The organism is Streptomyces sp. CNQ329 (assembly GCF_000482585.1).
The window spans coordinates 57,672-115,342 of sequence record NZ_AXVU01000019.1; the positions used below are offsets into that span (position 1 = coordinate 57,672).

The 57,671-nt window shown below is 73.4% G+C and carries 44 protein-coding genes and 1 pseudogene (2 of these 45 cut by a window edge); 18 read left to right on the plus strand and 27 right to left on the minus strand.

Features of this window, described 5'->3' with window-relative positions:
• From I003_RS32280 to I003_RS0115010, 3 genes are all read left to right on the plus strand, one after another.
• Window positions 1–617, plus strand: the end of a protein-coding gene (locus I003_RS32280; RefSeq protein ID WP_486584227.1) for an ROK family transcriptional regulator. Its footprint begins 625 nt before the window's first position; 617 of the gene's 1,242 nt are visible here — the last part of the coding sequence; its start codon lies off the left edge, out of view; it ends in the stop codon at window positions 615–617.
• 174 nt (window positions 618–791) lie between these two features.
• A complete protein-coding gene (locus I003_RS0115005) occupies window positions 792–1,724 on the plus strand; it encodes a dihydrodipicolinate synthase family protein (protein ID WP_027772272.1) in 933 nt (310 codons plus the stop codon).
• Window positions 1,725–1,823: 99 nt separating this feature from the next.
• The gene (locus I003_RS0115010; RefSeq protein ID WP_027772273.1) at window positions 1,824–4,862 is read left to right on the plus strand and encodes a 3-keto-alpha-glucoside-1,2-lyase-like domain-containing protein; all 3,039 of its coding nucleotides are present in this window, start codon (window positions 1,824–1,826) and stop codon (window positions 4,860–4,862) included.
• A gap of 266 nt (window positions 4,863–5,128) precedes the next feature.
• On the opposite strand, the gene I003_RS36890 is transcribed toward I003_RS0115010, so the two are convergent.
• Entirely contained in the window at window positions 5,129–5,263 is a 135-nt protein-coding gene (locus tag I003_RS36890; protein ID WP_486584228.1) for a hypothetical protein, read from the minus strand.
• A gap of 112 nt (window positions 5,264–5,375) precedes the next feature.
• On the opposite strand from I003_RS36890, the gene I003_RS0115020 reads away from it, so the two are divergent.
• A complete protein-coding gene (locus I003_RS0115020) occupies window positions 5,376–6,137 on the plus strand; it encodes a YqeB family protein (protein WP_486584229.1) in 762 nt (253 codons plus the stop codon).
• 69 nt (window positions 6,138–6,206) lie between these two features.
• Here the strand turns inward: I003_RS0115020 and I003_RS0115025 are convergent, their stop codons facing one another.
• The 9 genes from I003_RS0115025 to I003_RS0115065 form a co-directional block, all read right to left on the minus strand.
• Window positions 6,207–8,879, minus strand: coding sequence for an FAD/NAD(P)-binding protein (locus I003_RS0115025; RefSeq protein WP_027772275.1), 2,673 nt, complete (start codon window positions 8,877–8,879; stop codon window positions 6,207–6,209).
• Window positions 8,880–9,363: 484 nt separating this feature from the next.
• Entirely contained in the window at window positions 9,364–10,290 is a 927-nt protein-coding gene (locus I003_RS0115030) for an LLM class flavin-dependent oxidoreductase (protein ID WP_027772276.1), read from the minus strand.
• A gap of 48 nt (window positions 10,291–10,338) precedes the next feature.
• Complete coding sequence (locus tag I003_RS0115035; protein ID WP_027772277.1) at window positions 10,339–10,872, minus strand: winged helix-turn-helix domain-containing protein; 534 nt, start codon at window positions 10,870–10,872, stop codon at window positions 10,339–10,341.
• Between the two features lie 37 nt (window positions 10,873–10,909).
• A complete protein-coding gene (locus I003_RS0115040) occupies window positions 10,910–12,325 on the minus strand; it encodes a sulfatase-like hydrolase/transferase (RefSeq protein WP_027772278.1) in 1,416 nt (471 codons plus the stop codon).
• 310 nt (window positions 12,326–12,635) lie between these two features.
• Window positions 12,636–13,175 carry a carboxymuconolactone decarboxylase family protein gene (locus I003_RS0115045; RefSeq protein WP_027772279.1) on the minus strand — a complete coding sequence of 180 codons (540 nt, stop codon included), beginning with the start codon at window positions 13,173–13,175 and terminating at the stop codon, window positions 12,636–12,638.
• Entirely contained in the window at window positions 13,172–14,101 is a 930-nt protein-coding gene (locus tag I003_RS32285; RefSeq protein WP_051368258.1) for an SDR family oxidoreductase, read from the minus strand. The genes I003_RS0115045 and I003_RS32285 overlap by 4 nt, the downstream gene beginning before the upstream one ends.
• Window positions 14,102–14,198: 97 nt before the next feature.
• Entirely contained in the window at window positions 14,199–15,332 is a 1,134-nt protein-coding gene (locus tag I003_RS0115055) for a PQQ-dependent sugar dehydrogenase (RefSeq protein ID WP_027772280.1), read from the minus strand.
• A gap of 292 nt (window positions 15,333–15,624) precedes the next feature.
• Window positions 15,625–16,590 carry a pectate lyase family protein gene (locus I003_RS0115060; RefSeq protein ID WP_027772281.1) on the minus strand — a complete coding sequence of 322 codons (966 nt, stop codon included), beginning with the start codon at window positions 16,588–16,590 and terminating at the stop codon, window positions 15,625–15,627.
• Between the two features lie 191 nt (window positions 16,591–16,781).
• Window positions 16,782–17,807, minus strand: a complete 1,026-nt coding sequence (locus tag I003_RS0115065; RefSeq protein ID WP_078564036.1) for a LacI family DNA-binding transcriptional regulator — start codon at window positions 17,805–17,807, stop codon at window positions 16,782–16,784.
• A 141-nt stretch (window positions 17,808–17,948) separates the two neighbouring features.
• On the opposite strand from I003_RS0115065, the gene I003_RS0115070 reads away from it, so the two are divergent.
• From I003_RS0115070 to I003_RS0115085, 4 genes are read left to right on the plus strand one after another with little or no spacing between them, the layout of a single operon-like run.
• Entirely contained in the window at window positions 17,949–19,250 is a 1,302-nt protein-coding gene (locus tag I003_RS0115070; RefSeq protein WP_027772283.1) for an extracellular solute-binding protein, read from the plus strand.
• 6 nt (window positions 19,251–19,256) lie between these two features.
• Complete coding sequence (locus I003_RS0115075; RefSeq protein ID WP_027772284.1) at window positions 19,257–20,207, plus strand: carbohydrate ABC transporter permease; 951 nt, start codon at window positions 19,257–19,259, stop codon at window positions 20,205–20,207.
• The gene (locus I003_RS0115080; protein ID WP_027772285.1) at window positions 20,207–21,025 is read left to right on the plus strand and encodes a carbohydrate ABC transporter permease; all 819 of its coding nucleotides are present in this window, start codon (window positions 20,207–20,209) and stop codon (window positions 21,023–21,025) included. The genes I003_RS0115075 and I003_RS0115080 overlap by 1 nt, the downstream gene beginning before the upstream one ends.
• Complete coding sequence (locus tag I003_RS0115085) at window positions 21,022–23,463, plus strand: beta-xylosidase/alpha-l-arabinosidase (RefSeq protein ID WP_027772286.1); 2,442 nt, start codon at window positions 21,022–21,024, stop codon at window positions 23,461–23,463. Before I003_RS0115080 ends, I003_RS0115085 begins: the two co-directional genes overlap by 4 nt.
• A gap of 87 nt (window positions 23,464–23,550) precedes the next feature.
• Here the strand turns inward: I003_RS0115085 and I003_RS0115090 are convergent, their stop codons facing one another.
• Window positions 23,551–25,788, minus strand: coding sequence for a UvrD-helicase domain-containing protein (locus tag I003_RS0115090; RefSeq protein ID WP_027772287.1), 2,238 nt, complete (start codon window positions 25,786–25,788; stop codon window positions 23,551–23,553).
• 200 nt (window positions 25,789–25,988) lie between these two features.
• On the opposite strand from I003_RS0115090, the gene I003_RS0115095 reads away from it, so the two are divergent.
• Window positions 25,989–27,650, plus strand: a complete 1,662-nt coding sequence (locus I003_RS0115095) for an acetolactate synthase large subunit (RefSeq protein ID WP_027772288.1) — start codon at window positions 25,989–25,991, stop codon at window positions 27,648–27,650.
• Between the two features lie 17 nt (window positions 27,651–27,667).
• On the opposite strand, the gene I003_RS0115100 is transcribed toward I003_RS0115095, so the two are convergent.
• Window positions 27,668–28,555, minus strand: coding sequence for a sugar isomerase (locus I003_RS0115100; RefSeq protein WP_027772289.1), 888 nt, complete (start codon window positions 28,553–28,555; stop codon window positions 27,668–27,670).
• Between the two features lie 98 nt (window positions 28,556–28,653).
• Between I003_RS0115100 and I003_RS0115105 the strand changes: the two genes are divergently transcribed.
• Genes I003_RS0115105 through I003_RS0115115 form a run of 3 tightly spaced genes read left to right on the plus strand, consistent with a single transcriptional unit; the run spans window position 28,654 to window position 32,952 of the window.
• Window positions 28,654–29,451 carry a DeoR/GlpR family DNA-binding transcription regulator gene (locus I003_RS0115105; RefSeq protein WP_027772290.1) on the plus strand — a complete coding sequence of 266 codons (798 nt, stop codon included), beginning with the start codon at window positions 28,654–28,656 and terminating at the stop codon, window positions 29,449–29,451.
• Window positions 29,448–30,665, plus strand: coding sequence for a Gfo/Idh/MocA family protein (locus I003_RS0115110; protein ID WP_078564040.1), 1,218 nt, complete (start codon window positions 29,448–29,450; stop codon window positions 30,663–30,665). Before I003_RS0115105 ends, I003_RS0115110 begins: the two co-directional genes overlap by 4 nt.
• Window positions 30,666–30,696: 31 nt before the next feature.
• On the plus strand, window positions 30,697–32,952 hold the full coding sequence (locus I003_RS0115115) for an alpha-N-acetylglucosaminidase (protein WP_027772292.1): 2,256 nt from the start codon (window positions 30,697–30,699) through the stop codon (window positions 32,950–32,952).
• 95 nt (window positions 32,953–33,047) lie between these two features.
• On the opposite strand, the gene I003_RS0115120 is transcribed toward I003_RS0115115, so the two are convergent.
• Window positions 33,048–35,063, minus strand: a complete 2,016-nt coding sequence (locus tag I003_RS0115120) for an elongation factor G (protein ID WP_027772293.1) — start codon at window positions 35,061–35,063, stop codon at window positions 33,048–33,050.
• Window positions 35,064–35,234: 171 nt separating this feature from the next.
• Window positions 35,235–37,268 carry a family 20 glycosylhydrolase gene (locus I003_RS0115125; protein ID WP_486584230.1) on the minus strand — a complete coding sequence of 678 codons (2,034 nt, stop codon included), beginning with the start codon at window positions 37,266–37,268 and terminating at the stop codon, window positions 35,235–35,237.
• Window positions 37,269–37,643: 375 nt separating this feature from the next.
• Between I003_RS0115125 and I003_RS0115130 the strand changes: the two genes are divergently transcribed.
• Together I003_RS0115130 and I003_RS34850 are read left to right on the plus strand one after the other, a co-directional pair.
• Window positions 37,644–38,078 carry an STAS domain-containing protein gene (locus I003_RS0115130; protein ID WP_027772295.1) on the plus strand — a complete coding sequence of 145 codons (435 nt, stop codon included), beginning with the start codon at window positions 37,644–37,646 and terminating at the stop codon, window positions 38,076–38,078.
• Window positions 38,079–38,145: 67 nt separating this feature from the next.
• A pseudogene (locus I003_RS34850) lies at window positions 38,146–38,684 on the plus strand (excinuclease ABC subunit UvrA); the annotation flags it as partial.
• A 20-nt stretch (window positions 38,685–38,704) separates the two neighbouring features.
• On the opposite strand, the gene I003_RS0115145 reads toward I003_RS34850, so the two are convergent.
• Both I003_RS0115145 and I003_RS32290 read right to left on the minus strand, forming a co-directional pair.
• Window positions 38,705–40,225 (minus strand): sulfatase-like hydrolase/transferase, encoded by a 1,521-nt coding sequence (locus tag I003_RS0115145; protein ID WP_027772298.1) that lies wholly within the window; start codon window positions 40,223–40,225, stop codon window positions 38,705–38,707.
• Window positions 40,226–40,368: 143 nt separating this feature from the next.
• Entirely contained in the window at window positions 40,369–40,605 is a 237-nt protein-coding gene (locus I003_RS32290; RefSeq protein WP_051368261.1) for a hypothetical protein, read from the minus strand.
• 152 nt (window positions 40,606–40,757) lie between these two features.
• Between I003_RS32290 and I003_RS0115155 the strand changes: the two genes are divergently transcribed.
• Window positions 40,758–41,669 (plus strand): LysR family transcriptional regulator, encoded by a 912-nt coding sequence (locus I003_RS0115155; protein ID WP_027772299.1) that lies wholly within the window; start codon window positions 40,758–40,760, stop codon window positions 41,667–41,669.
• Window positions 41,670–41,895: 226 nt separating this feature from the next.
• Here the strand turns inward: I003_RS0115155 and I003_RS0115160 are convergent, their stop codons facing one another.
• The 9 genes from I003_RS0115160 to I003_RS0115200 all read right to left on the minus strand — a co-directional run bounded on the left by I003_RS0115160 (window position 41,896) and on the right by I003_RS0115200 (window position 53,127).
• Entirely contained in the window at window positions 41,896–43,536 is a 1,641-nt protein-coding gene (locus tag I003_RS0115160) for a sodium/solute symporter (RefSeq protein WP_027772300.1), read from the minus strand.
• Entirely contained in the window at window positions 43,533–43,907 is a 375-nt protein-coding gene (locus I003_RS0115165; protein ID WP_027772301.1) for a DUF485 domain-containing protein, read from the minus strand. Before I003_RS0115165 ends, I003_RS0115160 begins: the two co-directional genes overlap by 4 nt.
• Window positions 43,908–44,079: 172 nt before the next feature.
• On the minus strand, window positions 44,080–45,873 hold the full coding sequence (locus I003_RS0115170; RefSeq protein ID WP_027772302.1) for a sodium/solute symporter: 1,794 nt from the start codon (window positions 45,871–45,873) through the stop codon (window positions 44,080–44,082).
• Between the two features lie 25 nt (window positions 45,874–45,898).
• Window positions 45,899–46,513 (minus strand): hypothetical protein, encoded by a 615-nt coding sequence (locus I003_RS0115175; RefSeq protein ID WP_027772303.1) that lies wholly within the window; start codon window positions 46,511–46,513, stop codon window positions 45,899–45,901.
• 1 nt (window position 46,514) lies between these two features.
• Window positions 46,515–47,297 carry a LytR/AlgR family response regulator transcription factor gene (locus tag I003_RS0115180; RefSeq protein ID WP_027772304.1) on the minus strand — a complete coding sequence of 261 codons (783 nt, stop codon included), beginning with the start codon at window positions 47,295–47,297 and terminating at the stop codon, window positions 46,515–46,517.
• 47 nt (window positions 47,298–47,344) lie between these two features.
• Complete coding sequence (locus I003_RS0115185; protein WP_027772305.1) at window positions 47,345–48,595, minus strand: histidine kinase; 1,251 nt, start codon at window positions 48,593–48,595, stop codon at window positions 47,345–47,347.
• Window positions 48,596–48,747: 152 nt separating this feature from the next.
• Complete coding sequence (locus I003_RS0115190) at window positions 48,748–49,977, minus strand: DUF4032 domain-containing protein (RefSeq protein WP_027772306.1); 1,230 nt, start codon at window positions 49,975–49,977, stop codon at window positions 48,748–48,750.
• Window positions 49,978–50,006: 29 nt separating this feature from the next.
• A complete protein-coding gene (locus I003_RS0115195; RefSeq protein ID WP_486584233.1) occupies window positions 50,007–51,728 on the minus strand; it encodes an ABC transporter ATP-binding protein in 1,722 nt (573 codons plus the stop codon).
• A gap of 172 nt (window positions 51,729–51,900) precedes the next feature.
• A complete protein-coding gene (locus I003_RS0115200) occupies window positions 51,901–53,127 on the minus strand; it encodes an NAD(P)/FAD-dependent oxidoreductase (RefSeq protein WP_027772308.1) in 1,227 nt (408 codons plus the stop codon).
• Window positions 53,128–53,467: 340 nt separating this feature from the next.
• Here I003_RS0115200 and I003_RS36455 point away from each other — a divergent pair, with 340 nt between their 5' ends.
• Entirely contained in the window at window positions 53,468–53,647 is a 180-nt protein-coding gene (locus I003_RS36455; RefSeq protein ID WP_199784305.1) for a hypothetical protein, read from the plus strand.
• Here the strand turns inward: I003_RS36455 and I003_RS0115210 are convergent.
• Complete coding sequence (locus I003_RS0115210) at window positions 53,638–53,970, minus strand: hypothetical protein (RefSeq protein WP_027772309.1); 333 nt, start codon at window positions 53,968–53,970, stop codon at window positions 53,638–53,640. The genes I003_RS36455 and I003_RS0115210 overlap by 10 nt on opposite strands.
• 456 nt (window positions 53,971–54,426) lie before the next feature.
• Between I003_RS0115210 and I003_RS0115215 the strand changes: the two genes are divergently transcribed.
• Both I003_RS0115215 and I003_RS34855 read left to right on the plus strand, forming a co-directional pair.
• Window positions 54,427–54,987 (plus strand): LmbU family transcriptional regulator, encoded by a 561-nt coding sequence (locus I003_RS0115215; RefSeq protein WP_027772310.1) that lies wholly within the window; start codon window positions 54,427–54,429, stop codon window positions 54,985–54,987.
• 751 nt (window positions 54,988–55,738) lie between these two features.
• On the plus strand, window positions 55,739–56,623 hold the full coding sequence (locus I003_RS34855) for a ParB/RepB/Spo0J family partition protein (RefSeq protein ID WP_486584231.1): 885 nt from the start codon (window positions 55,739–55,741) through the stop codon (window positions 56,621–56,623).
• Window positions 56,624–56,899: 276 nt separating this feature from the next.
• On the opposite strand, the gene I003_RS0115225 is transcribed toward I003_RS34855, so the two are convergent.
• On the minus strand, window positions 56,900–57,671 hold the 3' portion of the coding sequence (locus tag I003_RS0115225) for an alpha-hydroxy acid oxidase (RefSeq protein WP_027772312.1). Its footprint extends 362 nt past the window's final position; only the last 772 of its 1,134 coding nucleotides appear in the window; its start codon lies beyond the right edge, outside the window; its stop codon occupies window positions 56,900–56,902.

A 57,671-nucleotide genomic window follows, 5' to 3' on the forward strand; every position in this document is an offset into this window, starting at 1 on the left:
CCGCCTTCCTGCTCGTCAAGGCGTCCACCGGCATAGGCGCGGGAGTCGTCGTGGACGGCGGCATCTACCGCGGCATCGACGGCGGCGCGGGCGACATCGGGCACATACGCCTGCACGACAGCCGGGAGGCGCTGTGCAGTTGCGGCTCGTACGGCTGCCTCGCCGCCGTCGCCAGCGGGCATGCGCTCGCCGCCCGGCTCGACGGCCTGGGCGTGCCCGCGACGTCCGGCTCCGACGTACGCGACCTGCTGGCCGCCGGGCACCCGCAGGCGGTGCGGCTGGCCCGGGAGGCGGGGCAGCGGGTGGGCGAGGTGCTGGTCACGGTCGTCACGCTGCTCAACCCCGGCGTGCTGATGATCGCCGGCGAACTGTCCTCGGTGCCGTTCCTCACCGGCGTGCGCGAGTTGCTCTACCGGCGGGCGATGCCCCGCACCACGGCGCACCTCGACGTCGTCACCGCCCGGCTGGGGGACCGCTCCGCCCTCGTCGGCGCCGCCGCCATGGTCGTCGACGACCTCTACGCCCCGGACCGCGCCGACGCCCGCCTCGCCGCCGCGGACGCCCCCGCCGCCGCCGAAGCAGCGGCCGGCGGCCCGGCGGCCCGCCACCCCGGCTGATCGTTCCGCGCCCCGCGGTCGTACGCCGCCCGCCGCACACCGCAGGAGGGGGCGGCGCGCTGCGGCCCGACGCGGAGTCCGCGTGGCCGACGGGTTCGAGAGGCTGGTAAGGCCCCGGGCCGGCTCTGGGCCCTTCGGCCCCTGCCGGTCGTATGCCTTTCGTACGCTCCAGGCATGACACCACTGAGAGCGAAGGACATCACGGGGGTCTGGGGAACGCTCCTGCTTCCCCTGGTCGCCGGCGACGCGATCGACCGCGGACGGCTGGCCGGGCAACTGGACGTGCTGCTGGAGGCGGGGCTGCACGGGATCTACGCGCACGGCACCGCGGGTGAGTTCCACACCCTGACCGAGGACGAGTTCGACGGCATCAACGAACTGCTCGCCGAGCGATGTACCGCGGCGGGCGTGCCGTTCCAGATCGGCGCCTCCCACCCGGTGGCGCAGACCGCCCTGGACCGGGTGCGGCGCGCCCGCGAACTGGCCCCCGGCGCGCTGCAGGTGATCCTGCCGGACTGGCTGCCGCTCGCCGACGACGAGGCCGTCGCCTTCCTCACCCGGATCGCCGAGGCCGCCGACCCGGTGCCGCTGGTGCTCTACAACCCGCCGCACGCCAAGACCCCGGTGTCGCCCGCGCTGCTCGGCCGGCTGCTGGCCGAGGTGCCCGCGCTCGTCGGGCTGAAGACCGCGGGCGGCGACGACGCCTGGTACGACGCCGTGCGGCCGCTCACCGCCCGTTGCTCCGTTTTCGTCCCCGGCCATCTGCTCGCCACCGGCGTCGCCCGCGGCGCGCACGGGAGTTACTCCAACATCGCCGCGCTCGCCCCGGCCGGCTCGGTCCGCTGGTACGAGACGATGCTCTCCGACCCGGCCGCGGCCGTGGATCTCCAGCGCCGGCTCGCCGAGCTGTTCCGCCGGCACATCGCGCCGCTCCAGATCCGCGGCCTGTCGAATCCGGCGCTCGACAAGTTCCTGGCCGCCGTCGGCGGCTGGGCCGACACCGGGGTACGCACCCGCTGGCCGGCCGCCCCCGTACCCGAGGAAGCCGTGCTCCCCGCCCGCCGGGACGCACACGAACTGGTCCCGGAGCTTTTTTCTCTCGGATGACAAAGTATGGACAGGCCCGGACGAAGTCTTTAGGCTCAGCGCCGCACCCGCCCGGAATCCGAAGGTTCTTCCCGCCCTCTTTCGCGTCTGGAGGAACGAATGTCCGCACGGCTGTACCACCGTGTCCGCAGACGGATGACCACGGTGCTCGCGGCGGCCTTCCTCGTCGGCGGCTTCTGGGCCGCACCCGCCGGCGCCGACCCCGCACCCGATCCCGAGCGGGCGCCCGGCCCGCAGAACCAGCCCTTCGCCGAACTCCCCCCGCAGGAGCCCGGCGTGACGCTGCGCACGTACGACGTGCAGGTCCCGCTCGACGAGATCTGTGTGCTCAAGCCCGCGCAGACCCCGAACGTCGACAAGCTCATGCCGCAGATCGACTTCTCGACCGCCGGGGACTTCGGCTTCGAGGACAACTTCGTCTCGCACACCATCGCCAACATCAACGTGCCCCAGGACGGCACGTACACCTTCCGCCTCACCAGCGACGACGGCTCGCGGCTGCTCGTCGACAACCAGGTCGTCATCGACCACGACGGGCTGCACGGCACCGATCCTCCCAAGGACGGGACCGTCGAGCTGACCGCCGGTTACCACGCGCTCTTCATCGAGCACTTCGAGCGCGGCGGCGGCCAGCAGGTCACCCTTGCCTGGCAGCCCCCGGGCGCCGACGGCTTCACCACCGTGCCGAACTCGGTGCTCAGCACCGACGCCGGCGTCGTCCGCGTCACCGCGCCCGGCCGCAAAGAGTGCGAGGGCTACACCGACTCGCCCGGCGACGGGCTGCCGCTCAACGACGTCCACCCCGACTTCACGCTGACCGACCTGCGGCCCGAGGGCTTCGAGCCGCAGGTCACGGCGATGGACTGGCTGCCCGACGACCGGCTCGCGGTGACCACCTGGGGCGGCACCGACAACGTCACCGGCGAGGTCTACCTCCTCGACAACGTCACCGGTGACACCTCGCCGGAGCAGGTGACGGTGAAGAAGGTCGCCGAGGGCCTGAAGGAGCCGCAGGGCATCAAGTTCGTCGACGGCTCCCTCTACGTCTCGCAGAAGCACGAGCTGACGCGGCTGAAGGACGACGACGGCGACGACGTCATCGACGCCTACGAAACCGTCGCCACCTGGCCGTTCAGCGACAACTTCCACGAGTTCGCCTTCGGCCTGCTCTACCGGGACGGGTTCTTCTACCTGAACCTCTCGGTCGCCATCGACTACGGCGGCGCCACCACCGATCCGCAGCCCTCCGAGAATCGCGGCACCACCATCAAGGTCAGCCGCAAGACCGGTGAGATCAGCTACGTCGCGGGCGGCCTGCGGACCCCCAACGGCATCGGCTGGGGGCCGAAGAAGGACCTGTTCGTCCTGGACAACCAGGGCGGCTGGCTGCCGTCCTCGAAGCTCCTGCACATCAAGCAGGACCGCTTCTTCAACCACTACACCAACCCCTCGGGGCCGTTCGACGACCGGCCCGTCACCGAGCCCGTGCTCTGGCTGCCGCAGAACGAGATAGCCAACTCGCCCAGCACGCCGCTGTACCTGGACAAGGGCACGTTCGCGGGCCAGCTCCTCTTCGGCGACGTCACCTACGGCGGCATCCAGCGGGCCGACCTGCAGAAGGTCGAGGGTGACTACCAGGGAGCGGTCTTCCGCATGACCCAGGGCCTGGAGGCCGGCGTCAACCGCATCAGCATGGGCCCCGACGGCGCGATCTACGCCGGCGGACTGGGCGCGGGCGGCAACTGGGGCCAGCCCGGCAAGCTGACCCACGGCCTGCAGAAGCTGACGCCCGGCGAAAGCGCGGCCTTCGACATCGTCTCGATGGACGCCACGGAGACCGGCTTCGAGATGCGCTACACCAAGCCCCTGTCGCAGGAGACCGCCGACGCCCTCGCCGAGAGCTACTCGGTCACCCAGTGGCGCTACGTCCCCACCGCCGACTACGGCGGTCCCAAGGTGGACGAAGAGGTGCTGCCGGTGACCTCCGCGGAGCTGTCGCAGGACCGCAAGAAGGTCACCCTGGAGATCCCCGGCCTCAAGTCCGGCCACGTGGTGCACGTGCGCTCCCCGCGCCCGTTCACCGCCGAGGGCGGCCAGGAGCTGTGGAGCACCGAGGCGTGGTACACGCTGAACAACATCCCCGGTGACGAGGAGCGCGTGCCCACCGCGTACGAGGCCGAGGAGGCCCGCCTCGACGGCGGCGCGAATCTCGCCACCGACCACGACGCCTACTCCGGCCGCGGCTTCGTCGCCGGCTACGGCGGCAAGGGCGCGTCCACCACGTTCGACGTCACGGCCCGGAAGGGAGGAACCTACGACGTCGGACTGCGCTACTCCAACGGCCCCGACCCCTTCACGGGCACCAAGACGGTCAGCATGTACGTCAACGGCAAGAAGGTGAAGCAGACGGAGCTGGCGTCCACCGGCACCTGGGAGGAATGGACCACCCGGACCGAGCAGGTCATGCTGCGGGCGGGCAGCAACACCATCCGCTACGTCAACGAGGAGGATGACACCGGGCACGTCAACCTCGACCTGATCACCGTCCACCCCCGCGGCGAGCCCGTCACGCTCTTCGACGGCGCGGACCGCTCCGCCTTCCAGCACGTGGACGGCAGGACGCCGGAGTGGCCGCTGCTCGACGGCGAGGCCATGGAGGTCTGCTGCGGCGACATCCGCACGAAGCACGCCTACGAGGACTTCGAGCTGCACGTCGAGTTCTGGCTGCCCGAGCTGCCGCCGGACGTCACGGGGCAGGACCGCGCCAACAGCGGCGTGTACCTGCAGGAGCGGTACGAGGTCCAGATCCTCGACTCGTACGGCAAGGACCCGCTGGCGAACGATGACGCCGCCGCCATCTACAAGAAGAAGGCGGCCGACGTGAACGCGGCGAAGCCGCCGGGGACCTGGCAGACGTACGACATCACCTTCCGTGCCGCCCGCTTCGACGCGGACGGCCGGAAGACCGAGGATGCGCGTATCTCGGTGGTGTGGAACGGCGTGAAGGTCCAGGACGACGTCGCCGTCGACGGCCCCACCGGGGCCGGGAAGCCGGAGACGCCGGTCGCCGGCGCCATCCGGCTCCAGGACCACGGCAACGCGGTCCGCTACCGCAACATCACCGTCCAGCCCCTGTGATCCGGCGGTGAGCCCCACCGGTCCCGGAGCCCTCCCGGCTCCGGGGCCGGTGCACGTCCTGCCCCCGGCCCGGCGCGGGCCCGGCCGCGACCCGCGGCAGCGGTCCGTGCCCGGTCTCCGGGTCGCGAGCCGCCGCGGCTTCACGCACCACGACGGCGTCACCGGCGCGTCCGCCGCCGCCTGCGGTCTTTCCCCCGCGACTACCGGCAGGTGCCACTCATCCCGCCGGCGCCACTGTGCCGCCCGGCTCGCCCCGCAGGCCGTGGTCACCCCGTGCTGAGCGCCTTGCCGGCGTTGCGCCGGTAGCGTTCCGGACCCCGCTTCAGTTCCCTGAACCTCTCGGGCTGCCGGGTGGTCAGACCCTGCCGGAAGGCGGGCGCGGCCTCTCGCGCCACGGCCACGGACAGCGACCATAGTCGTACCCGCCGCCGTGCCCCGCAGACCTTCGGCCGATCCGCCGCGCCGCCCCGCGTCCGTAGCGTCGCCGGGGAACGGCAGGAAGGACGACCGACGATGGATTCCGGAGCATCCCCGATGGCCCGTGACGACCGCCACGGCGGCGGACCCGGGGGCGAGTCCCCCGCCAAGCCCTCCGCCACCGTGGGCCCCGGCCTTCTGTACCGCCTGCTGCTGCTCGCCGGGCTGCCGGCGCTCGGCCTGCTGCTCGGCTGGCTCGTGCCGCGCGTCGCGGACGAGGTCGCCGGGCTCAAGTGGGCGCCGATGCGGGGCCCGTTCGAGCTGGTGGCCTCCTTCGACGACGGCTGGACCGCGGTCGCGGGGCCCGTGGCCGGGCTGGTGCTGGGGCTGGGCGGCGGGATCCTCGTGTATGTGCTGGCGATGCGCGTGACCTTCGAGGGCGACACCGTACGGATCGACAAGGACGGGGAGTCCTGCATCCTGGCCCGCGCCGAGGTCGCCGCCGCCTTCCTGGACAAGGACCGGCTGGTGATCCTCGACGCCGCCTCCCGCCAACTGCTGCGCAGGCCCACCGACCTGGAGCCCGCCGACCTCGGCAGGGGCTTCACCGCGCACGGTTACCGGTGGCTGCACGAGGACCCGTACGCCGGCTGCTACCACCGCTGGGTGCGGGACTCCGCGGAGCTGTCCGCGGCGGCCAACGCGGTGCTGAAGGCCCGGGAGCACGCGCTCGGGAAGAAGAACGCCGCGGACGCGGAGGAGCTGCGCGAGGAGGCACAGCGCCTGGGCTACGTGGTCCGCGAGGAGGGCACGCGCCAGTACTGGCGCCCGCTGCGCCCGGGGGCCGCGGCGGACTGAACCTGCCCCGTACGCCGCCGGCGCCGTACGGGGGACGGGAGGCAGCGGCCGTCCCCGCCGTACGAACCCTCAGCCCAGGCCGGGCAGGGCCGCGAGGCGGCGGTGGTCGGCGGGGGAGTCGCGGCGGTCGAGCCGGGTCTCCAGCAGCCGCCGGGCCGCCTCGCATCTGCCGCCCGACACGAGCGCGAACAGCAGCGTCTCCTCCACCACTTCGCGCTGCGCCGCACTGCCGCCGACCTTGCGCAGCACCGGCCGGATCGACTCCAGCCGCGCCACCGCCTCCGGCCAGCGCTCCTCCACCACCGCTTCGAGCGCGTCGCACAGCGGTGCCACGACCTCGCGCTGCACCGGGTCCGCGCCCGCCGCGTGCGTGCGCAGCCGGCGCAGCGCGGCCAGGTCGCCCGCGGCCGTCAGCGCCACCGCGCTGTGCATGGCGGTGAACGGCGTCGCGGGCCGCTCCACGACCTCGCGCTCGACCGCCGCCAGCACGCCTTCCACCGGCTGCTCGCCCGTCCAGCACCCCGACATCCGGGCCCGCCACAGCAGCGACCCCGAATCCACCAGGGCCCGCACCCCGTTGACCCGGCCCGGCGCCAACTGTGCGAACCAGCGCCGCCGTACCGCGTCCGGGTCGTCGAGCGCCAGCTCGTGCAGGGCGACGTGCCAGGAGAAGTGCGCCCGGTGCGTGGCGCCGCGGCCCTGGTCGCCGATCCAGCCGTCCAGCCAGTCGCGTCCGCGCTCGTGGGCCCCGGTCTCGTAATGGACGTGGGCGAGGGCGTGCACCGCGTGGCCCGCGGCCGGCTCCACCGCCAGCGCCCGGCGGGCCAGCTCCCCGGCCTCGTCGTAGCGGCCGTCGTCCTGGCGCATGAACGCCAGCAGCGAGGTGTGGAACCAGTGGCCCTCGTACGCGGACGTGGTGCGCTCCACGAGCCGGCGGGCCATCGCGCCGTCGAGGTCGGTGACCCCGGAGAACGCGATCGTCGGCACGGCGACGCTCAGTGCCAGCGCGTCACCCGGGTACGCGGCCAGATGCCGGGTCAGCGCTTCGTCCCCGCCGGAGCCGGCGATCCTGCGGGTGACGACCTCCACGAAGGCCCGCTCGCGCTCGTCCGCACGCTCGCGCGCGGCGCGCTGGGCCTCGGCCAGCGCCCGCGGAACGTCGACGTCGGCACCGCACTCGTGCCCGACGAGCGCGAGTGCGGCGTGCCCGAGCGCGAAGCCGGGATCCAGCTCCACGGCGCGGGCGAGCGCGGCCTCGGCGCCGGCGCGGACCTTCAGCAGCCGCTCCAGGCCCGTGCGGTACGCCGCGGCGGCAGCGGCGTGCGTGGAGACGGGCAGTCCGTTGATGTCGGTGGGCCGGCGACGGCCGCGCACCGGTTCGCGCAGCGGCTCCAGCACGGCGGCGGCGACCTCGGCGGCCTGGAGACGGATCTCCGGCACGGCGGTGGTCTCCCACAGCTCGCCGCGGCGGGCGGAGCCGAGGGTGAACAGTGGTGGGCCCGCGGCGGAACGGCCACCGGCGGGGCGCAGCCGGCCGGCGTCCGTGGCCACCCCGATGCCCAGCGGACCCGGTGTGGCCGTGCCGTCCGCGAGCAGCCCCCGCCACAGCGGGTCGGCGCACTCATCGACGCGCAGTCCCGGTCCGGTGCAGTCGACGACCCAGCCGACGTGCAGCGTCCGGCCGCCGCTCAGGGTCACGGCCAGGCCGCCGTCCGGGTGTTCGGCGACGTCCCGCACCCGGCCCCTGTGGAGCCGCAGCCGGCGGGCGGCCAGGGCCCGCTGCACGGACTCCGCGGTGGCCGGGGGCATGCGGTGGCGGTGGACGTTCCAGCGGGAGGCGTCGCGGGCCAGGAAGTCGGCCCGGTCCTCGTCGCAGAGGCGGGCCCACATCGCCTGCGTCAGCGGGCGCAGCCCGTCCACGGCGGGGCGCCAGTCGCCGTGCGCGCGGACGGCGGCGGCCACGTGGCGGCGTACGGCCGCGCGCAGCTCGGCCAGCGACCGGCCGGGCAGCCCGGGGTCCGCCTGGAGCGGCGGCAGGGCGGTCAGCGCATGCGGCCGGGGCAGTTGGCCGCCGCGGGAGACAGCGTGCACCCGGCGGCCGGAACGCTCCAGACTCAGCGCCGTGTCCACGGCGGTCAGGCCGGTTCCGACGAGCAGCACGTCGTCCCCGGCGTGCGCGTCGCCGGCGAGCGCGTCGAGGGCACCGGGCGCCCAGGGATCGGGGACGAAGCGGTCGCTCGTGCCCAGGGCCGGGGGAACCCAGGCGCGCGGGCCGGGGGCGGGGCCGGTGGCGATGACGACGCTGTCGGCCCGCTGGGTGCGGCCGTCGGCGAGGCGCAAGGTGGCGCGCCCGCCGGCGGTCCACGTACACCCGGTCGCCTTCGTCCGCAGCCGGCTCACCGCGACGGTGCCGTGGGCGCGGATGACGGCCTGGCCGAGGGAGTCGGCCAGATAGGCGCCGTAGCGGTGCCGGGAGACGAAGTCGCAGGCGGAGGCGGCCGGCTCACCGTGGCCGCGCAGCCAGCGCACGAAGTGCGTGGGGTCGTCCGGGTAGCAGCTCATCCCGCCGGCCGGGACGTTCAGCCGGTGCCGCGGATCGGGGGTGGCATAGGCGACGCCGCGCCCGGCCTCGGGCGCCGGGTCGATCAGCACCAGCTCCAGCGGCGTGCTGCGCCGGACCGCGGTCTCGCAGAGCTGCATCGCGGTCAGCGCCCCCGCGGCGCCCGCGCCCACGACGGCCACCACGTGAGGGACGGGACCCGCGGCGGGGAGAGACGAAGGCGCGGCCACGGTACCTCCAGCTGAGCCGGGAACGGACTCGTCCATGATCTCGCGTCCCGGGGACCGGTCCACCCCCCGGGCACCAGTTGACGTGACGAGGCTACTGCTTCCATAATTCCTAGCACACCGATGGGAATACTAGGAATCGGTCGGAGCCGGTGACGGGACCGCGGAGAACGCGCGTTCGTACCGGGCTTCACACAGACGGGCAGGGCCCTTCGCGAACCCGGAGGAGTGCGAAGGGCCCTGTTCCTGTGCGCCGCTCGTGCTCGTCCGTCCGGTGTCACCGGCGCGCGTACGCGACCCGGCGTACGCCTCCCCACCACGCCCCGGCCGGTGCCTCACCGCCGGCCGCGGGCCGCACGGCAGCGGCCCCGTACGGCTCACTGAGCCGTACGGGGCCGCTGCGCGTCCGGCGCCCCGGTCCTCCCGCGGGGGCCGGCGGTCAGGCGGTCGGCGCCAGGTGCTCGCGAAGCGTCCGCCCGCGGTACCCGGAGCGGAACACCCCGCGCTCCCGCAGCTTCGGCACCAGCCCGTGCACGACCGCGAGAAGGTCCGTGGCGGCGTGCGTCGGCAGCAGGTGGAACCCGTCGGCGACCCCCTCCGCGTGCCACTCCGCCAGCAGCCCGGCCAGTTCGGCCGGCGGCCCGGTGAAGTGCAGCGTCTCCGCCCGGGGCGGCAGCCCGCGCCCGCCGCCGCGGCCGAGGTCGACCCCGAGGCGCAGCAGCACCCGCAACGCCTGCGGGTCGCGGCCGGCGTCCGCCGCCTGGTGCTTGAGCGCCGCGCGGCAGACCTGGGCGGCGGCCGGGTGCTCGGCGTCCAGGAGCACCACGTCGGCGTGCCGGGCGGCCTGCACCCAGCGCCGGTCGGGCCCGTGCACGTCGAGCACCACCGCCACCGGCGGCCGGTGCGGCCTGCGCAGCCGGCCGCCGGACAGGTGCCGGCGGACCCCGGGGTGCCGTCCCCGCGCACCGGTGCCGTATGCACCGAGGGAGTGCACCTGGACGCCGGCCGGGCCGGCGCCGGGCAGCGCGGTCCGTACCAGCCAGCCCGCCCGGCCGTCGACCGCGATCCGCGCTCCCGCGGACGTCAGCGGCGCGAACCGGCCCGCGGGCAGCGCCGCGACGGCCGGGACCAGCCCGATACGGCTGGTGGTGCCGGCGGCCCGGGCGAGCACGGCGAGCACGTCGAGCCGTTCGGGGCCGCCCGCGTCGTCGAGCGTGACGAAGTCCAGCCCGCCCTGCTCGGCCAGGTGCACCAGCCGGGTCCAGCGCGCGTAGGGCGGCGGGGGGCACGCCCCGCCGGCACCGGTGGGGCGGTGGTCGGCGGTGGCGTCGTCGAGGGCTGCGGAGAGATGGAGCTGGGCGGCCATGGGGAGCACGCCTTTCGGTGTCGGAAGGTCAGGGGAGCGGGGCGTGCGTCAGGATTCGGCCGGCTCGTACTTGTAGCCCATGCGCCGGACCGTCACGATCCGGTGCCGGTGGGCCGCGCCGAGCTTGCGGCGCAGCCGCGCGATGTGGACGTCGACCGTGCGGCCGTCGCCGACGTGGCTGTAGCCCCAGACGGTGGTCACCAGCGACTCGCGCGAGTGCACCCGCCGCGGGTTGGCGACGAGATGGGCGAGCAGTTCGAACTCCAGGAACGTCAGGTCCATCGGCCGCCCGTCCACTTCGGCCACCCGGCGCTCCACGTCGATGCGTACGGGGCCGCCTCCGGGCGGTGCGTCCGGCGGTCCCGCGCTGTGCGGCACCCGGTGCAGCGGCGCGGCGTCGGCGCCCTCGGCCAGGAGGTCGGCGGGGTCGAGGCCCGGCGGCACGAGCACGACGTAGCCGACGAGCGGCTTGCCGTCGGCGGTGCTCTCGCCGTGCCGCGCGGGCTCGCGCACGAGGCGCAAGTGGCGTACGGCGCCCGCGGCTTCGCCCCCGGCTGCCGGGGCGGGGAGTGAGTGGGTCATCGGTCGGTCTCCTTCGGGTTGTCGGAGGGGCGGGCGGTCAGCCGGCGGCCTGCGCGGGGTACGGCAGCAGGCCGGCGTCCGTCTCCTCCCACGCGGTACGCAGCCGGGCCAGCAGCCCGGGCCGCAGGGATGCCTTGTCGGCCCGCTCGCGCGGGTCGTGGGCGAGGTCGAAGAGGCGGTCCACGCCGTCCTTGCCGCGGTAGTACTTCCAGTCGCCGCGGCGCAGCGCCCGCTCGCCGCGCACCCGCCAGAACAGGTCGCGCTCGGGCGGGTCCTCGCCACGCAGCAGGTAGCCGGCCAGGCTGCGGCCGTCCAGCGGGTGGGAGGCGGCCGGGCGGGCGCCGGCCAGCTCCAGCAGCGTGGCGGTCCAGTCGGTGGAGTACAGCGGTACGTGACTGACCTGGCCGCCGTCGAGGCGTGCGGGCCAGCGGGCGATCTGCGGGATGCGTATCCCGCCCTCCTGCAGCGACGCCTTCTCGCCGGACAGCGGCCACTGGTGGGACCAGCGCTCGCCGCCGTTGTCGCTGGCGAAGACGACGAGGGTGTCCCGCTCCTGCCCGCTCGTGCGCAGTGCGGCGAGCACCTGGCCGACGGAGCGGTCGAGGTCCTCGACCATCTCGCGGTACTTCTCCAGCGACCCGCCGTCGGAGTGCCACAGGGCACGGTGGTCGCCGGCCTCGATGCGGCGGACGATCTCGGCGCTCTCCGCCTCGTCGCCCTCGGCGATCCACGGCCAGTGCGGGGTGGTGAAGTTGAGGTTGAGCAGCCACGGCTGCCCGTCGCGGGTGCGCACGTGCCGTACGGCCCGCTCGGTGAGCACCCTGGTGTAGTAGCGCAGGTCGCGGTATTCGACCTCGCCCTCGTACAGGTCGTACTCTCCGCCGGAGCCGAGCTTGGAGTAGTACTCCAGGGCGCCGCCGAAGTTGCCGAAGAAGGTGTTCCAGCCGGAGCGCGTGGGGCTGTAGTCCGGCAGGAAGCCGCAGTGCCACTTGCCGATGAGCGCGGTGTCGTACCCGGCCTCGCGCAGCAGGGACGCCAGCGTCGGGTGGCCGGGCTCCAGGCCCGCGGTGGTGTCGGCGATGGGCTCGGCGAGCCCGCCTTCCGTACGCCCGGGATGCCGGCCGGTGTAGAGGGAGAAGCGGGTCGGCGAGCAGGTCGCCGAGCCCGAGTAGGCGTGGGTGAACCGCACGCCCTGGCGGGCGAGCCGGTCCAGGTGCGGGGTGCGGATGTGCGGGGAGCCGTAGCTGGAGAGGTCGGCCCAGCCGAGGTCGTCGGCGAGGATGAAGAGGACGTTGGGCCGCAGGGACGTGCGGTCGACGGCGGCGCGGAACGGGGTCTCGGAGGTCTGGGCGCTCTGCGCGGCGGCGGGCGGGGCTGCGGTGCCGAGGGCGGCCGCGGTGGCCGCGGAGCCCAGCAGCCCGCCGAAGGCGCGGCGGGACGGGGAGGAGGACATGAGTCTCCCGAGGACGGAGGGCAGGGGATCCGGCCCACCGGCGCGCGGACGGCAACGGCCACGGCGCGGGCGGGTCACGGGTGCGGAGGAAGCCGCCGGCGGCTAGCCGTGACGGCAGACGGCGCTGGCCACGTGACAGAAGTCGACGTGCCTGCGACGGAAGAGGAGCGCCCGCGTCGAGGACATGCCCTCCATCCTGCGCACCGCTCTGGCCTGCGTCAATGGTTTTCCTAGAAAATTGGTCGGAAAACTGTGGAAGGGATCAATGCCGCCCCCCCGTCCGGGGTACGGCCGGGCTGCGGCGCGCCCGCTAGCGGGGCGGGTCCGGCTCCAGGCGCAGCGCGGTGATGGTGGTGGCGAGCATCTCGTAGTGCCCGGCGAGCAGCAGCAGTTCGATGGCCGCCTTCTCGTCCAGATGGGTACGCAGCCGCCGCCAGAGCGCGTCGTCGACGTCCCGGTCATGGTGCAGTGCGTCGACGGCGGCGAGCAGCACGCGCTCCCGCTCCGTCCAGCCGTCCGCCCCGGGCCCGGCCTGGACCCGCGTGACGTCGGCGGGGGTCACCCCGGCGCGGCGGCCGAGCCTGCGGTGGTGCTCGAACTCGTACGCGCAGGCGCGCAGATGGGCCACCCGCAGGATCACCAGCTCGGTCTCCCGGCGCGGCAGCGTGCCCCGGGGCATCAGCCGGCCGGCGAAGCGCAGCCAGCCGCGGAACAGCCGGCGGTGCCGGCCGAGGACGAGGAACAGCGCGGGCGGCCGGGTACCGCCGACGCGGCCCGCCGCGCGGCTGAGCAGCCAGGTGGCCGGGCCCACGTCACGGCGTCCGCCGGGGGCGATGCGCGGCCCGCTCACCGCGCGTCCCCCTTCGCCCGTGGCCCCGCATCGCCGCCCGGAGCGGTCGGGGCGGTCGGGGCGAGCACCGCGCGGCGCAGCAGCCGGTGGGTGCCGAAGTTCATCGCCCGCATCGCCAGCGCGTACAGCGGCGGCGCCGCGCGCTGAAGCCCGTGCGCGGCCCGTACCCGCCCGGAGGTGTGCACCAGATAGCGGTTCCGCTCCACGCCCCTGAGGATCATTTCGGCGACCTCCTCCGGCGACTCCGCCTGCCTGCGAAAGCCCGCCTGGAGCCGCCTGAACGCCTTGCTCTCCTTGTCCACGCCGACGATCTCCACGGTCTCCGTGAGCGGCGTGTCCACCGCTCCCGGGCAGACCAGGCTCACGCCGATGCCGTGCCGGCGCAGGTCGAAGCGCAGCACCTCGGAGACGCCGCGCAGCCCGAACTTCCCCGCGCTGTACGCCGCGTGCCACGGCAGCCCGAGCAGGCCCGCCGCCGAGGAGACGTTGACCAGGTGCCCGCCGCGGCCGGCCGCGATCATCGGCGGCAGGAAGGTCTCGATGACGTGCACCGGTCCCATCAGGTTCACCTCGACCATGGCGCGCCAGTGCCGGTGCTCCAGATGCTCCACCGTGCCCCACGCCGAGATCCCGGCGATGTTCATCACGATGTCCATCGGCCCGCCCGCCGCGGCGTGCACGCCGTCGGCCACGGCCCGTACGGCGTCGAGGTCGGCGATGTCGGCGGCGCCGGCGTAGCGCACGGTCCCGCCCCGGGCCCGGATCCGCGCGACGGCGGTGCACAGGCCGTCCTCGTCCAGATCGGTGAGGTACAGCTCCGCGCCGCGATCCGCGGCAAGCGCGGCGGTGGCGCGGCCGATGCCGCCCGCGGCACCGGTGACGAAGATCCGTCGTCCTGTCAGGTCCCTGAACCCCGGTCGCTTCATCTACCGAACGGTAACGTCCCGCGTCCGCGACCGGAACGGGGCCTGCACCCCCCGGTGCCCGCGGGCCGCGCTGCGGCGGCCCGCGGGACCGTACGGGTTACCCCGCCGGGTCGAGCCGCTGGATCGGCCCGCCGAGGTCCAGCACGTACAGCTCGCGGTCGCCGCCCTGGACGAAGGAGATCACCTCGCCGCCGCTGACGCCGAGGTCGGTCTCGCCGGTGACCTCGCCGTTCTCGACCTGAAGCGCCCGGACGGTGCCGTCGCAGTAGTCGCTGAACAGATACTGACCGGCCAGGTCCTCGATCGCCTCGCCGCGGTAGACGAACCCGCCGGTGACCGAGCAGCCGAGCCCGTTGCGGTCGTACTCGTGGACCGGCGGCACGTGGTTCGCCGGCTCCTCGCCGTCGAAGACCTGCGTACCCTCCATCCGGCCCCAGCCGTAGTTCTCGCCGCCGGTGCTGGCGGCCGGGGCGTGGTCGATCTCCTCGACCTTGTTCTGCCCGACGTCGCCGATCCACAGGTCGCCGGTCTCGGCGTCGAAGGAGAAGCGCCACGGGTTGCGCAGCCCGTACGCCCAGATCTCGCCGCGCGCCTGCGCATCGCCGGCGAAGGGGTTGTCCTCGGGGACGGCGTACGGGTCGCCGCCGGCCGGGTCGATCCGCAGCAGCTTGCCGAGCAGGGTGCCGAGGTTCTGGCCGTGGTCGTGCGGGTCGCCGCCGGCGCCGCCGTCACCGAGGCCGATGTACAGCATCCCGTCGGGGCCGAAGGCTATCTGGCCGCCGTTGTGGTTGGAGTAGGGCTGCTCCTGGGTGAGGACGGTGCGCCGGGAGTCCGGGTCGAGTGCGCCGTCGGCGACGGCGAACTCGTCGATGGTGCTGGTGCCCTCCCGGTCGGTGAAGGAGACGTAGAAGTGGGCGAACTCCGGGTCGAAGGCGATGCCGAGCAGCCCGCGCTCGCCGTCCGTCGTCGTCTCGTCCGAGAGGTCGAGCACGGGCTCGCCGAGCCCGGAGTCGGTGAGGACCCGGACCGTGCCGGCGCGTTCGGCGATCCAGACCGTGCCGTCGGGTCCTGCGGTGCCCGCGCTCGGGTTCTGCGCCTCGGCCACGGTCGTCAGCTCGACCGCAGCCTGTGCGGACTTCGCGGGCGGGTCCGCGTTGGCCGCGGACAGCGCGACGCCGGAGACGGCGAGGCAGAACCCGGCGGCGATCGCCGAGATGGTACGCACGTTCATGATGACCCTCCTGAGGTGGGGTTGAGGGTGTGGGGGGACGGTGCGTGCGCTCGCACGGTCGGGGGGATGCCCCTGGTGCGCAGGAGGATAACCCGCCCGCCGTTCCCGATGAATACCGCAACCTCGCCCCGGGGGAGGGGAGTTCAGGGTGCCGTCCGCCGTATCGGGCCCCCGCCGGGGGCCGGACGGCGGCCGTGGACGCCGGCGAAGCGCTGCGCGCCGCGGGGGACGTGGTGCCGCGGGAGGGGCAGGACGTGTCCCGCGGCGGGGCCGCGGCGCGCAGCGCTGGCTCTCAGAGGTTGCCGGCGCCGGCGCCCTGGGTCACCGTGCCCTTGACGCTCTGGGCGGGCTGTACCTGGTAGCCGTACGGGATACCGGAGACGGAGCCGCCGGTCTCACCCGTGCCGGAGCCGTCGAAGTAGTTGTCGCGGGCTTCGATCGAGCCCGGTCCCGAGCTGGCCTCGCCGAGGTGGAACGGGTCGTCGGTGTTCTCGAAGTAGTTGCCCTCGATCAGCACGCCGGCGTCCTCGGTGGAGGCGACGCCGTAGGAGCCGATGTCGTTGTAGTAGTTGTTGAGTACGTGCACCGGGTCACCGAAGCGGACCCGCGGGTTGCGCTGGTTGGTGCCGTCGAACCAGTTGAAGGCGTACGTGACGTGCAGGGCGTCCGCGTCCTCGCCGGCGTTGTCGTCGCTGTGGCCGAGCAGTGCGTTCTTGTCCTGGCCGTAGAAGTGGTTCCACGAGACCGTGATGTCGTCAGAGGCGCGCTTGATGTCCAGGTTGCCGTCGCTGGCGCCCGTCAGCGTGTTGTGGTCCAGCCAGACGTCCGTGGAGTACTGGACGTTGACGTTGTCGTCGTCGCTGCCGGAGATGGTCAGGTTCTGCACGATGACGTTGCTGACCTTGCTGATGTTCAGCCCGCCGCCGCCGCTGATGCGGCCGTTGTTCCCGACGCCGACGACGGTCTTGTCGGACGCGATCTTGGTCATGTCGTCGAGCTGGATGGTGCCGTCGACCTCGACGATCCGGGGACCGTCGCTCTGCACCGCCTCGATGAACGCGTCCGCGTTCGAGACCCTCTCGGTCGGTCCACCGGCGCCGCCGGTGGCGCCGGCGCCGAAGCCGATCGCCGCGGCGGCGGCCGGGGCGGGCTCGTCGGCCATCGCGCCCGGGACCAGCAGGGCGGCGGTGGCGGCGGCGGTGGCCGTCGCGGCGGCGACGACGAGCTTGGTGCGGGGCTTCCTCCTGTGTGTGCGCATGAGCTGCTCTCCGTCCGGTACGTGTGCGGGTGGGGGGATGCGCGCCCGCCTGGCGGCGGCACGTTCCGGCCGTGGGTTGCCGCCGGACGGCGAGAGGTTGCCGGTCGCAGTGCGGTAGCGGATGCCGAACCCCGGACGGCGTACGGCACAGCGGCCGGTCCGGGGTGAAGAGGGCCGGTTCCTGCGCCCTTCTACGCCCCGGCCGCGGGTGCCGTCGTGCTCTGCCGCACCACCAGCTTGGTGGCGAGCTCCATGCGCAGCGCCCCCTTGCCCGGCTCGCGCGGGCGCAGCAGCATCTGCGCCGCCTCCTCCGCCATCTGCCGCAGCGGCTGGTGGACGGTGGTGAGCGCGGGGCTGGACCACTGGGCCAGGGGGACGTCGTCGTAGCCGACGACCGACAGCTCGTCCGGCACGCTCAGCCCCTTCAGCCGGGCCGCCTCCAGCACGCCGAGGGCCTGCAGGTCGCTGCCGGCGAACACGGCGGTGGGCCGGCCGGGGCCGTCGAGTAGGTCCATGGCGTGGTCGAAGCCGCCCTGGACGTGGAAGTCGCCGTAGCGGACCTGGGCCGGGTCGACGTCCAGGCCCGCCATGGCCATCGCCGAGCGGTAGCCGTCGAGCCGGGCGAGGGAGCACATCATGTCCTCCGGACCGGTGATGATGGCGATCCGCCGGTGGCCGCACTCGATGAGATGGCGGGTGGCGGCCATGCCGCCGGACCAGTTGGCGGAGCCGACGGAGGGCACGTCCGGCTCGGGGTCGCCCGCGGGGTCGACGATGACGAACGGGATGGCACGCGAGCGCAGTTGCTTCTTCACCTGGTCGGGCAGGGTGGAGAAGACCAGCACCACCCCCAGCGGGCGCCGCCGCAGGACGGCCTCGATCCAGTCGGGGTCCGGCGCGTGCCGCGTACCGCTCTCGGTGAGGACGACGCTCGCGTGGTTCTGCTTGGCGACGTTCTCCACGCCGCGGATCAGCTCCATCGCCCAGACGCTCTCCAGCTCGTGGAAGACCAGCTCGATGAGCGGCGCCTGCGGCGCGGCCTGGGCCCGGCGGCGGTAGCCGTGCGTCTCCAGCAGCCGCTCGACTTTCGTGCGCGTGGGCCGAGAGACGTCCGAGCGCCCGTTGAGAACTTTCGAAACCGTCGACAGTGACACCCCGGCCCGAGTCGCTACCTCGGCCAGGGTCACACGGCCGTCCACGTCGTCGTCTTCACGCATGGTTCGAAGGATAAGGCACGGTCAGCGGTAACGGTTTGGTCGCGCGGCTGCCGCCCCGTTGACCGCCCGCGGCGGCTCGCCTACTGTCCAGCCCTACATCGACTTTCGGTGTTTGGGACGAAAATTTCGAGAGGCATACGTATGAAGACTCGAAGGCGGATGCCCCGCATACTCGCCGTGGGCTGCGCGCTCGGGCTCGCGCTGTCGCTGGCGTCCTGCGGTGACGACGGCGGATCAGCGTCCGGCAAGAACGAGTTCACCGTCCTCGTCTACGGCGACGCCACCAACAAGGTGGAGAAGAAGCTGGTCGCCGAGTTCAACAAGACGTCCAAGGTCAAGGCCCGTCTGGACACCATCCCGGGCGCCGACTACCAGCAGAAGCTCCAGACGATCATCAGCACCCCGCAGGCTCCCGACGTCTTCTTCCACTGGGGCGGCGGCAGCATCAAGCCGTTCGTCGACGCGGACCTGCTGCTGCCGCTCGACGACTTCATCAAGAAGGACCCGGGCCTGAAGGACAACTTCCTGCCCTCGGTCTTCGACGCCTCGGTGGTGGACGGCAAGGCGTACGGCGTGCCGATGCGCGGCACGCAGCCCGTGCTGCTCTTCCACAACAAGAAGGTGCTGGAAGACGCCGGGGTGGAGCCGCCGGAGACCTGGGACGACCTGCTGGCCGCGGTGGACAAGCTCAAGGACGCCGACGTCATCCCGATCGCGCTCGGCGGCGGCGACATGTGGCCCACCCAGATGTGGTTCCAGTACCTCTACGACCGCATCGCCGGCCCCGAGCTGTTCCAGCAGGCGCTGGACGGCGACAAGGAGGCGTGGGGGAGCGAGGACAGCCGCCGGGCACTCGGCAAGATCCGCGAACTCGTCGACGCCGGCGCCTTCGGCGACACGTACGACTCGGTGAAGTTCACCAACGACGGATCCGCGCAGCTCGTCTCGACCGGCAAGGCCGCCTTCGAGCTGATGGGCTCCTGGTACTACTCCACCCAGCAGAGCCTGGACGAGACGTTCGCCGCCGAGGACCTCGGCTACAGCGCCTTCCCGACCGTCGACGGAGGCAAGGGCGACCCGGCGAACCTCGCGGGCAACACCAACAACTACTACTCGGTGATGAAGAAGGCCGAGCACCCCAAGGCCATCGCCGAGTTCCTGAAGCTCATGTACTCCGAGACCTTCGTCAAGGACCAGCTCTCCATCGGCAACCTGCCGACCACGACCAACACCGCGGACCACCTCGACGAGGCCGCCAGCCCCGAGTACTCGAAGTTCCAGTACGACCTGGTCGAGAAGGCGCCGCACTTCCAGCTCTCCTGGGACCAGGCGTACCCGCAGTCCGCCGCCACCGACATGCACAAGGCCGTCCAGCAGTTCTTCAACGGACAGCTCGACGAGGACGGCTTCATCTCGGCCATGCAGGCCCTGCCGACCTCCTGACGCCCCATGACGACACAGATGACGCGCGTCCGCCCCGCCGCTCCGGTCAAGGAGCGGCGGCGCCGGGCGCAGACCACGAACGTGGCCGACGTGGGCCGCCCGGGATTCCTCTGGGCGGCCCCCGCCACGCTGTTCTTCGCCGCCTTCGCCCTGGTGCCGCTGATCATGGTCGCGGTGCTGTCCTTCATGGCCTGGGACGGCATCGGCGACCCGGAGTTCACCGGGCTCGACAACTGGCGCCAGGTCCTCGACGACCCCGTGATGATCGAGAGCATCTGGCTGAGCCTGCTGCTCACCGCGCTCGGCGTGGCGATCCAGACGCCGCTGAGCATCATGCTCGGCGTCTGGGCGGCGGGTCACCAGAAGAACCGCGCGGTGCTCTCGGCCATCTACTTCATCCCGCTGCTGATGTCCGCCACCGCCGTCTCCGTCGTGTGGCGCGCCCTGCTGGACCCCAACTTCGGCGTGCCGGCCGAGGCCACCTGGCTCTTCGGAGACGGCAACCTCTTCGGTGAGCAGGCGACCGCGATCGGCGTCCTGGCCTTCGTCAGCACCTGGCAGTTCACCCCGTTCCACACCCTGATCTACCAGGGCGCGGCGCGGGCCGTCCCGCCCGTGCTCTACCAGGCGGCGGAGATCGACGGGGCCGGGCGCTACCGCCAGTTCTTCCACGTCACGCTGCCGCAGCTGCGCAACGCGATCATGACCTCCGCGATCCTCATGGTCGTCGGAGGACTCACCACCTTCGAGACCGTCCTGATCCTCACCCAGGGCGGACCGGGCACGGACACCACCATCAGCGCCTACTACATGTACGAACGGGCTTTCGAGAGCTTCAACTACGGCGTCGGCGCGGCCATCGCGCTCGTCCTCGTCGTGGCGGCCTCGGTGATCTCGCTGATCATGGTGCGGCTGTCCGGCTACGACAAGATGCGCAGCACCACGGAGGGCCTGTGATGAGGCGACGTCCCAACTATCTCGCCGGCGCCGGATCGCTGGTCTGGCTCTTCCTCATCGCCCTGCCGCTGTACGTGATGATCACGGCGACGCTGCAGACCCGGCAGGACTTCGCCCAGGGCGGGCCGCTCGGCTTCCCCGACGACGTCACTTTCGACAACTTCACCGGCGCCTTCGACACCGGCTTCGGCAGGTACTTCCTCAACACCCTGCTCGTCACCGTCTGCGTGGTCGGCATCGTGCTGCTGCTCGTGCCGCCGCTGTCGTACGCCATCGTGCGCAGCCGCGGGCGCGTCACCACCGGTGTCTTCCGGCTCTTCCTGCTGGGCCTCGCCATCCCCCTGCAGGCCGTGATCGTCCCGATGTTCTACCTCATCAGCGAGGCGGGACTCTACGACAACCTCATCGGCGTCATCCTGCCCACGGCCGCCTTCTGCCTGCCGGTCTCCGCGCTCATCCTCAGCGGCGTGATGCGTGACATCTCCCGGGAGCTGTTCGAGGCGATGGCCATGGACGGCGCCACCCCCCGGCGGATGTTCTTCCAACTGGTGCTCCCGCTCTCCCGGGGCGGGCTCGCCACCATCGTGGTCTTCTCCGCCCTCCAGGCGTGGAACGGCTTCCTCTTCCCGCTCGTCCTCACCCAGTCCGAAAGCACCAAGGTCATCACGCTCGGCCTCTACAACTTCCAGACCGAGCGCGGGATCGACGCGCCCGGGCTGCTGGCCGCCGTGGTCCTGTCGATGATTCCCGTCCTGCTCGTCTACCTGTTCGCCCGGCGTGCCCTGGTCCAGGGCCTCATGGGCGTCGGAGGAAAGTGACCGCGAACGTGGCAGTTGAGACATCCCGGGCGGATGCCCCGGACACGGCCACCCCTGTGTGGAACGACCCCGCACACGACATCGGCACCCGCGTGACGGCGCTGATCGCCGCCATGACCGTCGAGGAGAAGGTCGCCCAGCTCTTCGGGGTCTGGGTCGGCGCCTCCGCGGAGGGCGGCGAGGTGGCGCCGTACCAGCATGAGATGGAGGAGGTGGTCGACCTCGACGCGCTGCTGCCCGCCGGGCTCGGGCAGTTGACGCGGCCCTTCGGTACCGCGCCCGTCGACCCCGCGCTCGGCGCGCTGTCGCTGATGCGCACCCAGGCCCGGGTCGTGGCCGCCGGCCGCTTCGGCATCCCGGCCCTCGCCCACGAGGAATGCCTCGCCGGCTTCGCGACCTGGGGTGCGACCGCGTATCCCGTGCCGCTGTCATGGGGCGCGACGTTCGACCCGGCGCTGGTCCGGAGGATGGCCGCGGCCATCGGCCGCGACATGCGGGCCGTGGGCGTGCACCAGGGGCTCGCGCCGGTGCTGGACGTCGTACGCGACGTGCGCTGGGGCCGGGTGGAGGAGACCATCGGCGAGGACCCGTACCTCGTGGGCACGGTGGCCACCGCCTACATCCAGGGCCTGCAGTCCGCCGGCGTCCTCGCCACGCTCAAGCACTTCGTCGGCTACTCCGCCTCCCGCGGCGGGCGCAACCTCGCCCCGGTCGCCATCGGCGAGCGCGAGCGTGCGGACGTGCTGCTACCGCCGTTCGAGATGGCGCTGCGGGAGAGCGGCGTGGGGTCGGTGATGAGTTCGTACACCGACACCGACGGCGTGCCCTCGGCGGCGGACGAGCCGCTGCTGACCGGGCTGCTTCGCGACACCTGGGGCTTCGACGGCACCGTCGTGGCCGACTACTTCGGCATCTCCTTCCTGCGCACGCTGCACGGCGTGGCCGGCGACTGGGCCGCGGCCGCCGGCGCCGCGCTGGCCGCCGGGGTGGACGTGGAGCTGCCGACCGTCAAGACCTTCGGCCCGCCGCTGCTCGAGGCGATCGCCGACGGGCGGGTCGACGAGAGCCTGGTCGACCGCGCCCTCGTCCGGGTGCTGACGCAGAAGGCCCGGCTGGGGCTGCTGGACGCCGACTGGTCGCCGGTGCCGGCGGCGCTGGCCGACGCCGGCGGCGCGTCAGCGGACCCGGACGCGGTGCGCGGCACCGTCGACCTGGACTCCGCCGCCAACCGTGAGCTGGCCCGCGAGGTCGCCGAGCGGGCGGTGGTGCTGCTCTCCAACGACGGCACACTGCCGCTGCACCGGCCGGGCCGCATCGCCCTCGTCGGCCCCAACGCCGAGGACCCGCATGCCGTCCTGGGCTGCTACTCGTTCCCCGTCCACGTCGGCGTGAAGCACCCCGGGATCCCGGCCGGGATCGGCCTGCCCACGCTCCACGAGGCGCTGCGCCGGGAGTTCCCCGACGCCACCGTGACCGTCGCCGCGGGCTGCTCCGTCGACGGGCCGGAGACCGACGGCATCGAAGAGGCGGTACGGACCGCCCGCGCGGCCGACGTCGTGATCGTGGCGCTGGGCGACCGCGCCGGGCTCTTCGGCCGCGGCACCAGCGGCGAGGGCTGCGACGCGGAGTCCGTGGCGCTGCCGGGGGTCCAGCAGGACCTGCTCGACGCCCTGCTTGACAGCGGCACGCCGGTGGTGCCCGTGCTGCTGGCCGGGCGGCCGTACGCGCTGGGCCGGGCGGTGGACGAGGCGGCGGCGATCGTCCAGTCGTTCTTCCCGGGCGTGGAGGGGACGACGGCGGTGGCCGCGGTGCTCGGCGGGCGCACGAACCCGTCGGGCCGGCTGCCCGTCAGCGTGCCCAGCGGCGCCGGGGCGCAGCCGACGACGTATCTCGCGCCCCCGCTGGGCCGGGCCAACGAGGTGTCCAACGTCGACCCGACCGCGGCGTTCGCGTTCGGCCACGGGCTGTCGTACACGACGTTCGACTGGTCCGGCCTGGAGATCGCGGCCGACGAGTGCGCCACGGACGGCGAGTTCACCCTGTCGTTCACGGTCCGCAACACCGGTGAGCGGGACGGCACCGAGGTCGTGCAGCTCTATCTGCACGACCCCGTGGCCTCCGTCGTGCAGCCGGTGCAGCGTCTCGTCGGCTACACCAGGGTGGCGCTGCGCGCCGGCGAGGAGCGCCGGGTACGGGCGGTCGTGCCGGCCGACGTGGCGTCGTTCACCGGCCGCGACGGGCGCCGGGTCGTCGAGCCGGGCGCGCTGGAGCTGCGGCTGTCGGCGTCGAGCGCGGCGCCGCGGCTCATCACGGCGGTGACCCTGACCGGCCCGCCGCGGTACGTGGACCACACCCGCCGGCTGCACGCCGAGTTCGACCCCGAGCGGGACCCGGGCGCGCCGGCCGCCGCGCCGGAGGACGAGGCGCACGGCGGGTGAGCGCCCTCTGACAGCCCGGCCGCCGGCCGGGCAGGCGCGCCGCACCGGACTCCTCCCGGTCCGGTGCGGCGCGCAGACCTCCGGGTGCTAGGAGAGCCCGCCGAGCGCCGCCGGCAGCGCCTCGGCGTACACGACGCCGAGGCGCTGTGTCGCCCGGGTCAGGGCCACGTACAGATCACTGCCCCCGAGCAGCGCCGGCTCCGCCACGATCACCGTGTCGAACTCCAGCCCCTTCGCCTGCCGCGGCCCGAGCAGCACCACCGGCCGCGTCAGGTCCGGCGCCGCGCCCGTGGCGGCGTCGGGCAGCGCCGCCGCCAGCGCCGGCAGCAGTTCGCCCGGGGCGATCACCGCCAGCCGGCCCGCGCCGCCCGATTCCCGGGCCACGGCCGCCGCGACCGCCGCGGGCACCGCGCCGGGGGACTCCCCGGCGCGCTCCGCCCAGGGGCGTACGCCCGTGGCGCGCACCGAGCGCGGCGGCGCGTATCCCGGGTACTCCGCCCGCGCCACCCCGGCCGCGACCTCCATGATCTCCGCCGGCGTACGGTAGTTGACGCCCAGCGTGATGTGCTCGAAGCGCTTGTCCACGTACGGGCCGAGGATCGCCTCCCACGTCCCGCACGCCCCAGGCTCCGCCGTCTGGGCCGGGTCGCCGACCAGCGTCATCGACCGGGTCGGGCAGCGCCGCATCAGCAGCCGCCATGCCATCGGCGACAGCTCCTGCGCCTCGTCGACGATGATGTGCCCGAAGGCCCAGGTCCGGTCCGCCGCCGCCCGCTCCGCCGCGGTGCGGTGGTCGGCCTCCTCCTGACGCTCGGCCAGTCGCTCGGCGTCGATGAGGTCGTACGCCGCCAGCACCTCCGCCTCGTCGTCGTCGAGGTCCTCGAACTCCTGGGTGCGCGAGCCGTACGACATCTCCAGCACGCCCTGCGCGTACGCGATCCGCTTCTGCCGCTCCGCCTCCGCGCGCGCCCGCGCGGCCGCCTGCGCGGGGCCGTCGTCCCCGAGGAGCTCCGCCGCCTCGTCCAGCAGCGGTACGTCGGCCGGCGTCCATGGCCCGCCTGTGCGGCGGATCAGCTCCGCGTCCGCCTCCGGCAGATGCACCGGCTCGGCGAGGAAGTCCGCGACCAGTTCCTGGGGTGTCAGCAGCGGCCACAGCTCCGCGATGGCCGCGTGCACCTCCTCGTTGGCCGCCACCGCCTTGCCGAGCTGCGCGATGTCGTCGGGGCCGAGCAGGTTCTCGTCGCCGAACGGGTCGTCGCCGATGCGGTCGGCGAGCTGCCGGGTCAGCCCGTCGATGACGTTGAACGCGAAGTGCGGCTGGGCCGCGTTGTGCGGCAGCTCGGTGTCCCGGGCGCGCGTCCGGGCCGCGTTGGCCAGCCAGTGGTCGAGGTGCAGTTCGCCGTCCTCGTGCGGGATGACCACCGTCGACTCGGGCAGCCGCTGCCGGTCCCGCAGGTACGCGGCGAGCGCGTCCGCCATCGCCGTGCCGCCCTTGACCGCGGCGGCGGCCGGGGTGTCGGTGCCGGTGGCGTCGACCCCGGGGAACAGCTCGCCGGGGGTCGCCAGCAGCACGCCGGTCTCGCCGAGCGCGGGCAGCACCTCCGAGATGTACCCGAGGAAGGCGGGGCCCGGGCCGACGATGAGCACGGCGCGGCGGGCGAGCTGCTCGCGGTGGGCGTAGAGGAGGAAGGCGGCGCGGTGCAGGGCCACGGCGGTCTTGCCGGTGCCGGGCCCGCCCTCGACGACGAGGACGCCGCGGTGCGGGGCGCGGATGATGCGGTCCTGGTCGGCCTGGATGGTCTGCACGATGTCGTGCATGCGGCCGGTGCGGGCGGCGTCGAGGGCGGCGAGGAGAACGGCGTCGGCGTCGGCGCCCTCCAGCCCGGTGCGCTCGGTGTCGGTGAGGTCGAGGATCTCATCGTGCAGGGCCGTGATCCGAGGGCCCTCGGTGGAGATGTGCCGCCGCCGGCGCAGCCCCATCGGGGTGTGGCCGGTGGCGAGGTAGAAGGGGCGGGCCACCTCGGCCCGCCAGTCGACGACGAGCGGGGTGCGCTCCTCGTCGTCGGCGCGCATGCCGATGCGGCCGATGTGGTGGTCGCGGCCGTCGCTGAAGCTCAGCCGGCCGAAGCACAGGCCGTGCTCCCCGGCGTTGAACGCGGCCAGCAGCCCCGACTGTTCGGCCACGAGCACGTCGCGTTCGAGCCTGGCCTGGAGGGTGTTGCCCCCGTCCCGGGCCAGGGCCGCCCGGACCCCCGCCGCCGCGCCTTCGCGCAGTTCGCCGAGGCGCTGGTGGAGCAGGTCGAGGAATTCCTGCTCGCGCCGCATTTCCTCGTTCGGCACCTCGTTTGACAATTCAACTCCCGCACGGATAGAATGCCCACATCACGCTTTCCCCCGGCGCTAGTTCATGGCTTATGAATGTGCGCTCATGAATGTGCGCAGAGAATTCCCCATAATAGCAGTGTCGAGGCTCCGACCGAATGTGGCGGAGTCTTTTTCGTGTGCCCGCGGGTTACGCTCGGGTCATGAGCACTGCAGACACCCCCGAAGACGTGGCGCACCTGCTGGTGCGCTGCCTGGAGGCGGAGGGCGTGACGCACGTCTTCGGCGTGCCGGGTGAGGAGAACATCCGCTTCGTCGACGCCGTGAACGCCTCACCGTCCATCGACTACGTCCTGGTGCGCCATGAGCAGGGCGCGTCGTTCATGGCGGAGATGTACGGCCGTATCACCGGCCGCGCGGGGGTCTGCTCGGCGACCCTCGGCCCCGGGGCCATCAATCTGCTGCTCGGTGTCGCCGACGCGCACACCAACAGCACCCCGGTGGTGGCGCTCGCCGCGCAGGGCGGTCTCGACCGGGTGCACAAGGAGTCGCACCAGGTCATCGACCTGCCCGCGATGTTCGCCCCGGTCACCGACTGGTCCCAGGAGGTACGGGCGCCGGGCGCGGTGCCGGAGATGGTGCGCCAGGCGTTCAAGACCGCGCAGAGCGAGCGGCCCGGCGCGGTGTTCCTCGCGCTGCCCGAGGACATAGAGGGTGTCGTTCCCGACCCGCCGCTGAACCCGCTGCCGATCAACCGTCCGCGCCCCGAGGCCCCGTCCCCGGTGCAACTGGAGCGTGCCGCGGAGGTGCTGGCGGGATCCGCGCGCCCCATCCTGCTGGCCGGCCACGGCGCCACCCGCGCCGGCGCCAAGGACGCCCTCGTCCGCTTCTCCGAGCGGCTCGACATCCCGGTGGCGACGACCTTCAACGGCAAGGGCGTCTTCCCCGACGACCACCCCAACGCCCTGGGCGCCGTCGGCTTCATGCGCCACGACTACACCAACTTCGGATTCGACAACGCCGACGTGCTCATCTGCGTCGGCTACGAGCTGCAGGAGTTCGACCCGGTCAAGATCAACCCGGAGGGCGACAAGAAGATCCTGCACCTGCACCAGTTCCCGGCCGAGGTGGACTCCCACTACCCGGTCGCGGTCGGCGTGCTCGGCGATCCGTCCTCCTCGCTCGACGGCCTGGCGGAAGCCGTCGGCCGCACCTTCCACGGCGACGGCCGGCTCATCCGCGGCCTGCTCGCCGAGGAACTGGCCCACGGCCGCCGCAACCCGGCCTTCCCTCTCGCGCCGCAGCGCGTCGTCGCCGACGTCCGCGAGGCGCTGGGCCGCGACGACGTGGTGCTGGTCGACACCGGCGCCGGCAAGATGTGGATGGCGCGGCTCTACCCCACGTACGAGCCCAACACCTGCCTGATCTCCAACGGCCTGTCCACCATGGGCTTCGCCGTGCCCGGCGCCATCGGCGCCAAGCTCGCCCGGCCCGACGCGCAGGTGCTGGCGATGACCGGCGACGGCGCGTTCCTGATGAACTCCCAGGAACTGGAGACCGCCGTCCGCGAGGGCATCCCGATGACCGTACTCGTCCTCGTCGACGACGAGTACGGCCTCATCACCTGGAAGATGGAGCTGGAGATGGGACGCCACTCCCACACCCGCTTCGCCAACCCCGACCTGGTGACGTACGCGGAGAGTTTCGGCGCACGCGGGCACGCGGTGAAGTCCGCCGACGAACTGCTGCCCACGCTGCGCGACGCCCTCGCGCACGACGGTGTGGACGTCATCTCCTGCCCCGTCGACTACACCGAGAACCTGCGTCTGACCGACCGGCTCGGGGCGCTGCAGGGCCCGTTCTGAACCGTCCGCGGTGATCCTCAGCCCGCCGGGCTGAGGATCACCGAGCGGGTCAGGTGGCGCGGCTCGTCGGGGTCCAGGCCGCGGGCGCCGGCCAGGGTCACCGCCAGTCGCTGTGCCCGGACCAGCTCGGCCACCGGGTCGAGTCCGCCGGTGACCCATAGCGCGCCGGTGGAGTGCACCTCGTCCTCCAGCCCCGCGGGCGCGTCGCCGATCATCCAGGTGGCGGTGCCCGCGGTGGTGATGCTGATGGGGCCGTGCCGGTACTCCATCGCCGGATACGACTCCGTCCACGCCAGCGCCGCCTCGCGCATCTTCAGCGCCGCCTCGTTGGCCAGGCCCACGGTCCAGCCGGCGCCGAGGAAGGTGAACTGCCGGGCGGCCAGCAGCCCCTGCGGCAGCGGCTCGACCAGCGCCAGCTCCGCGTCCTCCACCGCCGTGGCGGGCTGCACGCCGAGATGCGCGCGGAGCAGGGTCAGCGCGGTGGTCGCGAAGCGCGTCTGGACCACGGAGCGCTCGTCGGCGAAGTCCAGCACCACGGTGTCGCCCGCCGCCTCGGCCGCCGGCGCACCGCCGTCGGCGACGATCGCGGTGGTCCGCACCGAACCGCCCAGCGTACCGAGCAGCCGCAGCACCTCCGTGGTGGTGCCGGACCGGGTCAGCGCGAGCACCCGGTCGTAGCGCCGGCCCGGCGGGAAACCCGAGGCGGGAAAGGCGTCCGTCTCGCCCTGGCCCGCCTCCTCGCGCAGCGCGGCGTACGCCTGCGCCATGAAGTAGGAGGTGCCGCAGCCGACGGCGGCGACCCGCTCGCCGGGCTGCGGCAGCATCGCCCCGTGCACCCCCGCCAGCTCCGTCGCGCGGCGCCAGCACGCGGGCTGATCGGCCAGCTCAGCGGCTACGTACGTCATGGTCAGTCGCCCCGCCCTGTGTGAGAAGCATTGTTCAATCGTGCATGCTAGGGCAGAATTCCAAGCATCTTCAAGCATCGTTGGTGAGAGGATTCGGGTTGAACCAGCACGAACGGCACGGCGCGCTGCTGCGGCTGCTCGCCGAGCGCGGCCGGCTCGACGTGGAGGCCGTGGCCGTCGAGGTGGCCGTGTCCGCGGCGACCATCAGGCGCGATCTGGACCAGCTCGCCGAGCAGCAGCTCCTGGTCCGCACCCGCGGCGGCGCGGTGCCCAACGACGTGGCCTACGACCTGCCGCTGCGCCACCGCGCCGGGCGGGACGCCGCCGAGAAGGAGCGCATCGGCCGGGCCGCGGCGGCGATGGTCGAGCGCGGCATGGTCGTCGGTCTCAACGGCGGTACCACCACCGCCGCGGTGGCCCGCGCGCTCGCCGCCCGCGCCGACTGGGGCGACGAGGGCGACGGCCGCGGCGACGGGCAGCCCGCCGTCACCGTCGTCACCAACGCGCTCAACATCGCCGCCGAGCTGGCCGTGCGGCGCAGCGTGAAGGTCGTCGTCTCCGGCGGCGTGGCCATGCCGTCCTCCTACGAGCTGGTCGGCCCGCTCGCCGGCCACATCCTGCGCGAGATCCGCCTCGACATCGCCTTCGTGGGCGCCGACGCCGTGGACGCCGAGCACGGCGCCAGCGCCCGCGACGAGCACGAGGCGAGCATCAACGCGCTGCTCGCCGCGCAGGCCGCGAAGCTCGTCGTGGTCGCCGACTCCACCAAACTCGGCGTGCGCACCTTCGCCCGGATCTGCCCGCCGGCGGACATCGACGTGCTCGTCACGGACGACCGGGCGGCGGGCAAGGCGCGCGAGTTCGAGGACAAGGGGATGTCCGTGGTGCGGGCATGAGCGGGCGCGGGAGCATCGTGACGGACCTGCGGCTGGGGGTCGTCGGCCTCGGGCTGCGCGGCAACCTCGCCGACGCCGCCCACCGGCCCGGTGTCGGCTCCGTGGTGGCCGCCGTCGCGGACACCGACCCTGTGGTGCGCGCGGGCGTCGCCGAGCGCTTCCCCGGCGCCGTCGCCTACGCCGACCACCGCCGGCTGCTCGACGCCGCGGACACCGACGGCGTCGACGCGATCGTCGTCGCCACCCCCGACGACACCCACGCGACCGTCGCCCGCGCCGCGCTCGAAGCCGGCAAGCCGGTCTTCGTCGAAAAGCCCCTCGGCATCACCGTCGAGCAGTGCGACGCGATCCTGCGCACCGCCTACGAGACCGGCACGCCGCTGTACGTCGGGGACACCATGCGGCACGCGGGCGTCGTGCGGCTGATGCGCGACATCGTCGCGCGCGGCGACATCGGCACGCCGCGCACCGTGTGGGTGCGGCACTTCGTCGCGTACGGCGGTGACTACTACTTCAAGGACTGGCACGCCGAACGCCGCCGCACCACCGGGCTGCTGGTGCAGAAGGCGGCCCACGACATCGACGTCGTGCACTGGCTCGCCGGCGGCTACACCACCCGCGTGCACGCCCTCGGGGCCCTCATGCTCTACGGCGACCTGCCCCGTCGGCCGCCCGGCACCCCGCGCCCCGCCGGCCGGCACCGGGACGACACCTGGCCGCCCGCCGCGCGCCGCGACCTGAACCCCGTGGTGGACGTCGAGGACGTCTCCGTGATGAACATGCGCCTCGACAACGGCGTCATCGCCGCCTACCAGCAGTGCCACTTCAGCCCCGACTACTGGCGCAGCTACACCGTCATCGGCACCGAGGGCCGGCTGGAGAACTTCGGCGACCGCCCGGGCGACGAGGTCCGCGTCTGGCACACCGGACCCTCCGGCTACCGCCCCGGTGCGGACGCCATCCACCGCGTGCCCGCCGCCGACGGTGCGCACGGCCGGGCCGACGACCGGGTCATCGCCGAGTTCTGCCGGTTCGTCCGCCTCGGCGACGCCACCGACACCTCGCCGCTGGCCGCCCGGATGAGCGTCGCCGCGGGCGTGCTCGCGACCCGTTCGCTGCGCTCCGGCGGCACGGTGTACGACGTGCCGCCGCCCGACCCCGCACTCGCGGAGTACTTCGCGGCCGGCCAGCGCAGGCCCGCGCACCAGCACTGAGGCCCGATCACCGACCTCCCGGAGGACACCCATGAGCGTGAACCGCAGGCACTTCCTGGCAGGGACGTCGGTCGCCGGCGGCGCAGCGCTGCTGCCGGCCCTCGGCCTGGCCGCCCCGGCGGCGGCGCGCGGCGGCGGGGAAGGCCCGTACGACGAAGACGGCGACGGCGGCGACCGCACCGCGGGTGCCCGCAAGGCGCTCGCCCGGCTGCTGCCCCGCCACCACCGTCAGTTCGAGCTGTCCCTGCTCCCCGCCGGCGGCCCCGACCGCTACCGCGTCACCGGCTCCCGCGGCCGTATCGCCGTCGCCGCCACCGGTACCGGCGCCCTGCTCACCGGCGCCGGCGCCTACCTCAAGCGCACCGCCCGGGCGCACATCTCCTGGAACGGCGACCAACTCGACCTGCCCGCACGGCTGCCCGCCCCCGGCACCCCGCTCACCGGTGAGGCGCACGTGCCGCACCGCTTCGCCTACAACGACACCAACGAGGGCTACACCGGCGCCTACCGCGACTTCGCCGCCTGGGAACGCGCCCTCGACGTGCTCGCGCTGCACGGCGTCAACGAGGTGCTGGTCTGCGCCGGCACCGACGCCGTCTACTACGAGACCTTCCGCGCCTTCGGCTACTCCGACGAGGAGATGCGCGCCTGGATCCCCGCCCCCGCGCACCAGCCCTGGTGGCTGCTGCAGAACATGGCGTACTTCGGCGGCCCCGTCTCCGCCCGGCTGCTGCGGCTCCGCGCCGAACTGGGCGCCCGGATCACCGACCGCGTCCGCGAGCTGGGCATGACGCCCGTGCTCCCCGGCTACTTCGGCACCGTCCCCGACGGCTTCGCCGAGAAGAACCCCGGCGCCCACGTCGTCCCCCAGGGCGGCTGGGTCGGCTTCGAGCGCCCCGGCTGGCTCGACCCCCGCGACCCGCACTTCGCCGAGGTCGCCGCCGCCTTCTACGGCCACCAGCGCGACCTGCTCGGCCCCGCGGGCCTGTACAAGATGGACCTGCTGCACGAGGGCGGCGACCCCGGCGGCGTACCCGTGGGCGACGCCGCCCGTGCCGTGGAGACCGCGCTCCGGCGCGCCCATCCCGACGCCCTCTGGGCGATCCTCGGCTGGCAGACCAACCCGCGCCCGGAGATCCTCGACGCCGTCGACCGCGACCGGATGCTCATCCTCGACGGACTCTCCGACCGCTTCCCCTCCGTCACCGACCGCGAGGCCGACTGGCTCGGCACCCCCTACGCCTTCGGCGCCATCTGGAACTTCGGCGGCCACACCTCCCTCGGCGCCAACACCCCCGACTGGGCCTCGCTCTACCCGGCCTGGCGCGACAAGCCCGGCAGTGCGCTGGCCGGCATCGCCATGATGCCCGAGGGCGCCGACAACAACGCCGCCGCGATGTCCCTGCTCACCGAACTCGCCTGGACCCCGGGCCGGATCGACCTCGACGCCTGGTTCCGGGAGTACGCGACCGCACGCTACGGCGCCGAGGACCCGCACGCGGCCGCCGCCTGGCAGGTGCTGCGCCAGACCGCGTACGGCACCACACGCGCCGACTCCTGGAGCGAGGGCGCCGACAGCCTCTTCTGCGCCCGTCCCGGTCTCGATGTCCGCAGCGCCGCCGCCTGGAGTCCGCAGGAGGACCGCTACGACATCGCCGCCTTCGACCGCGCGCTCACCGAACTCCTCGCCGCCGCCCCCGGGCTGCGCGGCTCCGCCGCCTATCGCTACGACCTCATGGACGTCGCCAGACAGGCGCTCGCCAACCGCAGCCGCCCGCTGCTGGCACGGATCAAGGAGGCGTACGAGGCCGGCGACCGCGGCGGGCTGCGTGAACTGACCTCCGCCTGGCTGGAGCTGATCCTGCTGCTGGACCGGGTGGTGGGCACCGACCCGCAGCACCTGCTCGGCCGGTATCTCGCCGAGGCCCGGGCCTGGGGCGCCGACCGCGCCGAGCGTGACCGGCTGGAGTACGACGCGCGCTCGCTGATCACCACCTGGGGGCCGCGCGCCGGCAGCGAGGCCGGGCTGCACGACTACGCGAACCGCGAATGGCAGGGACTGCTCGGCGACTTCTACCACGGCCGCTGGAAGACCTACTTCGCCACGCTCGACACGGCACTGGCGACCGGTGCGGAGCCGGCGGCGGTCGACTGGTTCGCCCACGAGGACGCCTGGGCGCGCCGCCGCGACCGCTACCCCGAGAAGCCACGCGGCGACATCCGCGCGCTGGCCCAGGAGGCCGTGCGCGTCCTGGCCCGCGCCCCCCTCGCCGCGCTCGCGCGCTGAGCCGCCTTCCGGGCCGGCCGCCTCCGGGCCGGCGGCGGGGGCAGAGCCGCGGTACGGGTACGGGGGAGGCCACCACCCCGTACCCGTACCGCCTCTCACACCCGCCGCTGGACGTGCAGCAGATACTCCTTGCGGTCCAGCGGGTTGTGGTCGGTGCGCGGCCGGACCGGGGCCGGGCCGCGCACCGCCCGGTAGCGGCCGAAGGCGGTCTCCAGCACGCCCTCGCCCCGGGTCAGCCCCGGCAGCTTCCGCTCCAGCGCGTGCACTCGCGCCGCCGGAATCTCCCCTTCCAGCACCGCCGCCCCGCCGCGCACCTCCTGTCCGTCGACCACCGCGCCCAGCGCCGCGAACACCGGCCACAGCGCGGGCACCGCGTCCTCGGGCGCCTCCAGCCGGAACCGCTGCACCGGCTCGTGCACCCGTGTGCCCGCCCGCTTCAGCGCGTCCGCCAGCACCAGCGGCGTGATGCCGCGGAAGTCCGCGCCGGTGCTCGACATGGACTTGCTGAAGCCCTGGTGGGCGTGGCTCTGCCGGGGCCAGTAGCCGGAGTGGGTCATCGTCACCCGCACGTCGGGGATCTCCCAGCCGTGCAGGCCCTGGCGCAGCGTCGCGCGGAGCCTGTCCTCCACGGCCTTGAAAAACGCGTACGGCATCGAGCCCAGCTCGACCGCGAGCGCGAAGACCACGCCCGTGCCGGGCGGCGCCGGCTCCACGCGCAGCCCGACCGTGGCCAGGAAGGGGTTCGTGTCCGTGTCGCCCTTCTCGTACGCCGAGCCGCTGGCCGTCAGCCGCTCGACGTGGATGACGGACGACTCGCGGAAGGAGACGGGCAGGCCGTACTCGTCGGCGAGCGTGGCGCCGATGACCTCCTTCTGCACCTCGCCGTAGAGCGAGACGTACAGCTCCTGGCGGACGTCGTCCTGGCGCAGCGCGATCAGCGGGTCCTGCTCGGCGAGCTGGAAGAGCGCCGTGTGCAGCGCGCCCCTGTCGGCGTCCCGGTCCGGCACCACCACCGTCTCCAGCGTCGGGGGCGCGAAGTGGTGCCGCCGCGCGTGGTCCGCGCGGCCCACGGCCGCGCCCACCGCGTCGCCGATGCGCACCCCGGCCAGGCCCCGCACCATCGCGATGCGGCCGGCACCGACCCCGTCCGACGGCACCGCCTCGCCCTGCTCGAAGACCTCCACGCCGGTGACCTTCTCGGTCGCGGGGGCGCGATCGCCGTCGCCGTACGCCAGCTCCTGGCGGGTGCGTACCGTACCGGCGAGCATCCGCACGTATGCGACCTTCTCGCCGCCCGGCCCGCGCTCGACCTTGAAGACCGTGCCCGCGGCCGGTGCGCCGGTGTCCCCGGCGGGTGCCGGCAGCAGTTCCTTGATGCCCGCGGTCAGCTCCGCGACACCCGTGCCGGTCGCGGCGGAGCCGAAGTACACCGGGTGTACCAGGGCGCCGGCCGTCTGCTCGGCGAGGCTCTTGCGCAGCCGGCGGTACGTCACCGCCGCCTCGTCGGCGACGTAGTCGGCGAGCAGCGCGTCGTCGTGCACGGCGAGCACGTCGGCCAGCCGGGCGGTGAAGGCCGCGTTGTCCGGGTGGCCCGGGCCGTACGGGGTGAACGCGGCGGCGCGGGTCCCCCGTTGCTGCACGGTGCCCATGGCGACGGCGCCCGGCGCGAGCTTGCCGGCGATGTCGCGTACGAGCGCGTGCCCGCGCGCACCGCGCCGGTCGGTCTTGTTGACGAAGACCAGGGTGGGGATGGCCAGGCGCCGCAGCGTGCGCATCAGCACGCGCGTCTGCGCCTGCACGCCCTCCACGGCGGAGACCACGAGCACCGCCCCGTCGAGCACGTGCAGCACCCGCTCCACCTCGGCGATGAAGTCCGGGTGTCCGGGCGTGTCGATGAGGTTGACGGTGATGCCGTCGAGCGCGAAGGAGACGACGGCGGACCTGATGGTGATGCCGCGCTGCCGTTCCAGCGCGAGGGAGTCGGTGCGGGTGCTGCCGTCGTCGACGCTCCCCACCTCCTCGATGACGCCGGCGGCGTGCAGGAGCCGCTCGGTCAGGCTGGTCTTACCGGCGTCGACATGGGCCAGGATTCCCAGGTTCAGCGTGTGCACGAAGCGTCATGTCCCTTGTGTGGATGGCGATGGCCTGCTGGGTGGACATGAACGCTGCGCGCATGCGCGTTTCCTCTCCGTCCGGTGACATGGGTCTGCCGTGCCCGGCCAGTGGAGCAGCGGCCGGCCGGGCACGGCAACCGAATTAACGCCTCGGCGGCGGGCGGACCGCTACCGGGCGCGTACCGCGTCCAGCTCGGCCACCGAGGCGAAGGTGTCCGACGCACCGTGCTCACTGAGCACCTTCAGCGCGACGTGCCTCGCCTCCACCTCCGGGAACGGCACGGTGAACTCCGTGCGGTCCTCGGGGAAGCTGCCCGCGGCGACCGTCCGCCAGTGCTCGCCGTCGGCGGAGACCAGCACCTCGTAGTCCTCGACCCGGCCGTTGACGCCGCCGTCCTGCCGCGGCATGTACCGCACCCCCGCCAGGCGGCGCTGGGCGCCGGTGTCGACGGACAACTGCTGGGGCAGCGCGGCGCCGTAGTCGCTGTGCCAGTGGGTGTACGGGTCGTTGTCGACGGCGCGCGCGGCGCCGCCCGGCTCGCCGGCGCTCTCCTCGCTGGTGGCCGTCGCCGTCCAGCCCTCCTGCCCGTACAGGCCGGAGTTGGCGCCGATCTGGGTCTCGGGGTCGGCCGGGTCGGACGTCGTCAGCGGCAGCGCGTCGCCGACGCGGTCGTAGGTGTCGAGGAACGGCTGGACGGGTGAGCCGGCGGGCGTCGCCCAGGTGCGGTCGGCGACGACGGCGAGCGGGCGGCGGGCGAAGTAGTCGACCCAGCCGTTGGAGTACTCGTAGGTGCGGTCGGACCAGCGCGCCATCCGGTAGCCGAGGATGCCGGGCGCCGCCTCGAACGGGTAGTCGCGGTACACGTCGCGTACGTCGAAGAAGGCGTAGTCACCGGGCGTGGCGCCGAATCCGGCGCTCATGTACAGCTTGCTCTCCTCCATGCCGACCGTCGGGTAGCCCGCGGCGGCCCGGCCGCCGGGGGGCGAGAGCCACTCGGTGACCGCCGTGCGCTTGTCCGGCTCGATGCTCGTGGGCTGCTGGAAGTCCCACCACTGCCAGACCTGCGCCGTCTTGCCCTCGGCGCGCACGGCCGCGCCCAGGTCGTCGATGAACTCCACCAGCACGTCGCCGGGGTACGGGTAGCCCTGCTTCTCCTGGTACGCGACGAGTTCGGGGCACGCCTCCTGCGCCGGGCGCAGCGGGACCTCGTCGGTGCCGATGTGCAGGTAGGGGCTGTCGAAGATGCCCGCGACCTCGGCCACCAGTTCGCGGGCGAAGCGCCGCGTCTCCGGCTTGGTGTAGTCCAGCGTCCAGTGGCCGCGGTCGGATCCCTCCCAGCCGTTGTCCGGCCGGGCCATCGACTCGCAGGCGAACGCCAGGTCGGGGCGGGCGTCGCCGAGGGTGACCGCGTGCCCGGGCAGGTCGATCTCGGGTACGAGCGTCACCCCGTAGCGCGCGGCGTAGTCCTCCAGATCGCGCAACTCGCGCTTGGTGTAGTGCTGTTCTGCGACGATCTCCGGGTACTTGTCGCTCTCGATGCGGTAGCCGTTCCAGTCCGTCAGGTGGAGGTGGAAGGTGTTGAGCTTGTACCAGGCGAGCTGGCGGATCTGCTGTCTGAGGTAGTCGAGGGAGTAGTACCTGCGGCCCGCGTCGAGCATCGTGCCGCGCTCGCCGTGGGTGGGGTGGTCGCGCACGGTGCCGCGGGCGACCGTGTGCCGCTCGGTGCCGGTGCGCAGCGCCTGCAGCAGGGTGCGGGTGCCGTAGAGCACGCCGCGCCGGTCCGGGGCGGTGATCCGGGCGGAGTCGGCGAGGTCCAGCTCGTAGCCCTCGGGGGAGGGGGCGGAGCCGCCGAGGGACATGCCGATGTCGCCGGGGCCGGGGCGTCCGGTGGCGATCCGCGGGCGCAGTCCCTCCTGGAGGTCCAGCTCGCGGGCGAGCGTCGCCGCGGTGGGCGCCAGCTTCCCGGCGTCGTCGCGGTCCAGCACGATCCGGCTGTGCCGGGTCAGCTCCCACGTGCCCTGGCCGCCCTCCCACGAGCGCACCGAGGGGATCGTGACGGGCGCGGGGTTGGGCTCCGCGGCCTGGCCGGCGGGCGCGCCGGGGGCGAGGGAGAGCAGCATCCCGGCGGCGGCGGCGAGCCACAGGGCGCGGGTGCGGGGAAGCCGGGCCCGGCGGCGGGCGTACGCCCCGGGGTGCGGCATCGTAGGTGCGGACGGGGTGCGCGGTGCTGGCGCTGGGCTCTCCTGCGGCATGGCGGCTCCCTGGGACGACGGCAACTGCCCAGGCGTACCAGGGAGTCGGCGACCGCGGCCATGGACGGAAGTCCCGCGCGGCGTGGACTTCCGTGCCCGTACCGGATGTGGTGACGGCCCATTGCCATATCGTGTGAGGATCGGTCAAGCTGTTTGTGAATTAATCGCCCGGTCGAGGGAATCTTGACCGGCTCGTTTGCGCCAACCTTGCCCCTGTCCCGACATGCCGCACTACGGTTGGCGGTCCACCCAGGACCCCGGTGACTATGACCTCGGCTGCCTGCCCCCGGCTGGGCAGAACGGGCCCCGTGGGGGGAGCACGTGGTGTACACAGACGACGTGACCGGAGCTTCGTGGCGTACCGGCGGTGACGATCATGCCGACCGGGTGGAGTCGCCCTTCGCGCGGAGCTACCGGCTGCACGGATTCACGGTGCTTGAGCTGCAGGGCGAGATCGACCTCGCCGCCCTGCTCGATCTCGAGCCGTACCTCGATGTGATCACCGGCGCGGCGGCGCCGCGCGTGGTGATCGATCTGTGCGGGACGGAGTTCCTGGACTGTTCGGGGCTGCGGCTGCTGGTACGGGCCCGGCGGCGCACCGGAGACCGCGGCGGCGAGCTGCGGGTGGTCTGCCCCGAGAGCATCGCCGCGTACCGGATTCTGCGGTGCTGCGGCCTGCTCGGCATGCTCGCACCGGTGGCGACGCTGGCGGACGCCCTGCCCGAGGAAGACCCGGGAGCGGCCGCTAGTCAATTTTGATGAGGATGTCGCTCATGTGTGCAGCGCAGGCAGCAGAGAGCGCCCCCCGGGCCCCGGCCCCGCCGGCGCCGTGTGCGAGGAGTGCGACGGCAAGCGCTACACCCCCGAGGTGCTCGGGTACACGCTGCGCGGCAAGAACATCAGCGAGGTGCTGGGGACGTCGGTCGCCGGGGCGCACGACTTCTTCCCCGCCGGCCAGGCGCACGCCGTCCTCGGCCGGCTCGCCGGCGTCGGCCTGGGCTACCTGCGCCTCGGCCAGCCGCTCAACACCCTCTCCGGCGCGGAGCCGCAGCGGCTGAAGCCGGCCATCCACATGGCCGAGAAGGCGGCCACGTACCTCCTCGACGAGCCGACCAGGGGCTGCACATGGCCGACGTCGACAAGCTGCTGGCGCTGCTGGACCGGCTGGTCGACGACGGCGACCCGGTGGTGGTCATCGAACACCACCAGGCCGTCATGGCGCGCGCCGACTGGCTGATCGACCTCGGTCCCGGCGGCGGCCACGACGGCGGCCGGGTGGTGTTCACCGGTACCCCGGCCGCCCTGGTCGCGGAGGCGGACACGCTCACGGCGCAGCATCTGCGCGAGTACGTCGAACGGGACTGAACCGGCCCCGGGGGGCGCGCCTAGGCCGCGGCCACCCGCGGCATCCACATCGGCTCCTTGCCGAGCTCCGCCCAGATGTACCGGAGCAGCAGCTCGGACTTGAGCCCGGCGCTCCCCGGATCGTTCCACAGGTTGCGCGTCTCGCCCGGATCGGCGTGCAGGTCGAACAGCTCGCCGTACGTCCTGTCCTGGTAGACCGTCAGCTTGTAGCGGTCGTCGACGTACGTGCGCAGGCTGACCGCCGTCGGCTCGTGCCGGAACTCGCACACGACGTGGTCCCGCGCGCTCGGCGCGGCGCCGGTGAAGACCTCCGCCTGGCTGACGCCCGTCATCTCCCGGGGCACCGGCAGTCCCGCCAGCTCCAGGAACGTCGGCGCCAGGTCGACGGTCGACACCAGTGCGGAGGAGACGCGGCCCGCCGGCACCCGGCCGGGCCGGCGGACGAGGAACGGCACCCGCAGCAGGTCCTCGTAGTGGAACGCACCCTTGGCCTGCAGCCCGTGCTGGCCGAAGAAGTGCCCGTGGTCGGTGGTGAACACCACGAGGGTGTCCTCGGCCAGGCCCAGTGCGTCCAGCCGGTCGAGGATCCGGCCGACGTACGCGTCGAGCATCGAGACCATCCCGTAGTACGTCGCCACCAGCCGCCGCCGCTCCGCGGCCGGCAGCCGGTGGGAGTGGAAGCCGTGGACGTACTGTCCCGACTCCTGCCACGGCGAGAAGTCCGGCCGGTCCTGCTGGGTGAGGCCGAAGTGCGGCGGGTTGGCGTCGTGTTCGCCCGCGGCGGCCTCCGGCACGGTCAGCGCGTCCGGGTCGTACATCCGGTCCCAGGGCTCGGGCACCAGGTACGGCGGGTGCGGGTCGAAGAAGCTGGCCCAGCAGAAGAACGGTTCGTTCCGCTCGGCGTACCCTTCCAGCAGCGCGCCGGTGCGCTCGGCGATCCAGGCGTTGTAGTGCAGTTCCTCGGGGATCGGCCAGGTGTGCAGGACGCCGGGGTCCAGGGTGCCGGTCGGCGGCCGGAAGTACCGCCGCCAGTCCGCGCACCCCTGCTGCTCCAGCCAGAGCGCGTAGTGCTGTCCGGCGTGCGCCTCCGCGGTGTGGTTGCGGGCCAGCTCCACGTGGTCGAAGCCGTAGTAGGGGCCGTGGAAGTCCCGCCAGAAGTCCAGGTCCTGCAGGAGCGGGTACGACTCGATCGAGGGGTGCTCCTCCGTGCTCGCGAGCGGCTGGAAGTGCGCCTTGCCCACCAGCGAGGTGGCGTACCCCGCGGCGCCCAGGTGCTGCCCGAGCGTCGGCTGGTCCTCCGGCAGCTTGGTGCCGAGTGTCCATGCGCCGTGCTGGCTGGGGTACTTCCCGGTGATCATCGAGGCGCGGGTCGGGGTGCAGGTCGGGTTGGGACAGTACGCGCGCTCGAAGGCGGTTCCCTGGGCGGCGAGTCGGTCGAGGTGCGGGGTGCGGATCTCGGGATTGCCGCGTCCGAGGGTGTTCCAGTGCTGCTGGTCGCTGGTGACGAGCAGGATGTTGGGGCGGCGGGCGGGCTGCGTCATACGGTGCGCTTCCTGACGGGGGCGGACGGCGGGCGACGTGTCCGGGGCGGGGGACGGCGGTGGTCCGGAGAGGGCCACACCGCGCGCGCCCGGGGTATCCCGGCGACCGTGTGCGCCGGTTCGTCAGTGGTCATGGCACCTTTCTACCTGCGTCGCCGCCTGCTGCCGAGGGGTTCTCGCGTCCGGCCCGCGACCGCGTCCGCGGCCGGGCGCCCGCGCGTGACGATGCGGCCGCCGGCCGCGTCGACCGTGCGCATCTGCAGGGAGCCGCACTGGCAGCGGGTCCAGATCGTCATCCCCTCGCCCGTACCGTGACGCGAGACCGTCTGGAACGGCGTGCTGTCCGCCCAGCCGCAGTAGGGGCAGTGGCCCTCGAACACGTCGCATGTCCTCTCCCCGCCGTACGCTCCGGCGGTTGCCGTCCGGCCGCGGCCCGTCGGCCCGGGCCCGCGCTGCCTCGCCTCCAGCATGGAATCCTGATCCGTTCAGGTCTAGGTTGGATTTATGGACGGCATCGTGAAGGAGGGCCTACATGATTGACCTGCGCCGGCTGCGCGTGCTCCGCGCCGTCGCGTACTACGGCACCGTGACCGCCGCGGCCGAGTCGCTCCACCTGACCCCCTCCGCCGCCTCCCAGCAGATCCGGCAGTTGGCCCGGGAACTGGACGCCCGGCTGCTGGAACCGCAGGGCCGCCGGGTACGGCTCACGCCCGCCGCGCGCGGGCTGCTGGCGCACGCCGACATCATCGAGGCGCAGTGGGAGCGGGCGGCGGCCGAACTGCACGCGCTCGACGAGGAGCCGGCCGGGGAGTTGCGCATGTCCGGGTTCCCGAGCGCGATGTGCCGGCTGCTGGCGCCGGTGGCCGGAGCGCTGCGCGCGCAGCACCCGCTGCTCGACGTGCGGCTGCGCGAGGCGGAACCGGCGGACTGCTACGACCTGCTGTTCGACGGCGAAACGGACCTCTCCGTCGTGGAGGCGTCCGCCGACGCCCCGGCCCAGGGCGACCGGCGCTTCGAGCAGCAGACGCTCATCGAGGACCCCTTCGACCTGGTCGTGCCCGAGGACCACCCGCTGGCCGGGCGCGCCGGCATCGGGCTCGCCGAGGCGGCGGGGGAGCGGTGGATCATCGGCCCACCGGGCGTCTGGTCGCGTCAGCACGTGCTCGCGGCCTGCAGCGCCGCCGGTTTCGGGCCCAACGTGACCCATGAGGCGTGCGACTGGTCCGTGACGGCGGTGATGGTCTCGAACGGCCTCGGAGTGGCGCTCATACCCCGCCTCGCGCAGCTCTCCGGGGTGCCTTCGGTCCGCCGGCTGCGGATAACCGGGGCGCCGACCCCGTCGCGTACGTTCCTCACGGTCACCCGGCGCGGCGCGACGGGCAGCCCCGCGGTGCGCGCCGCGCTCGACGCGCTGCGCATACGGGCGAAGGAGACGGTCGGGTAACCCGAGGGCCCGCGGGCCCGTGGAATGCACGGACCCCGCGGGCCCGCGGGTGTGGGGGAGGGGGCGGGGCGGAGGAGGGAGCCCCGCCCCCCGGGGAGGGGGGTGGGTGACGACCGGACGGCAGGCGCTCGGGCAACCGCCGGCCGGCCGCCGCTCGGAGCCGGTGGTGAACCGGCGTGGCCGGGCGGGTCGTCGGAACGACCCGCGCCGGCCGGGCGGCGGGCGCCTAGTGGGCGCCGGCGCCGGTGAGGGAGCGGACCTCCAGTTCGGCGTACTTCTTGCCGGTGGCGTCCTCGTCCTTGGACAGGATCGAGCCGAGCCAGCCGAGGATGAAGCCCGCCGGGATGGAGATCAGACCCGGGTTCTCCAGCGGGAACCACTGGAAGTCGACCCCGGGCCACATGCTGGTCTCCTTGCCCGAGACCACCGGGGAGAACAGCACCAGGAACACCGAGGTGAACAGGCCGCCGTAGATCGACCACAGCGCGCCCTGGGTGGTGAACCGCTTCCAGAACAGGCTGTAGAGGATCGTCGGCAGGTTCGCCGACGCCGCCACGGCGAAGGCCAGCGCCACCAGCCCGGCGACGTTGAGGCTGCCCGCGAAGACGCCCAGCAGGATGGCGACCGCGCCGATCGCTATGGCGGCGATCCGCGCCGCGGCGACCTCTTCCTTCTCGGTGGCCTTGCCCTTGCGGATGACGTTGGCGTACAGGTCGTGCGCGAACGACGACGACGAGGCCAGCGTCAGTCCGGCGACGACCGCGAGGATCGTGGCGAACGCGACCGCGGAGATCATCGCCAGCAGGATGGCGCCGCCGGTGGACCCGGCTCCGCCGCCGACTTCCTCCGCGAGTAGTGGTGCCGCCGTATTGCCCGCCGCGTTGGACTCGATGATCGTCTCTTGTTTGATCAGCGCGGCGGCGCCGAAGCCCAGCGCGATCGTCATCAGGTAGAAGCCGCCGATGATGCCGATCGCCCAGAGCACGGACTTACGCGCGGTCTGCGCGGTGGGCACGGTGTAGAAGCGGATCAGGATGTGCGGCAGACCGGCGGTGCCCAGCACCAGCGCGATGCCCAGCGAGATGAAGTCGATCTTCGAGGTGGTGTTCACCCCGTACTTCAGCCCCGGCTCCAGGAACCCCGCGCCCTTCCCGGAGTTGTCCGCGGCGGCGCCCAGCAACTGGGAGATGTTGAAGTCGAACTTCGCCAGCACCAGTATCGTGATCAGCAGGGTGCCCAGGATCAGCAGCACGGCCTTGATGATCTGCACCCAGGTGGTGCCCTTCATGCCGCCGATGGTCACGTAGAGGATCATCACCAGGCCGACGAGGACCACGATGAGGTTCTTGCCCGCCTCGCCGGTGATCCCCAGCAGCAGGGCGACCAGCGCGCCCGCGCCGACCATCTGCGCCAGCAGGTAGAAGATCGACACGACGATGGTGGACACCCCGGCCGCGGTGCGTACGGGACGCTGGCGCATCCGGTACGCCAGGACGTCACCCATGGTGAACCGGCCGGAGTTGCGCAGCGGTTCGGCGACCAGCAGCAGCGCGACCAGCCACGCGACCAGGAAGCCGATGGAGTACAGGAACCCGTCGTAACCCGCCAGCGCGATGGCGCCGGCGATGCCGAGGAAGGAGGCCGCGGACATGTAGTCCCCGGAGATCGCCAGACCGTTCTGGAAGCCGGTGAACGAGCGGCCGCCGGCGTAGAAGTCGGTGGCGTCCTTCGTCTTGCGTCCCGCCCAGACCGTCACCGCCAGGGTGAACGCCACGAACACCGAGAAGAGCGTGACGATCAGCGTACGGTGCTCGCCCGGATCCGACTGGGCGACCATGTGCAGCGCGCTCGTGGTGGCGCCCGTCATTTTCCGACCTCCGTGCTGTTGCCGGAAACCCGGCCCTCGACCTCGGCCTTGAGCTGCTCGGACCTGGGGTCGAGCTTCGCGGCGGCGTGCCGCGCGTACCACCATGCGATGGCGAACGTGGTGGCGAACTGCAGGATGCCCAGGACGAACGCCACGTTGATGTTGCCGGCGACCTCGGTGTCCATGAAGCCGCCGGCGTAGTTCGACAGCAGCACGTACAGCAGGTACCAGGCGATGAATCCGATGGTCAGCGGAAACGCGAACGATCGGTGCGTGCGCCGCAGCTCCCCGAACTCCTCGCTCTGCTGTACTTCCTCGTACACGTCCGGCGATCTGCCGGTCGGGGGTGTGCTGCTCATCGCGGCCTCCATGGGCGCCTTCGGGGACGGGGGTGTCCGGACGGGCCGGGCGCGGCCACCGTAGAAGCGTGCGGGCCGCCGCGGGAGCCGCCGCGGAGCCGCCGTGGGGTGAACGGCGGCGCGGATGCGCCGAGCGGTAGTGAAGGCACGACGAGCGGTCGGCCGGGAGGCCGTAGGCGGTCCGTCAGCCGGCCGTACGCCCCGGGCGGCGCGGCAGGTTCAGCGTCTCGGGCGCGTGCAGCCGCAGCAGCGCGTGTGCCGTACCGCTGGGCACGCTGCGCCGCGTCAGCCACGAGACCCCCACCATGACCGCGAACGCCAGCGGCACGGTCCACGCCGCCGGCCGTGCGAGCAACGCCCCCGGCCAGCCGCCGAGTTGCACGCCGAACATCGTCGCCGCCACCGTCACCAGCGCCGCCCCGCCGCCGGTGAGCAGCCCGGCGGCGGCTCCCTGCGGCGTCAGCCCGCGCCACCAGATGCCCAGCAGCAGCAGCGGGCAGAACGACGAGGCCGCCACCGCGAACGCCAGCCCCACCACGTCCGCGACGGGCCGCTCCACGACCACCAGCGACGCCAGGCACGGCACCGCCGCGGCGGCCACCCCGGCCAGCCGCAGCCGCAGCACGGTCGCCCGTACCTCGGCGCGGGCGTCGGCCGCCTTGCCCGGCGGTGCCGTCGCCCTCCGGGCCCGTCTGCGCTCCAGCTCCTGCCCCAGCACACCCGCCACGGACATCGTCAGGCCGGAGGCGGTGGACAGGAACGCCGCGAACGCGCCGGCGGTCAGCAGCGTGCCCAGGACCGCCGCGGCCGGGCCGCCGCCGAGCAGCCGGTCGGGCAGGAGCAGCAGCGTGGCGTCCGTGCGGCCGGTCATGAGGAGTTCGGGGGTGTAGAGGCGGCCGAGGGCGCCGTAGAGCGGCGGCAGCAGGTAGAAGGCGGCCAGCAGCCACAGCACGGTCCAGGTGGTGCGGCGGGCGGCCGGGCCGTCGGGGTTGGTGTAGAAGCGGACGATGACGTGCGGCAGGCCCATGGTGCCCAAGAGGGTGGCGATGAGCAGCGAGTACGTGCCGTAGCCGGGGTGTTCCGTACCGGACAGCGGGCGCGTCCAGTTCAGGCCGTCGACGGGCTCCTCGTCCACCGGGTGCGGTACGTCGGCGCCGGCGGGGAAGCGCACCCGGGTCTCCGTGCCGATCGCGTGCACGCCGGGGCCGATGCGCACCCGCTCCCCGTCCAGCCGCTCGCCGTCGAGCCGGCCGTGCACCGTGACCCGTACCGGATCCTCGACCCGTACGTCGACCGCCTGGTGCACGGTCACCGTCGTGGTGTCGCGGAACCGCGGCGGCGCGTCGGCGTCCGGCCACGGCGCACCGTCCGCGCGCCAGGCCAGCAGCAGGAAGATCACCGGCACCGCGAGCGCCGTCAGCTTCAGCCAGTACTGGAACGCCTGCACCGCCGTGACGCTGCGCATCCCGCCGGAGGCGACGGTCGTCACCACCACCGCCGCGACGGCCACCGGGCCGACCCACAGGGGGGCGCCGGTGACGGTGCGCAGCGTCAGTCCGGCGCCCTGGAGCTGCGGCAGCAGGTACAGCCAGCCGATGAGGACGACCAGCACCGAAGCGAGCTGCCGCACGCGTGTGGACTGCAGCCGGGCTTCGGCGAAGTCCGGGACGGTGTAGGCGCCGGAGCGGCGCATCGGCGCCGCCACGAACGCGAGGAGCACCAGATAGCCGGCGGTGTAGCCGACGCCGTACCAGAGCATGTCGGCGCCGTAGGCGAGCACGAGGCCGGCGATGCCGAGGAAGGACGCCGCCGACAGGTACTCGCCGCCGATGGCGGAGGCGTTCTGCAGCGGCGTCACCGCGCGGGAAGCGACGTAGAAGTCCGAGGTGGCGCGGCCGGGGCGCAGCCCGTACACGCTGAACAGCGCCGTGGCGACGCAGACGACCGCCACGGCGACGGCGGGCTGGACGGTGTTCACGTGCGGTGCCTTGTCACGACTGCGGTCACGACCGCTCGACCAGGTCGGCGAACTCGGCCTCGTTCTTGCGCACCTGACGCTGGTAGACCCACGCGAGCGCGAGGATCACCGGGTGCACCGCGACCCCGATCACCAGCCAGGGCACGGGCACGCCGGCCAGCGTGGTGTCGCGCACGCTGGGCACCGTCGCCAGCAGCACCGGCAGGAAGCCGAGCACGACGGCGAGGGCGCCGACGACGAGGGCGGCGAGGCGCAGTTGGGTGCGCATGAGGGAGCGGAGGTAGACGTCGCCCAGCGGGGTCTGCCGGCCCAGGTCGTCGGCGACGAGGGCGCGGCTGCCGGGCAGTGGCTGGGAGCTGCGGGCGGCGAGGGTGCGGGGGTGTGCCACGGTCACGCGGGGCGGTGGCTCGGCGGGTTCCGGCGGGGCGGCGGTCTGCGGGGTGCGGCTGTGCGGCACGGGGGACCCGGGCGCCGCCGCGTTCCCGGCGCCGTCCCGGCCGCTCTCCCTCGTGCCGTTCTCCCGGGTGCCGTCCTTGCGGTTACCGCCCTTGCGGATGCCCGCCTTCGCCACCCGGCCGCTCAGCGTGCCGCCCTTGCGCGTGCCGTCCTTCGGTGCGGAGATCCCCCGATCGCCCGCCATGTCACACCGCCGCCGTCGGTGGATGTCGGACCAGCATCTCGCGGACCTGCCGGGTGTGCCGCCGGCTGACCGCCAGCGCGTGCCCGCCGAGCACGACGTACGTACGCCCCGCCTCCATGCGCAGCTCGCGCACGTGGTGCAGGGCGACGAGGTGACTGCGGTGGATGCGGACGAACCCGGCCGCCCCCCACCGCTCCTCCAGCGTCGCGAGGGGGATGCGGACCAGATGGCTGCCGCCGGCGGTGTGCAGCCGCGCGTAGTCGCCCTGGGCCTCGGCGTAGAGCACCTCGCTGCGCTGCACGAAACGCGTGACGCCGGCGAGCTCGACGCTGATGACCTCGTCCGGCGCCGCCGCGCGCTCCGTGGCCGCGCCGCCCTGCTCCGGCTGCTCCCCGGACACCGGCTCCGCGGCCGACTGGGCGCACCGGCGCACCGCCTCCGCGAGCCGCTCCGGCGCCACGGGCTTGAGCACGTAGTCCGCGGCGTGCAGCGCGAAGGCCTCCACCGCGTGGTCCTCGTGCGCGGTGACGAACACCACCCGCGGCGGCTGCGCGAACCGGGATATCAGCCGTGCCAGCGCCAGCCCGTCCAGGCCCGGCATGCCGATGTCCAGGAACACCGCGTCCACGGAGCGGCCCGAGGCCAGCGCCCGGTCGAGGGCCAGCAGCGCCTGCTGCCCGTCGCCGGCCGTCTGCACCTCGGCCACCCGCGGGTCGCGGCGCAGCAGGTACGCCAGCTCCGCCAGGGCAGGCTCCTCGTCGTCGACGGCGAGAGTGTGCAGCATGCGGGAACCCTATGCGGGGCGCGGCGGCAGCGAAACCCGTGTATCGCTCACATCCCGCCCGGGCCGCCCTGCACCGCGTCCGGATGGAACTTCGGCACCCGGACGTGCACCTTCGTCCCGGCGCCCGGAGCGGTCTCGATGACGAGGCCGTAGGCGTCGCCGTAGACCTGCCGCAGCCGCTCGTCGACGTTCCGCAGCCCGATGCCCGGCGCCCGTGGCGCGTCCCCCGTCAGCTCGGCCAGCTCGGCCAGATCCCCGGCCAGGGTGCGGGCCAGAGTCTCCGCCGCCATGCCGGCGCCGTCGTCCTCGACGCTGATCAGCGCCTCGCTGCCGCCGTCCGCCGCGGTGATCGTGAGCCGGCCGGGTCCCGGCTTCTTCTCCAGCCCGTGGCGCACGGCGTTCTCCACCAGCGGCTGCAGGCACAAGAACGGCACCACGACGCTCAGCACCTCCGGCGCCACCCTCAGCGACACCTCCAGCCGGCCGCCGAAGCGGGCGCGCTCCAGCAGCAGGTAGCGGTCGATGCAGCGCAGCTCCTCGGAGAGGGAGGTGAAGTCACCGTGACGACGGAAGGAGTAGCGGGTGAACTCGGCGAACTCCACGATCAGCTCGCGGGCGCGCTCCGGGTCGGTGCGTACGAAGGAGGCGACGGTGGACAGGGAATTGTAGATGAAGTGGGGCGAGATCTGCGCGCGCAGCGCCCGCAGCTCCGCCTCGCTGGCGGCGGCCCGGGAGCTGTCCAGCTCGGCCAGTTCCAGTTGACCGGAGACCCAGCGGGCCACCTCCGAGGCGGCGCGCACCAGGCCCGCGGATGCCTGGGAGGTGAAGACGGCGAGCACGCCGTCGACCCGGCCCGCGACCGCCAGCGGCACCGCCACGGCGTGCCGCAGCGGGCAGTCCGGCCAGGTGCAGGCCACCTCGCGGGGGCCGATGACCTGGGTACGGCCGCTCTCCGTGACCTGCGCGGCGGCGCCGGGAACGGCTTCGGAGTGGTCGTGGCCGGGCTTGCCCTCGGGGCCGTCCCAGGCCAGCAGCCCTCCTTCGCCGTCGGCGAGCGCGAGGGCGGGAGCCCCGAGCAGGTCGCGCAGGTGGGGGGCGGCGCGGCGGGCGCTTTCCGCGGTGAGGCCGGCGCGCAGCGCGGGGGCGGCGAGGGACGCGGTGTGCAGCGTCTCGTACGCGGCGCGCTCCTGCGGCGTGCCGTACTGCCGGTTGCGCGCGACGTGCACGCCGATGAAGGCCGCGGCGGCGCAGAGCACCACGACGGCTCCGAGCAGCAGCGCGGCGGTGGCGGCCGACATCCCGGGCATGGACGGACGCTACCGCGCCGGGGCGTCCGGCGGCAGCGGGCGTCGTCGGGCCGTGCTCCCGGCCGGGCCGCCGGCCGCGGCGGCGACGGGCGGCCGGATCGTCGACGGCCGGGACGTGGCGGCCCGGGGCGTGGGCCGCGCGATCAGCCGGCGGTGCCGGCCACGGAGCCCGGCAGCACGTTCTCGACGTAGTCGGCGACCGCCGCGTCGAGCCCCACGTCCTGCTGCCTCTGCTCGGCCAGCAGCCAGCGGTGCTCCAGCACCTCGTGGTAGATCTGGGCCGGGTCGAGCTGGCCGCGCAGGGCCGGCGGCACCGCCCTCACGGTCGGCCGGAACACCTCCCGCACCCAGCGGTGCGCGAGCACCTCGGGCCGGGCGCCGAGCGGATCCCCGGGCGCGTAGTCGTCCTGGGTCGCCATCCAGCTCTCCAGGTCGTTCAGCAGCCGGCGGGCCTGGTTCTCCTCGGTGTCCATGCCGGTCAGCCGCAGCAACTGGCGCTGGTGGTGACCGGCGTCGACGACCTTGGGCACGAACGAGACCGTGTCACCGCCCGGCGAGTGGGTGATCTGCATCTCGGCGACGTCGAAGCCCAGGTCGTGCAGGCGGCGTATGCGGCGCTCGATGTAGTGCCGCTTGTCGGCCGGGTAGACCGACTGCCGGGTCAGCTCGTGCCACAGGCCGCCGTAACGCTCGGCGATGGCCGCTCCGAAGGGGATCGGGTCGATCGACGGGTGCAGGGCCCCGGATGCCTCCAGGTCCATCAGCTCGCCCGAGATGTTCATCCGGGCCAGCTCGATGTCGTACTCCCGCTGGCCGTTGCTCAGCCGCGGCTGGATCTGCCCGGTCTCGGCGTCCACCAGGTAGGCGGCGTACGCGCCGGCGTCCCGCCGGAAGAGGGTGTTGGACAGCGAGCAGTCCCCCCAGGCGAAGCCCGCCAGATGCAGCCGCACGAGCAGCACCGCCAGCGCGTCCATCAGCCGGTTCACGGTGCCCGGGCGCAGTGTGGTCTCGAACATCGCCCGGTACGGCCGCGAGCCCACCAGATGCCGGGTGACGAGCGCCGGCTCCAGCGGCTCGCCGTCCGCGCCGGTGCGGCCGGTGACGACCGCGAGCGCGTCCACGGCGGGGATGCCGAGGCGGTCGAGGTCGCGCAGCAGCTCGTACTCCCGGCGTGCGGCGCGCTCCGGCACCTCCTTGATCGCCACGACCTCGGCACCGGCCTCGGCGAAGCGGACCACGTGCCGTGAGATGCCACGCGGCAGGTCGACCAGGCAGTCCTGCGGCCAGGCGTCGAGCGGCAGCTCCCAGGGCAGGTCGAGCAGCGCGGCGGGATGCTCCGGGTTGGTGGCGCTGATCTGCAGTTCCGGGCGCACGGCGGTCCTCCTCGGTCGCTCGCCCTCCATCATGCGGTGCCGGCCGAGGCGGCGAGGAACTGGGTGGTCGCCAGCTCCGCGTAGAGCCGGTCGCCGGCGACCAGGTCGGTGTGCGTGCCCACGGCCCGCACCCGGCCGGCGTCCATCACCACGATCCGCTCGGCGCTGGTGACCGTCGACAGCCGGTGGGCGACGACGAGCACGGTGGTGCTGCGCGCCACCTCCGCGACGGTGTCGCGCAGGGCCGCCTCGTTGACCGCGTCGAGCTGCGACGTCGCCTCGTCGAGCAGGAGCAGCCGCGGCCTGCGCAGCAGCGCGCGGGCGATCGCGACGCGCTGGCGCTCGCCGCCGGAGAGCTTGGTGCCGCGGTGGCCGACGAGGGTGTCCAGGCCCTGCGGCAGCCGGGCCACCAGGGAGTCGAGGCGGGTGGTCCTCAGTACCGCCCGCACGTCGTCGTCGCCGGCCGCGGCGTTGCCGAGCAGCAGGTTGTCGCGGAGTGAGCCCGAGAGCACGGGGGCGTCCTGCTCCACGTACCCGATGGCGGCCCGCAGAGCGGGTATCTCCCAGCGGGTGACGTCGGCGCCGTCGAGGAGTACGCGCCCTGCGGTCGGCTCGTAGAACCGCTCGATCAGGGAGAACACGGTCGTCTTCCCCGCTCCCGACGGTCCGACGAACGCCGTCATGCCGCGGGGCGGTATCGCGAAGCTGACGCCGTGGTGCACGTACGGCAGGTCGTCGGCGTACCGGAAGCGGACGTCCTCGAAGGCCAGCGACGCCGGCTCGGCGCCCGGCTGCGGCAGCGGCGCGGGCTCCGCGACGGGCTCGGCGGGCAGTTGCTGCGCCTCGCGGATGCGTTCCAGCGCCGCGGCCCCCGTCTGGTACTGCGCGACCGCGCTCACCACCTGCTGGATGGGCGACATCAGATAGAAGACGTAGAGCAGGAAGGCGACCAGTGTGCCGACGTCGATCGACCCGGTCGCCACCCGGGCACCGCCCACCGCCAGCACGGTGATGAACGCAACCTGCATGGACAGCCCCGCCGTGTTCCCGGCCAGGGCCGACCACTTGGCGGCCCGCACGCTCTGCCGCCACGACTCCTCCGCCGCGGCGTGCACCGCCTGCTCCTCGCGGTGCTCCGCGCCGGACGCCTTGATCGTGCGCAACGCGCCGAGGACCCGCTCCAGCGCCGCGCCCATGAGGCCCACGGACTCCGCCGCCCGCTTCGCCGCACGGTTGATGCGCGGCACGATGACGCCGATGACCGTGCCGGCCGCGACGATCACCCCCGCGGTCACCGCGAGCAGCACGGGATCGACGACACCCATCAGCACCAGCGTCGCCACGGCGGTCAGACCGCCGGTGCCCAGCCCGACGAGGGTGTCGGTGGTGACCTCGCGCAGCAGCGTGGAGTCCGACGTCACCCGGGCCATCAGATCCCCGGGCTCCGTGCGGTCCACGGCCGCAATGCGCAGCCGCAGCAGATACGAGCTGAGCCTGCGCCGCGCCGTCAGCACCACCGACTCGGCGGTGCGCCGCAGCACGTACGAACCCAGTGCCCCGACCCCGGCGTTGGCCACGACCAGCACCGACATCACGACCAGCGCCCCGGCGATGGGCCGGTCATGCGACAGGTCGTCGATCAGCGACCGCGCCACCAGCGGCAGCGCAAGTCCCGTGGCGCCCGTCGCCAGGGACAGCAGCGCTCCGGCGAGCAACGCCCAGCGGTGCGGACGCGCGTACGCGAGCAGCATCCGCCAGGGCGGCGTGCCTGCTTCGGGGGTCTCGTCCACGGCCACTGCGCACCTCCGGCGATCTCACCGGGATCCTACGGCCCCGGCCCGACGGCGCCCGGAGTTGTCCACAGGGTCCCGGGCCTCCGCCGCCGCGGGCCCGGACCCGTGGTCCCGCCGGACCCTCGGCGCCTCAGGAGGTGGCGTAGATGTCCCGGTAGTGGCGCAGCGCCCGGCGACGCAGCTCCCCGGCCGGCTCGCCGGCGAAGCGTTCCGGTGCCAGCGCCGCGAGCCCCGCACCCGCCTCCCCGCCGTCCATCGCCTCCGCGAGCGCGAGCGCCGCTCCCGCGGCGTGCGTGACCCAGATCGCCGTCGCCGACCACAGCCCCGGCAGCCCTTCGAACGGGCCGAGCAGCGGCAGGTTGTCCGGGGTCACCGAGAACACCCCGTTGAGACGGACGGCGGGCGTGAAGCGGTGCGCGGGCGGCAGCAGCGCGAGCGCCGCGGCCACGGCCCCGTCGAACGGCTCGCCGGGCCAGGGCTCCTCGGCCCGCACCTTCAGGTCCTCGGCGGCCACCGGCCGGGGTGCGTGGTCATACGTGCCGATCCCGTCCCGGTCACCGTGGTCACGGGCGTAGACGTGGTGCTCGGGCCAGCGCACGAACGGCCCGCGCGGATGCCGCGCCGGTCGCGGGCCGCCGTAGACGTACGGGTGGGACACCGGCGTCAGCGGCAGGTGCACGCCCGCCTGTGCGGCGAGCAGCGGGCCCCAGATCCCGGAGGCGAGCACGGTGTCATCGGCCGGCAGGAGCGTGCCGTCGGCGAGCCACACGCCGTGCACCCGCCCGGCGCGTATCTCCAGTCCCGTCGCCTCCGCCCCGTCGGCGAACTCCGCGCCCAGCGCTTCGGCCCGGCGCCGCTGCACCGCGGTCAGCAGCCCGGCGCGGGCCGTGCCGTCACCGGGGAAGTGCAGCCCGGCCACGGCCGTCTCGGGGTCGACCAGCCGCGGCGCCAGCGCGGCGGCCTCCTCCGGCCCCAGCAGCCGGGAGCCCAGGCCCGCCTCCCCGGCCGCGGCGGCGCGCCTGCGCAGCGTCTCGTACGCCGCGGGCGTGGTGGCGACCTCCAGGCAGCCGGTCTCCTCGAAACCGGCGCCGCCGTCCGCCGCGGGGGAACCGCCCGTCGCGTCGTAGTCGTCCGTGAGTCCCCGGTAGATCCGCACCGTGGTCCGGGCCAGCTCGGTGAGGACCGGGGCCTCGCCGAGCACGCCGACGTAGCCGGGCGCGTGGCCCGTGGACCCGTACAGCCGCCCGGCGGGGGAGCGGTCGAGGACGGTGACCTGGCAGCCGTCCCGTCCGGCCAGCTCCCGGGCCAGCGACGAGCCGACGATGCCGGCCCCGACGATCACGATGCGGCGAGTCATGCGGCGATCGGACCACGCCTGCCGCGCGCGGGGCAACGCCGTCTCACGACCTGGGCACCACGGCCGCCGCGCCGTGACATCGGCCCCGTTTCGCTGGTCAGGGTGGTGACACGGCGGAACGGAGAAAGGCCCCGATGGACGGGCGGGAGTTGCCGCGCGGCGGAGGGAACGGGCGCACCCGGCCCGTGCCGGGAGGGGTTCCGCGGGTACATCTACGGGATCACCGATTCTGCGGCGCTCGCCGGCCGCGACCCGGCACCTGGCCCTCCGGGCCCGGCGGGCGTGCGGCGCGGACGACCCCTGCGGCTCCGCGGACGCGCCCGGCGCGCGCTCTTCCGGCATGTGTGCTCCGAGCGCCACCACGGTCATGGAAGCTCCGGCGGACCGGGGCGTCACCATGCGCCGGAGTGCGGTCGCCGGCACGCATCTCACCGCTTCGCGCGGGAAGGACTTCCAGGCGCTCCACGCGGTGCTCGACCCCGATGTGGTGCTGCGCGCCGATACCGCCGCTCAGCCGTGATCCGCCGCGAACGTCCTCCTCAGCGGCTCCTCGCCGGCCCGTCCGGGGCCGTCCCCGACCGGGACCACCACGTTCACCACCGTGAGCTGCTGCCCGCAGTTCGGGCAGGCGTGCGCGGTGCCGAGGCCCGGCGGCTCCGTGCCCCGGGGAGCCGGCCCCCCGCCCGTCGGGGCGGTGCCGTCGCCCGCCGAGGCGGCCCGCCCGTTGCGGCCGCGCCACCACCGCGCCTTGCACCGCGGGTCGCAGAACCGCCGGTTGGGGCTGGTGCTCGTCCAGGTGAACTCGGTACCGCACTCGGCGCAATACCGGGTCTGGGTGACCATGGGTCCTCCTCGTCCGGCGCGGCTTGGCCGGCGCCTTCGCTCGGGTTTGGTGACAAGTAGATCGGGGGGAGGGTTACTGCGCCGGAACACCTGCTGTAACCGCGGTGCAACCCACGGTCCGCGCGTCGCGTGGTTGAGGTGAGAGCAGGTGCGGGAGGGGAGCGCTGTCACCGCGCTGCAACCTGCCGCCGCGGATGATGGGACCAGCACGGTTGACCGCGTGCGGCCCCGGTGGGCGGGCCGCGGCCCGGCGGAGCGGGCCGGCGGTCGTCCGGCCGGGTTGGCGAGGAAGCGCGGCGCAGATCGGCAGGTGAGGTGCGCAGCATGTCCATGGGAGAGACGCGCGGAACTGGCCCCGTGACGAACCCGTCGGGCCGTGCTTCGGGTCACCCGTCCGCGAGCCAGGGTCCGGCGCCGACGTCCCCGGCTCCGTCCCGTCCCCCCAACCGCCTGTCCGTGAGCGGTCGTTCCACCACCAGGCGTACGGCGCTTTCCCTCCCGCCCGGCCTGCCACTGGCCGAATGGAGCCATCTGGGGCGGCAGATCTTCGTCATCGCGGATTCGTCGGCCTGGTGGCTGGGCGACTGGCTCATCTACGGCAGAAGCCACTACCCGGACCGCTACAAACGCGCGCTCGCCGAGACCACCTTCGATTATCAGACTCTCCGCAACTACGCCTGGGTGGCGGGGAAGTTCCCTCCGCCGAGACGGCGGGACAAGCTCAGCTTTCAGCATCACGCGGAGGTCGCCGGGATGTCCGCGAGCGAGCAGGACGCGTGGCTGACCCGTGCGGAACTGGGCCGGTGGACCCGGAGTGAGCTGCGGAGGCGGATCCGGGCGAGCCGCCGGGTCGGCGCCGAGGGGGCGGGCCCGTCGCTCGTCCAGATGAGCGTCGTGCCGGAGCGCCGGGTGCGGTGGCAGAAGGCGGCCGAGGCCGTTGGTCTGGAACTGATGGAATGGATGGTCCTGATGCTGGACGAGGCGGCAGAGGAGCCCTTTGCGGACGCCTCCGGGTAACCGGCGGGCGGCCGAACGCCGGGGAAGGACGCGATGTCGGTGGACTCAACCTGTTCCTCTCCGTGCGCGATCGGCGGAATGTTCCGCTCCGGTAAGTCCTCGCCGGACTTTCGCGCCTTGTCCCGCCGGCGGGACAAGGCGACGTGTTTCCCGCGGCTTCCCGCCCGCAGAAAAACCTTTCGGTGAATTCGTGACGCACGGGATTCTTGAGGCGCCGCCTATCCGGATTCCCGCCCTCCGCCCCGGTCGAGCTGTGTTTTTGAAGAGTTCCCATGCGCGGCACATGTCAAATGCCTCGTGTGGTGGTGTGCATTCGGTGAGGCGCGGGGTGTCTGATCGTGGGCGGCGCTGTTAGAGTCGATGCCCGAACGGGGGAACATTCGCTCGCTTCGACCGGGAACGAAGCGAGTAGCGGGGGAGAGTTCGCATGGTGTCGACTGCGGGGCCGGGTCCCCGCGTCGATCTGACGCCATTCCGATCAACCTCACTTCCCCCGTGCCGAGAGGCCTGACCTCTCGGCCGCCGATTCAGTTGGCGACCGCATCAGTACGGCTGCGTCAAGGGATTGTTCGAGTTCCGGTAATCGCACAAATGGGTTCGGGTCACGGCCCGGCTCACCGGAAGTTGGATCGGGGAGGAACTGAAGTTGACGTCCGTGCAGGGGAATCTCGATCAGATGCCGGTCGAGGTCGAAGTCCGCAGATTACGGAGAACGGGCTCACCTCGGACTACGGGAGAAGACCGAGAACATGTGAGAGTACTCGCGCAGGCACAGGCCGAACTGCCGCCCATCGTCGTACACCGCGCGACCATGCGCGTCATCGATGGGCTTCATCGACTGCGGGCCGCCGAGCTCCGCGGTCAGGACACCATCGCCGTCCGCTTCTTCGACGGGACCGAGGCGGACGCCTTCGTCCTCGCCGTGGAGGCGAACATCGCCCACGGGCTGCCGCTGAGCATGCCGGACCGGAAGCGGGCCACGAGCAGGATCATCGTGTCGCATCCGCAGTGGTCGGACCGGATGATCGCGTCGGTGACGGGCATCGCCCCGGCCACCGTCGCGGCCATTCGCCGGCGTGAGTCGGCGGACACCGCCACCACCGGCCACCGGGTCGGCCAGGACGGGCGCGTACGCCCCCTCAACGGCAGTGAGGGGCGCAGGATCGCGAGCCGGATGATCACCGAGAATCCCAGCCTGTCGCTGCGGCAGGTCGCCCGGGCCGCGGGGATCTCCCCGGAAACGGTCAGGGATGTCAGAAACCGCATGCGCAGGGGAGAGGGCCCGCTGCCCGTTCCCCGGCAGCGCGGTACGGCGCACATCCCGGGCAGGCCGAAGGCGGTGGCGGTACCTGCGGGCGTCGCGACGACGGCGGCGGCGGTCCGGATAACGGTCGACGACCGTGGCTCGGCGGTGAACCGGCTGAAGGCCGACCCGGCGCTGCGGCTGAGCGAAACCGGCCGGACGCTCCTTCGGCTCCTCAACATCCACACACTCAGTGGCGACCAGTGGGAGGAGATCATCGGCAACGTTCCCGCGCACTGCCGCGGTGTCGTCGCTCAACTGGCGCGCGAATGCGCCGGCATCTGGAAGGACATCGCGATGCGGATGGAACACGAGAGCGCCCGTCCGCTGTGACCGCGGCGCCTTCCGGCCGTCGTGGAGCCACCGCGGAGTATCACGACAGGTGGCACGGCGGAGAAGGTGGGTGAACCCGCCGGTCATGCGGCGCCCGTCCGCGCGCGGCGTGCGTGTCCTCGTGAAGGTGCTGGGATGAGGACACGCACGTCCTTCCGTCGTGCCGGATGACATCTCGCGGTGTCCAACCACTTGAATCAAGCTGTTGGACGGCCCGGGTCCGCCGTCCGGTCGGCCGGCCCGGGCGGCGGCCTCGCGCGGGGAAGTCCGCTGCGCCTACTGCACGGTCCGGGGGCAGTCCCCCGTCGCGACGCGTACGGTGCGCAGGTCGCGGGCGTCCGTGACGCCCGCGCAGCCGGCGAGTCCCATCGAGTCCCGCAACTCGTCCTTCAGCAGCTCCAGCACACGCCGCGCACCCGTCTCGCCCGCCGCAGCCGCCCCCCAGATCAGCGGCCGGCCCACCAGCACCCCGCGGGCGCCGAGCGCGAGGGCACGCAGCACGTCCGTCCCGCCGCGGACACCGCTGTCCATCAGCACGTCGCACCCCCCTCCTACCGCCGCGACGGCATCGGGAAGCGCGTCGATACTGGCCACCGCGCCGTCCAACTGCCGCCCGCCGTGGTTGGACACCACGATCGCGTCCACACCCGACTCCGCCGCGCGTCGTGCGTCCCGGGGGTCGAGCACGCCCTTGAGTATCAACGGCAGCCGGGTGTGCGCCCGCAGTTTCGCCACCGACTCCCACGTGACTGCCGGCGAGAACGCCTCCGCCGTGTGCGCCGCGACCGCGGAGGCGCCGCGGCTGCGCCGGTGGGCCGTGGATTCCGTAGCGGCGAGGAGGGCCGCGTGCACGCCACTCGGCAGTGCGAACCCGTTACGTACGTCCCGCAGCCGACGGCCCATCCACGGCACGTCGACGGTGAGCATGACTGCCGTACAGCCGGCATCTTCCGCCCTGCGCACCAGGTCGAGGGTCCGCACGGTGTCCCGCAGCCAGTAGAGCTGGAACCAGACCGAGCCGCCGGCGTCCGTGATCTCCTCGATCGGC

What these genes read in the sequence shown, in the direction of transcription:
- I003_RS0115005 (WP_027772272.1), top strand. Translation starts at nt 792, where the DNA reads ATGACACCACTGAGAGCGAAGGACATCACGGGGGTCTGGGGAACGCTC.
- I003_RS0115010 (WP_027772273.1), top strand. Translation starts at nt 1,824, where the DNA reads ATGTCCGCACGGCTGTACCACCGTGTCCGCAGACGGATGACCACGGTG.
- I003_RS0115020 (WP_486584229.1), top strand. Translation starts at nt 5,376, where the DNA reads ATGGATTCCGGAGCATCCCCGATGGCCCGTGACGACCGCCACGGCGGC.
- I003_RS0115030 (WP_027772276.1), bottom strand. Translation starts at nt 10,290, where the DNA reads ATGGCCGCCCAGCTCCATCTCTCCGCAGCCCTCGACGACGCCACCGCC.
- I003_RS0115035 (WP_027772277.1), bottom strand. Translation starts at nt 10,872, where the DNA reads ATGACCCACTCACTCCCCGCCCCGGCAGCCGGGGGCGAAGCCGCGGGC.
- I003_RS0115040 (WP_027772278.1), bottom strand. Translation starts at nt 12,325, where the DNA reads ATGTCCTCCTCCCCGTCCCGCCGCGCCTTCGGCGGGCTGCTGGGCTCC.
- I003_RS32285 (WP_051368258.1), bottom strand. Translation starts at nt 14,101, where the DNA reads ATGAAGCGACCGGGGTTCAGGGACCTGACAGGACGACGGATCTTCGTC.
- I003_RS0115055 (WP_027772280.1), bottom strand. Translation starts at nt 15,332, where the DNA reads ATGAACGTGCGTACCATCTCGGCGATCGCCGCCGGGTTCTGCCTCGCC.
- I003_RS0115060 (WP_027772281.1), bottom strand. Translation starts at nt 16,590, where the DNA reads ATGCGCACACACAGGAGGAAGCCCCGCACCAAGCTCGTCGTCGCCGCC.
- I003_RS0115065 (WP_078564036.1), bottom strand. Translation starts at nt 17,807, where the DNA reads ATGCGTGAAGACGACGACGTGGACGGCCGTGTGACCCTGGCCGAGGTA.
- I003_RS0115070 (WP_027772283.1), top strand. Translation starts at nt 17,949, where the DNA reads ATGAAGACTCGAAGGCGGATGCCCCGCATACTCGCCGTGGGCTGCGCG.
- I003_RS0115075 (WP_027772284.1), top strand. Translation starts at nt 19,257, where the DNA reads ATGACGACACAGATGACGCGCGTCCGCCCCGCCGCTCCGGTCAAGGAG.
- I003_RS0115080 (WP_027772285.1), top strand. Translation starts at nt 20,207, where the DNA reads ATGAGGCGACGTCCCAACTATCTCGCCGGCGCCGGATCGCTGGTCTGG.
- I003_RS0115090 (WP_027772287.1), bottom strand. Translation starts at nt 25,788, where the DNA reads ATGCGGCGCGAGCAGGAATTCCTCGACCTGCTCCACCAGCGCCTCGGC.
- I003_RS0115095 (WP_027772288.1), top strand. Translation starts at nt 25,989, where the DNA reads ATGAGCACTGCAGACACCCCCGAAGACGTGGCGCACCTGCTGGTGCGC.
- I003_RS0115100 (WP_027772289.1), bottom strand. Translation starts at nt 28,555, where the DNA reads ATGACGTACGTAGCCGCTGAGCTGGCCGATCAGCCCGCGTGCTGGCGC.
- I003_RS0115110 (WP_078564040.1), top strand. Translation starts at nt 29,448, where the DNA reads ATGAGCGGGCGCGGGAGCATCGTGACGGACCTGCGGCTGGGGGTCGTC.
- I003_RS0115115 (WP_027772292.1), top strand. Translation starts at nt 30,697, where the DNA reads ATGAGCGTGAACCGCAGGCACTTCCTGGCAGGGACGTCGGTCGCCGGC.
- I003_RS0115125 (WP_486584230.1), bottom strand. Translation starts at nt 37,268, where the DNA reads ATGCCGCACCCCGGGGCGTACGCCCGCCGCCGGGCCCGGCTTCCCCGC.
- I003_RS0115145 (WP_027772298.1), bottom strand. Translation starts at nt 40,225, where the DNA reads ATGACGCAGCCCGCCCGCCGCCCCAACATCCTGCTCGTCACCAGCGAC.
- I003_RS0115155 (WP_027772299.1), top strand. Translation starts at nt 40,758, where the DNA reads ATGATTGACCTGCGCCGGCTGCGCGTGCTCCGCGCCGTCGCGTACTAC.
- I003_RS0115160 (WP_027772300.1), bottom strand. Translation starts at nt 43,536, where the DNA reads ATGACGGGCGCCACCACGAGCGCGCTGCACATGGTCGCCCAGTCGGAT.
- I003_RS0115165 (WP_027772301.1), bottom strand. Translation starts at nt 43,907, where the DNA reads ATGGAGGCCGCGATGAGCAGCACACCCCCGACCGGCAGATCGCCGGAC.
- I003_RS0115175 (WP_027772303.1), bottom strand. Translation starts at nt 46,513, where the DNA reads ATGGCGGGCGATCGGGGGATCTCCGCACCGAAGGACGGCACGCGCAAG.
- I003_RS0115180 (WP_027772304.1), bottom strand. Translation starts at nt 47,297, where the DNA reads ATGCTGCACACTCTCGCCGTCGACGACGAGGAGCCTGCCCTGGCGGAG.
- I003_RS0115185 (WP_027772305.1), bottom strand. Translation starts at nt 48,595, where the DNA reads ATGTCGGCCGCCACCGCCGCGCTGCTGCTCGGAGCCGTCGTGGTGCTC.
- I003_RS0115195 (WP_486584233.1), bottom strand. Translation starts at nt 51,728, where the DNA reads ATGCTGCTCGCGTACGCGCGTCCGCACCGCTGGGCGTTGCTCGCCGGA.
- I003_RS0115200 (WP_027772308.1), bottom strand. Translation starts at nt 53,127, where the DNA reads ATGACTCGCCGCATCGTGATCGTCGGGGCCGGCATCGTCGGCTCGTCG.
- I003_RS36455 (WP_199784305.1), top strand. Translation starts at nt 53,468, where the DNA reads ATGTGTGCTCCGAGCGCCACCACGGTCATGGAAGCTCCGGCGGACCGG.
- I003_RS0115210 (WP_027772309.1), bottom strand. Translation starts at nt 53,970, where the DNA reads ATGGTCACCCAGACCCGGTATTGCGCCGAGTGCGGTACCGAGTTCACC.